The organism is Micromonospora sp. NPDC003197 (assembly GCF_053590565.1).
The window spans coordinates 56,236-105,794 of the sequence record NZ_JBSFTE010000025.1 but is presented as its reverse complement, the minus strand read 5'-3'; the positions used below and the strand labels follow the sequence as shown (position 1 = coordinate 105,794).

The 49,559-nt window shown below is 67.1% G+C and carries 45 protein-coding genes (1 of these 45 running past the window's edge); 21 read left to right on the top strand and 24 right to left on the bottom strand.

Annotated elements, in window-relative coordinates; genetic code table 11:
• Window positions 1-89 precede the first annotated feature (89 nt).
• Window positions 90-458 (bottom strand): ArsC/Spx/MgsR family protein, encoded by a 369-nt coding sequence (locus tag ACWDV4_RS24120; RefSeq protein ID WP_449982662.1) that lies wholly within the window; start codon window positions 456-458, stop codon window positions 90-92.
• A 128-nt stretch (window positions 459-586) separates the two neighbouring features.
• Between ACWDV4_RS24120 and ACWDV4_RS24115 the strand changes: the two genes are divergently transcribed.
• Together ACWDV4_RS24115 and ACWDV4_RS24110 are read left to right on the top strand one after the other, a co-directional pair.
• Complete coding sequence (locus ACWDV4_RS24115; RefSeq protein WP_449982659.1) at window positions 587-2,404, top strand: RNA ligase family protein; 1,818 nt, start codon at window positions 587-589, stop codon at window positions 2,402-2,404.
• Window positions 2,405-2,408: 4 nt separating this feature from the next.
• Window positions 2,409-5,348 carry a poly(A) polymerase gene (locus ACWDV4_RS24110; protein WP_449982656.1) on the top strand — a complete coding sequence of 980 codons (2,940 nt, stop codon included), beginning with the start codon at window positions 2,409-2,411 and terminating at the stop codon, window positions 5,346-5,348.
• A 61-nt stretch (window positions 5,349-5,409) separates the two neighbouring features.
• Here the strand turns inward: ACWDV4_RS24110 and ACWDV4_RS24105 are convergent, their stop codons facing one another.
• Complete coding sequence (locus ACWDV4_RS24105; protein WP_449982654.1) at window positions 5,410-5,685, bottom strand: hypothetical protein; 276 nt, start codon at window positions 5,683-5,685, stop codon at window positions 5,410-5,412.
• Window positions 5,686-6,067: 382 nt separating this feature from the next.
• On the opposite strand from ACWDV4_RS24105, the gene ACWDV4_RS24100 reads away from it, so the two are divergent.
• From ACWDV4_RS24100 to ACWDV4_RS24090, 3 genes are all read left to right on the top strand, one after another.
• On the top strand, window positions 6,068-6,295 hold the full coding sequence (locus ACWDV4_RS24100; protein ID WP_449982679.1) for a hypothetical protein: 228 nt from the start codon (window positions 6,068-6,070) through the stop codon (window positions 6,293-6,295).
• 159 nt (window positions 6,296-6,454) lie between these two features.
• Complete coding sequence (locus ACWDV4_RS24095) at window positions 6,455-6,937, top strand: MarR family winged helix-turn-helix transcriptional regulator (protein WP_449982651.1); 483 nt, start codon at window positions 6,455-6,457, stop codon at window positions 6,935-6,937.
• Between the two features lie 11 nt (window positions 6,938-6,948).
• Complete coding sequence (locus tag ACWDV4_RS24090; RefSeq protein ID WP_449982649.1) at window positions 6,949-7,938, top strand: pirin family protein; 990 nt, start codon at window positions 6,949-6,951, stop codon at window positions 7,936-7,938.
• 142 nt (window positions 7,939-8,080) lie between these two features.
• Here the strand turns inward: ACWDV4_RS24090 and ACWDV4_RS24085 are convergent, their stop codons facing one another.
• Both ACWDV4_RS24085 and ACWDV4_RS24080 read right to left on the bottom strand, forming a co-directional pair.
• Complete coding sequence (locus tag ACWDV4_RS24085; RefSeq protein WP_449982646.1) at window positions 8,081-8,668, bottom strand: general stress protein; 588 nt, start codon at window positions 8,666-8,668, stop codon at window positions 8,081-8,083.
• Window positions 8,669-8,843: 175 nt separating this feature from the next.
• Window positions 8,844-10,970, bottom strand: coding sequence for an ATP-binding SpoIIE family protein phosphatase (locus ACWDV4_RS24080; RefSeq protein WP_449982643.1), 2,127 nt, complete (start codon window positions 10,968-10,970; stop codon window positions 8,844-8,846).
• 189 nt (window positions 10,971-11,159) lie between these two features.
• On the opposite strand from ACWDV4_RS24080, the gene ACWDV4_RS24075 reads away from it, so the two are divergent.
• On the top strand, window positions 11,160-12,002 hold the full coding sequence (locus ACWDV4_RS24075; protein WP_449982640.1) for a membrane protein: 843 nt from the start codon (window positions 11,160-11,162) through the stop codon (window positions 12,000-12,002).
• Between the two features lie 213 nt (window positions 12,003-12,215).
• Here ACWDV4_RS24075 and ACWDV4_RS24070 read toward each other — a convergent pair whose 3' ends face one another.
• Both ACWDV4_RS24070 and ACWDV4_RS24065 read right to left on the bottom strand, forming a co-directional pair.
• Window positions 12,216-12,599: a DUF6401 family natural product biosynthesis protein gene (locus tag ACWDV4_RS24070; protein WP_449982637.1), complete on the bottom strand. Its 384-nt coding sequence runs from the start codon at window positions 12,597-12,599 to the stop codon at window positions 12,216-12,218.
• 13 nt (window positions 12,600-12,612) lie between these two features.
• Window positions 12,613-12,825: a hypothetical protein gene (locus ACWDV4_RS24065; protein ID WP_449982634.1), complete on the bottom strand. Its 213-nt coding sequence runs from the start codon at window positions 12,823-12,825 to the stop codon at window positions 12,613-12,615.
• Window positions 12,826-13,008: 183 nt separating this feature from the next.
• Between ACWDV4_RS24065 and ACWDV4_RS24060 the strand changes: the two genes are divergently transcribed.
• Window positions 13,009-14,199 carry an MFS transporter gene (locus tag ACWDV4_RS24060; protein ID WP_449982632.1) on the top strand — a complete coding sequence of 397 codons (1,191 nt, stop codon included), beginning with the start codon at window positions 13,009-13,011 and terminating at the stop codon, window positions 14,197-14,199.
• 55 nt (window positions 14,200-14,254) lie between these two features.
• On the opposite strand, the gene ACWDV4_RS24055 is transcribed toward ACWDV4_RS24060, so the two are convergent.
• The 4 genes from ACWDV4_RS24055 to ACWDV4_RS24040 form a co-directional block, all read right to left on the bottom strand.
• The gene (locus ACWDV4_RS24055; protein ID WP_449982629.1) at window positions 14,255-14,512 is read right to left on the bottom strand and encodes a hypothetical protein; all 258 of its coding nucleotides are present in this window, start codon (window positions 14,510-14,512) and stop codon (window positions 14,255-14,257) included.
• A gap of 123 nt (window positions 14,513-14,635) precedes the next feature.
• Entirely contained in the window at window positions 14,636-15,094 is a 459-nt protein-coding gene (locus ACWDV4_RS24050; protein ID WP_449982626.1) for an SRPBCC family protein, read from the bottom strand.
• Between the two features lie 79 nt (window positions 15,095-15,173).
• Window positions 15,174-15,584: a DUF2795 domain-containing protein gene (locus ACWDV4_RS24045; RefSeq protein ID WP_449982623.1), complete on the bottom strand. Its 411-nt coding sequence runs from the start codon at window positions 15,582-15,584 to the stop codon at window positions 15,174-15,176.
• 60 nt (window positions 15,585-15,644) lie between these two features.
• A complete protein-coding gene (locus tag ACWDV4_RS24040) occupies window positions 15,645-16,634 on the bottom strand; it encodes a YihY/virulence factor BrkB family protein (protein ID WP_449982620.1) in 990 nt (329 codons plus the stop codon).
• Window positions 16,635-16,791: 157 nt separating this feature from the next.
• On the opposite strand from ACWDV4_RS24040, the gene ACWDV4_RS24035 reads away from it, so the two are divergent.
• Entirely contained in the window at window positions 16,792-17,193 is a 402-nt protein-coding gene (locus ACWDV4_RS24035; RefSeq protein WP_449982676.1) for a ChaB family protein, read from the top strand.
• 37 nt (window positions 17,194-17,230) lie between these two features.
• Here the strand turns inward: ACWDV4_RS24035 and ACWDV4_RS24030 are convergent, their stop codons facing one another.
• From ACWDV4_RS24030 to ACWDV4_RS24020, 3 genes are all read right to left on the bottom strand, one after another.
• Window positions 17,231-18,670, bottom strand: coding sequence for an aldehyde dehydrogenase family protein (locus tag ACWDV4_RS24030; protein WP_449982674.1), 1,440 nt, complete (start codon window positions 18,668-18,670; stop codon window positions 17,231-17,233).
• A gap of 120 nt (window positions 18,671-18,790) precedes the next feature.
• Window positions 18,791-20,404, bottom strand: a complete 1,614-nt coding sequence (locus ACWDV4_RS24025) for a hypothetical protein (protein WP_449982617.1) — start codon at window positions 20,402-20,404, stop codon at window positions 18,791-18,793.
• 2 nt (window positions 20,405-20,406) lie between these two features.
• Entirely contained in the window at window positions 20,407-20,799 is a 393-nt protein-coding gene (locus ACWDV4_RS24020) for a hypothetical protein (RefSeq protein WP_449982615.1), read from the bottom strand.
• Window positions 20,800-21,181: 382 nt separating this feature from the next.
• Between ACWDV4_RS24020 and ACWDV4_RS24015 the strand changes: the two genes are divergently transcribed.
• Window positions 21,182-21,685, top strand: coding sequence for a hypothetical protein (locus tag ACWDV4_RS24015; RefSeq protein WP_449982612.1), 504 nt, complete (start codon window positions 21,182-21,184; stop codon window positions 21,683-21,685).
• Window positions 21,686-21,766: 81 nt separating this feature from the next.
• On the opposite strand, the gene ACWDV4_RS24010 is transcribed toward ACWDV4_RS24015, so the two are convergent.
• Genes ACWDV4_RS24010 through ACWDV4_RS24000 form a run of 3 tightly spaced genes read right to left on the bottom strand, consistent with a single transcriptional unit; the run spans window position 21,767 to window position 28,211 of the window.
• Window positions 21,767-23,275, bottom strand: a complete 1,509-nt coding sequence (locus tag ACWDV4_RS24010) for an N-6 DNA methylase (RefSeq protein WP_449982610.1) — start codon at window positions 23,273-23,275, stop codon at window positions 21,767-21,769.
• Complete coding sequence (locus ACWDV4_RS24005; protein WP_449982608.1) at window positions 23,272-24,723, bottom strand: restriction endonuclease subunit S; 1,452 nt, start codon at window positions 24,721-24,723, stop codon at window positions 23,272-23,274. The genes ACWDV4_RS24010 and ACWDV4_RS24005 overlap by 4 nt, the downstream gene beginning before the upstream one ends.
• Window positions 24,720-28,211 (bottom strand): DEAD/DEAH box helicase family protein, encoded by a 3,492-nt coding sequence (locus ACWDV4_RS24000; RefSeq protein ID WP_449982605.1) that lies wholly within the window; start codon window positions 28,209-28,211, stop codon window positions 24,720-24,722. Before ACWDV4_RS24000 ends, ACWDV4_RS24005 begins: the two co-directional genes overlap by 4 nt.
• Window positions 28,212-28,536: 325 nt before the next feature.
• On the opposite strand from ACWDV4_RS24000, the gene ACWDV4_RS23995 reads away from it, so the two are divergent.
• Both ACWDV4_RS23995 and ACWDV4_RS23990 read left to right on the top strand, forming a co-directional pair.
• Window positions 28,537-32,733, top strand: coding sequence for a hypothetical protein (locus ACWDV4_RS23995; protein WP_449982602.1), 4,197 nt, complete (start codon window positions 28,537-28,539; stop codon window positions 32,731-32,733).
• A gap of 1 nt (window position 32,734) precedes the next feature.
• A complete protein-coding gene (locus ACWDV4_RS23990) occupies window positions 32,735-33,292 on the top strand; it encodes a hypothetical protein (protein WP_449982599.1) in 558 nt (185 codons plus the stop codon).
• On the opposite strand, the gene ACWDV4_RS23985 is transcribed toward ACWDV4_RS23990, so the two are convergent.
• Together ACWDV4_RS23985 and ACWDV4_RS23980 are read right to left on the bottom strand one after the other, a co-directional pair.
• The gene (locus ACWDV4_RS23985; RefSeq protein WP_449982597.1) at window positions 33,289-33,939 is read right to left on the bottom strand and encodes a response regulator; all 651 of its coding nucleotides are present in this window, start codon (window positions 33,937-33,939) and stop codon (window positions 33,289-33,291) included. The genes ACWDV4_RS23990 and ACWDV4_RS23985 overlap by 4 nt on opposite strands.
• Window positions 33,936-35,090: a sensor histidine kinase gene (locus tag ACWDV4_RS23980; protein WP_449982594.1), complete on the bottom strand. Its 1,155-nt coding sequence runs from the start codon at window positions 35,088-35,090 to the stop codon at window positions 33,936-33,938. The genes ACWDV4_RS23985 and ACWDV4_RS23980 overlap by 4 nt, the downstream gene beginning before the upstream one ends.
• Window positions 35,091-35,221: 131 nt before the next feature.
• Here ACWDV4_RS23980 and ACWDV4_RS23975 point away from each other — a divergent pair, with 131 nt between their 5' ends.
• Both ACWDV4_RS23975 and ACWDV4_RS23970 read left to right on the top strand, forming a co-directional pair.
• Complete coding sequence (locus tag ACWDV4_RS23975; protein ID WP_449982591.1) at window positions 35,222-35,692, top strand: hypothetical protein; 471 nt, start codon at window positions 35,222-35,224, stop codon at window positions 35,690-35,692.
• 6 nt (window positions 35,693-35,698) lie between these two features.
• Window positions 35,699-36,802, top strand: coding sequence for an alpha/beta hydrolase (locus ACWDV4_RS23970; protein WP_449982589.1), 1,104 nt, complete (start codon window positions 35,699-35,701; stop codon window positions 36,800-36,802).
• On the opposite strand, the gene ACWDV4_RS23965 is transcribed toward ACWDV4_RS23970, so the two are convergent.
• Together ACWDV4_RS23965 and ACWDV4_RS23960 are read right to left on the bottom strand one after the other, a co-directional pair.
• Window positions 36,774-38,897, bottom strand: a complete 2,124-nt coding sequence (locus tag ACWDV4_RS23965) for a hypothetical protein (RefSeq protein ID WP_449982586.1) — start codon at window positions 38,895-38,897, stop codon at window positions 36,774-36,776. The genes ACWDV4_RS23970 and ACWDV4_RS23965 overlap by 29 nt on opposite strands.
• A gap of 8 nt (window positions 38,898-38,905) precedes the next feature.
• The gene (locus ACWDV4_RS23960; protein WP_449982583.1) at window positions 38,906-39,184 is read right to left on the bottom strand and encodes a hypothetical protein; all 279 of its coding nucleotides are present in this window, start codon (window positions 39,182-39,184) and stop codon (window positions 38,906-38,908) included.
• A 427-nt stretch (window positions 39,185-39,611) separates the two neighbouring features.
• Here ACWDV4_RS23960 and ACWDV4_RS23955 point away from each other — a divergent pair, with 427 nt between their 5' ends.
• Together ACWDV4_RS23955 and ACWDV4_RS23950 are read left to right on the top strand one after the other, a co-directional pair.
• Window positions 39,612-40,502: a helix-turn-helix domain-containing protein gene (locus tag ACWDV4_RS23955; protein ID WP_449982672.1), complete on the top strand. Its 891-nt coding sequence runs from the start codon at window positions 39,612-39,614 to the stop codon at window positions 40,500-40,502.
• Window positions 40,495-40,695 (top strand): DUF397 domain-containing protein, encoded by a 201-nt coding sequence (locus tag ACWDV4_RS23950; RefSeq protein ID WP_449982580.1) that lies wholly within the window; start codon window positions 40,495-40,497, stop codon window positions 40,693-40,695. Before ACWDV4_RS23955 ends, ACWDV4_RS23950 begins: the two co-directional genes overlap by 8 nt.
• Window positions 40,696-40,811: 116 nt before the next feature.
• On the opposite strand, the gene ACWDV4_RS23945 is transcribed toward ACWDV4_RS23950, so the two are convergent.
• Together ACWDV4_RS23945 and ACWDV4_RS23940 are read right to left on the bottom strand one after the other, a co-directional pair.
• On the bottom strand, window positions 40,812-42,413 hold the full coding sequence (locus ACWDV4_RS23945; RefSeq protein ID WP_449982577.1) for a caspase, EACC1-associated type: 1,602 nt from the start codon (window positions 42,411-42,413) through the stop codon (window positions 40,812-40,814).
• A 1-nt stretch (window position 42,414) separates the two neighbouring features.
• Window positions 42,415-42,780 (bottom strand): effector-associated constant component EACC1, encoded by a 366-nt coding sequence (locus ACWDV4_RS23940; RefSeq protein ID WP_449982574.1) that lies wholly within the window; start codon window positions 42,778-42,780, stop codon window positions 42,415-42,417.
• A 281-nt stretch (window positions 42,781-43,061) separates the two neighbouring features.
• On the opposite strand from ACWDV4_RS23940, the gene ACWDV4_RS23935 reads away from it, so the two are divergent.
• From ACWDV4_RS23935 to ACWDV4_RS23915, 5 genes are all read left to right on the top strand, one after another.
• The gene (locus tag ACWDV4_RS23935; protein WP_449982572.1) at window positions 43,062-43,325 is read left to right on the top strand and encodes a hypothetical protein; all 264 of its coding nucleotides are present in this window, start codon (window positions 43,062-43,064) and stop codon (window positions 43,323-43,325) included.
• Window positions 43,326-43,334: 9 nt separating this feature from the next.
• Entirely contained in the window at window positions 43,335-43,595 is a 261-nt protein-coding gene (locus ACWDV4_RS23930) for a hypothetical protein (protein ID WP_449982570.1), read from the top strand.
• Window positions 43,592-44,263 (top strand): hypothetical protein, encoded by a 672-nt coding sequence (locus ACWDV4_RS23925; RefSeq protein ID WP_449982567.1) that lies wholly within the window; start codon window positions 43,592-43,594, stop codon window positions 44,261-44,263. Before ACWDV4_RS23930 ends, ACWDV4_RS23925 begins: the two co-directional genes overlap by 4 nt.
• A gap of 13 nt (window positions 44,264-44,276) precedes the next feature.
• Complete coding sequence (locus ACWDV4_RS23920) at window positions 44,277-44,669, top strand: hypothetical protein (RefSeq protein ID WP_449982564.1); 393 nt, start codon at window positions 44,277-44,279, stop codon at window positions 44,667-44,669.
• A gap of 623 nt (window positions 44,670-45,292) precedes the next feature.
• On the top strand, window positions 45,293-46,834 hold the full coding sequence (locus tag ACWDV4_RS23915) for a DNA/RNA non-specific endonuclease (protein WP_449982561.1): 1,542 nt from the start codon (window positions 45,293-45,295) through the stop codon (window positions 46,832-46,834).
• 18 nt (window positions 46,835-46,852) lie between these two features.
• Here ACWDV4_RS23915 and ACWDV4_RS23910 read toward each other — a convergent pair whose 3' ends face one another.
• The gene (locus ACWDV4_RS23910; RefSeq protein WP_449982559.1) at window positions 46,853-48,010 is read right to left on the bottom strand and encodes a winged helix DNA-binding domain-containing protein; all 1,158 of its coding nucleotides are present in this window, start codon (window positions 48,008-48,010) and stop codon (window positions 46,853-46,855) included.
• Between the two features lie 5 nt (window positions 48,011-48,015).
• Window positions 48,016-48,990 (bottom strand): helix-turn-helix transcriptional regulator, encoded by a 975-nt coding sequence (locus ACWDV4_RS23905; protein ID WP_449982556.1) that lies wholly within the window; start codon window positions 48,988-48,990, stop codon window positions 48,016-48,018.
• Between the two features lie 146 nt (window positions 48,991-49,136).
• On the opposite strand from ACWDV4_RS23905, the gene ACWDV4_RS23900 reads away from it, so the two are divergent.
• A protein-coding gene (locus ACWDV4_RS23900; protein ID WP_449982553.1) for a VOC family protein crosses the window boundary here: on the top strand, window positions 49,137-49,559 show its 5' portion. Its footprint extends 3 nt past the window's final position; the window shows 423 of its 426 coding nt (coding positions 1-423); the start codon lies at window positions 49,137-49,139; its stop codon lies beyond the right edge, outside the window.

Below are 49,559 nucleotides of genomic sequence, written 5' to 3'. Positions count from 1 at the left end.
TCGATACGACAAGCTGGCGGTCCGCTTCCAAGCCGTCCTGACCATCACCATCATCACCGAGTGGCTCTGACCAGCTTATGAAACACGCCTTAGTCGTTGCTGCGGCGGATCGCCTCGGTCAGCGCCTCCGGGGTACGACCGACCAGCGCCGAGCCGTCGTCGAGGAGCAGGATCGGCCGCTGGATGAGTTCGGGTGCCTCGGCCATCGCCTCGATCCAGCGGTGGGCGTTCGCCTCGTCCCGAGGCCAGTCCGCCATGCCCCGGGCTGCCGCCGCCGGTTCGCCCATGCGGCAGATGTCCCACGGTTGCGCGTCGAGTCGACGCAGCACCTCGGTCAACTCCGCGGCGGTCGGCGACTGCTCCAGGTAGGCCCGCAACCGGTACGGCACCCGTGCCTCGTCCAGGGTGCTCCGCGCAGCGGCACACTTCGAACAGGACGGGTTGTTCCACAACTCCATGCCACCGATCCTGCCAGCCGACCCCGTCCGGCCCGCTGGGGGAGCGGCGAATTCGATGGACCGACGCCGCTCCCGCCTCCTACAGTTCCGCGCAGCGTTTCGTCGGTCAACGGGGGCAGGGTATGCGGGTGCACTATCCACGTACGCCGCACCTGCCCTGGTCCCCCGGGGCAGGGGCGGACGACGTACGGGCCGGAAATCTGTCCGGGCTGGTCGGCCGGGAGGTGGTGGTCACCGAGAAGCTCGACGGCGAGAACACCACCATGTACGCCGACGGGCTGCACGCCCGCTCGCTGGACTCGGCGCATCACCCGTCCCGGGCCTGGGTGAAGGCCCTGCACGGCCGGATCGCGCGGACGATCCCCGACGGCTGGCGGGTGTGCGGGGAGAACCTCTACGCCCGACACTCGATCGCCTACCACCAGCTGGAAAGCTGGTTCTACGCCTTCTCGGTCTGGACCGGTGACCACTGCCTGGACTGGGACCGGACGGTACGGTTCGCCCGCCGGCTGGGCGTACCGACCCCACCGGTGCTGTGGCGGGGCATCTTCGACGAGCGGACGTTGCGAAAACTGCGCCTGGACCGCAGCCAACAGGAGGGGTACGTCGTACGGACCGTCGACGGCTTCCACCGCGACGAATTCGCCCAGCGGGTGGCCAAATGGGTGCGACCAGGACATGTGCAGACCGACGAACACTGGATGCTCGCCCCGGTCGTCGAGAACGGCCTGGGCGCGTCCGCCGCGCTGTGGGCGGTACGCTCCGGAGCCGATCCGGACCTGTCGTCGCTGCTCGCAGCGGTGGACATCAGCACTGCGGAACTGAGCACCGTAGAACTGAGCACCGCAGACCTGAGCATCTCGGAGCTGAGCGCCTCGGGCGTACCGGAGCCGGTCGCGCCCGCGCGGGCTGAGGCGGCGATGGTCGACGTCCGTACTCGGCTCGACCTGTTGGGCCGCTGCGGCGACGCCCGGTTGGCCGGGGTGCTGGCCGCGCTGTTCCACGGGTCGCACCGATCCTGGTTGGCTCCCCGGTTGGTGGCTCCGCTCGGCATGCCGCTGGCCCGGCGGGTCGCCGACCTGGTCGGGTTGCACCCCCGGCTGCACCGTCCGTTTCCCGACGAGGCGCGTCGGGCCGGCCTGGTCCGGCTGACCGCCGCCGCCGATCTGGGGGTGCTGCACGCGGTCGCTGCCGCCAGCCTCGCCGGAGCGGACAACAGTCAAGACGCTGTCGACGCTCGGGAACAGATCGACTGGTCGATCCTGTACGCCGAGGAGGCGGGGCTGCTCAGCGAGGCGCCGTTGGCGTCCCTACGGACGGGACTGCGGGAGGCGTTGCGCGGGTGTGACGCCGATGCGGCGGACCGGTGCTGGGCCGAGGCACGGGAGGCGTACGCGCTGGGGCGGGTGACCACCGCCGATGCGGCGGTGGCGGCGAGCTGGCGGTGGCGCGATGGCGACTTCGCCCGGCTGGTCCTTATGGTGGGGCCCTCGGGCAGCGGAAAGAGCAGCCTGGCCCGGCGTCTGCCCGGTGTCGACGACGTCGTCTCCCTCGACGACCTGCGCGCCGCCCACGGTTCCCGGGCCGACCAACGGGCTAACGCGGCGATCCTGCACAACGGGCTACGTCGGCTCGACGATCTCCTGACTGATCGGCGAACCGTGGTCTGGGACGCCACCGCGTTGAACCGGCAGCAGCGTTCCCTGGTGCACACCGTGGCGCAGCGTCGCAACGCCTCCATTACGCACGCGGTGCTGTTGGTCCCCGACGACGTGCTGACCCGACGTAACGCCGAACGTGTCCACCAGGTGCCGCCGGCCGTGCTGGAGGCACAGCTGCGGCGCTTCTGCCCGCCGTATCCGGGGGAGGCGCACCGCACCTGGTACGCCGACGCGGCCGGGGCGATCCGGGACGTTGCCGGGACCCTGGCCGGCGAGGAGGACTGAGAGCATGCGGACCAGCGAGGAGATCTACCACCGGGTCCGCTGGGATCCCCGGTTCGACCCGGCCCGGTTCGTGTTGGGGATCAACGTACGCGGCGCTGCGCCCAAGCGTGTGCCGCTGCCGGCGTTCACCCCGGGCGGCGACATTCCCTGGCACCGGATCCTGTTCATCGAGGCGGATGGCGAGGTGGTCTGGGACCGGTCGGCGGGAGTGGACACCCTCGACTCGTCCCAGCTCGGCCGGGTCCATCAGCCACGCCTACTGCGCGCACCGGTCTTCACCGCCCGGCCGCCGTACGTCTGGGATCCGGTCGCGGGCTGGTGCCCGGCGCCGCCCAGCCCGACCGGACGGGTGGCATCGGCGGCCCCGACGCCGACGGCGTTGCGGGTGCTGACCTGGAACACACTGTGGGACCGCTACGACAGCGACCGCATCGACACCGTACGACGCAGGTCGCTGCTGCTGACCGCCCTGGAACGCGCCGACGCGGACCTGATCGCGTTGCAGGAAGTCGAGTCAGAGCTGCTCGCCCTGCTGGCGCGCAGCCCGTGGATCCGGTCCCGCTACACCCTGAGCGCCGACCCGGCGTCGCGCGCGATCGACGACGACGGTCTCCTGCTGCTCAGCCGACTGCCGGTACGGGAGGCGGGCCGGCTGGTTCTCGGCCCGTACAAGGCCGTCATGGCGATCACCGTGGAGTCTGCCACTGGTCCGGTCGTGGTGGCCACCACCCACCTCACCAGCGACCACACCGACGGTGGTGCGGCCCGGCGGGACATCGAACTTGCCCAGATCACCGAGGCGCTGACCACGGTGGACGGCAACGTGATCCTGATGGGCGACTTCAACGACGGTGGCAACCGTCCCGCCGAGGCGCTGGGTCTGCGGGACGCCTGGGCCGAGGCGTACGGGTCCGACGACCGCACCCCGACCTTCGACCCGCAGGCCAATCCGCTGGCGGCGGTCTCGTCACTCTCCGGCCGGTCCGGGCGACTGGATCGCGTACTGCTGCGCGGGGCGGAGCTGCGGGTCGACGGCGCAGCCGTACGGGGTGACTCACCAGCCAGCTCGGACGGCCTGTTCGTGTCCGACCACTACGGCGTGGCCGTGGACGTGGTCGTCGGCGCGGGTGACTCCGCCGATGTCCTCGACGCCCATCCGACGGCCCGGACGGCGGTGGCCTGGATTCCGCCGCAGCGACTCTGGCCGGCGATCCAGGAGATCCGCTCGGCACATGACCCGCAGCTGCACCGTTGGCCGCCGCACGTCAACGTGATGTTCGGATTCGTGCCGGAGGCCGACTTCGAGACGGCGGTGGCGCTGCTGGCCGATGCCGTGACGGAGATCGCCCCGTTCCCGGTGTTAGTGCACGGTGTACGCGCCTTTCCACACCGGGACGACGCTACGGTCTGGTTCGACCCGGCTGCGGACGGGACGACACCGTGGATCAGGCTGTGGGACACCCTGGTACGCAGGTTTCCGCGCTGTCGCGGTCGGGACGAAGGTTTCGTGCCGCATCTGAGCCTCGGCCGGTCGCGGAATCCGGACCGGCTCGCCGCCGACTGCCAGGTACGGCTTGGCGGCAGTCAGGCCCACGTCGGGGAGCTGGTCCTGCTGTCCCGGCGGGGGGCGGAACCCATGCGTCCCCGGGCGACCATCACCCTCGGTACCGGAGCGGTGCGCTGGCTCGACCAGACCGCCGACGCCTGCACCCCGATGAGTGCTGCCACCCCGATGAGTGCTGCCACCCCGATGAGTGCTGCCACCCGGATGAGTGCTGCCGCCTCGACCGATGCTGCCGTCGCGATCGGGCAGGTCGAACAGCTCGTGGGGCAACTGCGGAGCGCACTGCCGGAGGCGGTCGTCCACGTCGTCGGGTCTCAGCGGCTGGGCTGTGCGCTGGCCGGTGCGGACCTGGACCTGGTGGTGGCGCTGCCCGGCGCGGTGGACCTGGCCGAACTGGCGGTACGGGTGGCAGCGGCCGTGCCGGCGGCGACCGACGTACGACCGGTGATCGGTGCCCGCGTGCCGGGACTACGGTTCCGCGTCGACGATCTGGCCGTCGACCTGGTCGTCGTCGCTACCGCCGGGATCTCCCCGATCGAGGCGGTGTCCCGTCGTACGGAGTTGGGAGAGGCAGCGGCAATCGCTCTGAGTGCGGTCAGTGACGCGGACGTGATCCTCGCCGCGATCGACGGGAACCGGCTACGGTTTGTCCGCCTGGCCCGAGAGGTGAAAGCCTGGGCACGGGCCCGGGGACTCGACTCGGCCCCGTTCGGTGGACTGCCCGGCCTGGCCTGGACCATTTTGGCGGCACGTACGGTCTGCGACGCCGAAGCCGTCCCGGCTGACGACCTGCTCGGGCACTTCTTCGGCCAGTGGGCAGCGTGGGACTGGCGTCGTCCGATCGCGCTCCAACCCTCCTCAGGCAGCGAGTTCCCGGACGGTGAACAGGGTACGGCGGTGTGCGTCCTGACTCCCACGGCTCCGGTCCGGTCCAGTAGCGAGCAGGTCGGGGTCGCCGGACGGGAACTGTTGACGCAGGAGCTCTATCACGCCTGGGAGACTGTGCAGGGGGCGAGCGAGGACGACTTGGATCCCTGGTCTGAGCTGCTGTCGCCACCGCCGCTGCACCGGCGGCATCGGGCGTGGGCGATCGTCACCGTACGGGCCCAGCGGGGCGAGGCGTTCAGTGTGACGCTGGGCCGGGTCCGGGGCCGGCTACGGGCGCTGCTCACCGCGCTGGACCGGGCGGGGGTGCCGGACGTACACGCCTGGCCCCGGCCGTTCGCGTACGAGCCGGAGCTGGCCCGCTTCGCGATCGGGATCGGTTCGGTACCCCCGGATCCGGCCCGGCTCGCCGAGATCACTGATCCGTGGGCCGTCGGCCTCGCCGGAACCAGTGTCGAGTGGGCGGCCGGTGGCGAGGTGCCGACACTGCATTGACAGCGTCATGCGGTGGGATACGTCATGCGGTGGGATACGTCATGTGGCGGCGTTGACATCGTCATCTGGCGGGGCGCAGGGCCATCGCCACCTCGACGCCTACCGGCTGGCCGTCCTCGATCAGCCTGATCTGGCGTAGCTGGGACAGGTCCAGCTCCAGGCCCCGGTTCTCGGCCTCGACCAGCAGCGCCACGACGGCCGGGTGGGTGGCCCCGGCAACAGCTGGCACCGGGTCGTCGTGCCGCCACTCGACCACCAGTTCCGGCCCGACGGGAACCTGCCCCACCTCGGTCACCCAGCCGGGCACCGACCAACCGAGGGCCGGTGGACGGGCCACCGGCCAGCACCGCCGGTAGCGAGTCCAGGGGTCGACGACCGCTGGTTGTTCATCATGTCGAGCAGTCTGGGGTCTACCCCAAGGGCAGGGTCGAATCCGTCCCTCCAGCCGGTATTGGCAGCGGGCGGGGGCAGATGGGGCTCACCGCCTGGCTGGGGCGAATGTGTACGGGCCGCCCGGGCGGGGGGATTGTGTCCGGGCCCCCGCGAACAGGCCGGGAAAAACGCGGGTAGCGCTGGTTTCCGCCGCACCATAGCGGCAACTCACAGCGCAGGTTGCCACATCGACAGGTTGGTGCGGCCGGACCCCGGTCGCCGCCGCCGACCGAGTCGACGTCCGCGAGGGGAGTCGCCGCCGCTTGCCCTGGGTAGGGAATGAGCGGATGACAACGGCGCGGGTACGAGGTGACCTGGCGCGTCCCGGTGACGACGCGCCCCCGACATCCCGGTACGACGAATCCAGTGGCGAGGAGACCAGCATGCTCCCGGAAATGACCAACCCTCAGGCGAACCCTGCTGACAAGCCGGTGGAGAGTGAGCGGGGAGCGCTGGTCGCGGTGTTGGTCATGGTGCTGCTCGGCGTGGCCGGGATCTTCGCGGTCTCGGCCTGACCCCCGCTCCTCGTGATCTCCCCGGTCGTTGTGATCCCCCGTTGTCGGCGAGGTTAGGTCGTTAAAACCTCGAAGACCGGATGATCCGAGGTAGTAAGGGTGATCGCCGCCTCATCCGGCTATGTGTTTCGAATTTGAAAGAAGTGCTACTGTCTACGCATGACGGAAAGCCTGGACGCCAGCCGGCTGGCTTGCTGGCGTGCCTACATCGAGTCGAGTCAGCGGCTGCTCACCCGCCTGGAGGAGGACCTCCGGGCAACCAGTGAGCTGAGCTTCGCCGACTACCACGTCCTGGTCCTGCTCTCCGAAGTCCCCGGTCAGCGCCTCCGGATGGGAGAGTTGGCCAGCCGCCTGATCTTCTCGCCGAGTCGGCTGACCTACCAGATCTCCGCCATGGAGCGCCGAGGGCTGGTCGCCCGACAGTCCTGTCCCGGGGACCGCCGAGGCAGCGAGGCGGTGCTGACCGCTGCCGGTCTGCTCGCGTTACGCGAGGCCGCCCCGCACCACCTCGCGTCGGTGCGTACCCATCTTATGGACGACCTCGACGATGCGGAGGTGGCCTGCCTGACCCGGGTCTTCGACCGGCTCGGCCGGCGACTCGGTGCCCCCACCACCCCAGCTTCCGACTCTTCCCACCGCTAGGAGCAACCGCCATGCCTGCTGTCACCGTGCAAGACGTCCTGGTCCTGCCCCGGCTGCCGCAATTGGACCCGACGACCACCAACTACCGTCCTGTGACGCGGGTGAGCACCGCGCCCAGCGGCTACGAGGGCGAGGGTTTCCCGGTTCGCCGCGCCTTCGCCGGGGTGCCGATGCGGGAACTCGACCCGTTCATCCACCTCGACCAGATGGGCGAGGTCGACTATGCGCCGGGTGAGCCCAAGGGCACCGCCTGGCATCCACACCGGGGCTTCGAGACGGTCACCTACATCATCGACGGCATCTTCGACCACCAGGACTCGCATGGTGGCGGCGGCACGATCACCAACGGCGACACCCAGTGGATGACAGCCGGTAGTGGTTTGTTGCACATCGAGGCACCGCCGGAGCATCTGGTGATGAGTGGTGGACTGTTCCACGGCCTGCAACTCTGGGTCAACCTGCCCAAGGTGGCCAAGATGAGCCCGCCGCGCTATCAGGACATCCGAGGCAAGGAATCCGCCCTGCTGACCACCCCGGACGGCGGTGCCCTGATCCGGGTGATCGCCGGGGAGATCGCCGGCCACCAGGGGCCTGGCTCCACCCACACCCCGATCACGATCAGCCACGTCACCGTCCAGCCCGGTGCGGAGGTGGAGCTGCCCTGGCGTTCCGACTTCAACGCGCTGCTCTACGTACTCGGCGGGCGCGGTACGGTCGGCACCGACCGGCGGCCGGTGCGCACCGGTCAGCTCGCCGTACACGGACCGGGTGACGCCCTGCGCTTCACCGCTGACCGCCAGCAGGACAGCCGCACCCCGGAGCTGGACCTCTACATCATGGGTGGGGAGCCGATCCGGGAGCCGGTGGCCCACTACGGTCCGTTCGTGATGAACACCCGGGACGAGCTGATGAAGGCATTCGAGGACTACCAGGCCGGCCGGCTGGGCGTCGTCCCCGCCGCCCGGGTGCCACACACGGACGGTCGATCGTCACGCCCGTGAGGACGCCCGGCTGGTCGTCGCGGACGTGTCCGTTGACGATGTGCCGACATGGGCAGGCAGGTGCCCGGGCGTGATCCGCCCGGGCACCTGTTCGTTCGTGCGCGATCGCCGCTTTCGTTCCACGCATCGCAGAACTAGCGAGCTAGTGCGCGGTTGGCGCGGCCTGCCAGTTCATTCGGGTCATCAGCTGCCGGGCCTGGTCGGCGAAGTCCGTGTCGACGGTGACCGCGTACTGGCCCGCCCGAAGTGAACTGGTCGAGGAGAAGTCCCGCTGACCGCCGGTCATGGCGTGGGCGATGGCACCGAAGACCGCCCCCCACACGGCACCGATCAGCAGGGCGATGATGATGACCGCGAACCAGTTCACCGTGGCGAAGATCCCGAACAGCAGGCCGATGAACAGGCCGAACCAGGCACCGGTGGCCGCACCGGCCAAGGCCGCCTTTACGGTCGTCATCCGCCCCAGCACCGTCTCCACCAGGGTCAGGTTGGTGCCGATGATGGCGGTGCGCTCCACGGGAAACTTGTTGTCCGCCAGGAAGTCCACCGTGCGCTGGGCGGATGGGTAGTCAGGATAGGACGCCATGGTGACCGTGGGACGACCCAGGTGTAGGCCACCGTCACCACTGGGCATTGAGGGTTGACCGCCCGGTCCGGGTGGCAGGTTAGTCCCACCCGGCATGCCCGGCATACTCGGCCAGGCCGTACTCGAAGTCGAGGGTGTGGTCATTATCTGCCTCCTTCGTCAACAGCCTGGATTCCCCACCCCGGCCCCGTGGTAACCCCCGCCGCTTCGGCGCGACCCGCCCCCGCCGCCCGCCCGGCCCCGCCCGCCCGGCCCGCCCGGGTGTTAGGAAGGGCCCCTTCCTATGCAAAATGCGATAGGAAGGGGCCCTTCCTAACACCTAACGCGGGAGCAGCATTTCGAACCAGACGGTCGATCCGCGCACAGTCGGGTCCGTACCCCACGCGTCGCTGAGCTGTTCGATCAGTCCAAGTCCCCGACCCCGGCTGCTGAGTGTGTCGGTACGTGCCCGGGTCACCGTTCCCCGGGTACCGGTGTCCGCCACCGACACCAACAGCCGCTCTGGACTCAGATCGATTTCCACCCGGGCTGCCGTACCGGCATGCAGCAGGGCGTTCGTGGCCAACTCGCTCGCACACAGCACCGCCGCGCCGATTATCGGCTCGGGCACCTGCCAGGCGGTGAGCTGGGCGGTCATCCACCGCCGCACCCGGCCCGGGGCGGTCGGCTCCGCCGGTACCGCCATCGATGCCGACCGGCTGGGCGTCACCGCGTGCTCCACCGCGAGCACCGCCACGTCGTCCTCCGTCGTACCGGGCACCGCCGAGGTGGCCACCGCGCAGAGCGTACGGGGATCACCGCCGGTCGCCGCCGCGAGCGCCGTGGACAGCAGCCCCAGCCCGTCGGACAGGTCCCGGTTACGGCGTTCGACCACCCCGTCGCTGAAGAGCAGGAGGGTGTCGCCGGGAAGGAAGTCGACGGTGGTGGTGTTCCGTCGACCGTCCAGGCCCAACGGCACACCAGGCAGCACCGGGAGGTACGCGGCGGCGGGCGGTTTTCCGGGGTTGCCCCGACGCAGCAGCGGGGCGGGATGTCCGGCACTGGCCAGGGTCAGTTCGTTGGCTGCGGGGTCGATCACGCCGTACACCACGGTCACGAAGAGTTCGTCGCTGTGTGCCTCGGCACCCAGGCTGGTCACCAACCGGTCGAGCCCACAGAGGACGATCGCGGGGTCCGGCTCACCGAGGGCGAGGGCCCGCAGTGCGGCCCGTACCTGCCCCATCAGGGCGGCGGCTCGTACGTCGTGGCCGGCGACGTCGCCGAGGACCACGGCGAGCTGTCCGCCCGGCAGTGCGAACGCATCGTAGAAGTCACCGCCGGCGGCGTTGCCGTCCACGCCGGGGGCGTAGCGGGCCGCCAGCCGTAGTCGGGGCAGGTCCGGCAGGTTCTCCGGCAGCATGCTGCGCTGAAGCAGTTGCGCCGTGCCGTGCTGGGTCTCGAAGCGTCGGGCCCGCTCGGCGGCCTGTGCCACCAATTCCGCCCAGGCCGAGAGCAGTGCCCGTTCGGCCGGTAGCCACGGGGCCGGGGTCTGGTAGCCGAGGGTGAGTGCGCCGCGCAGAGACGGGGTACGCAGTGGCAGTGTGGCGAGCGCGCGTACCTTCTCGTCGTGGCGGTCGGTCGCGGTGTCCCGCAGTGGCTGCCCGTCACTGGTGAAGCTGGGTACGCCGTCGCGGGCGGTCAGGACCAGCGGGGTGGGGGAGTCGGTCGGGTACCGGCGCCACAGTGGTGGCAGGCGCTCGTCGGCCTCGTCGAGTACGTCGCCACGGACCCGGCGGACCAGTCGCCAGCCTGTGCCGTCGTCGACGCCGAAGCCGACCTGGTCGGCGTTGAGGGAGTTGGCGGCGTGCCGTAGCGCCACCCGGGCGACGTCGTCGAGGGTCACGGTGCCGGCCAACGCCGAGGTCAACTCGCTCAGGCTCTGTAGCTGCTGGGTCATCTGCGCCGTTTCGGCGGCCACGGTCAGGACGCCGATGATGCGGCCGGTGTCGTCGCGTACCGCGCAGTGTCCCCGTACGAAGGTCGCCTGATCGGCGAGACCGGTGGCACTGCGGGTGAGCGGTAGCGAAGTTTCCCGTTCCAGGAATGGTTCTCCGGTGCGGTAGACCTGCTGGATGATGTCGCCGACCGCCCGTGCTCGCCAGGTCGTGGCGAACACCTGGGTGGCCGGCTGTGCGAACGCGGCTGGATGTTGGGGGCCGAGCAGTGCGGCGCAGCAGTCGTTGTAGATCAGCGCCAGGTCGTCGCCATAGGCCAGCGCCATCGCTACTGGCGACGAGAGTACGAGGTCGACGACGGCGCGCAGGGTGGAGTCCCACAACTTCCGGGGGCCGAGGGGGGTTTCCGACCATCGATAGTCATCGTCCGATGGGGGTGGGGCGCCCGGCGAGGAGGAACTGCCGGACGGCCCGATCGGTGCTGCGGGGCCTCGCCCAACCGTGCCTGGCATGTCAGCAGCCTAACTGGCGGGATGATGCCCCATGTTGATCAATGAGTGGATTGCCCTGATCGCCCCGGTCAACGCGTCTCTGCGGATACGTGTTCGGTTCCGCTGAGACATTTCGGAGGGCGAGCCTGGTTGGTTCCCGGAGCGAGGGGTATGCGGCGTCGGCTGGTCAATGCGTCAAGGGGGACGATCATGCCCGAAACTCTCGCGGCCGGGCAGGCCGACATCGGGAGCACGTTGATGGACATGTGGCGGACGGTGCTGCTGTTCATCCCACGCGCGATTGCGTTCATCGCGATTCTGGTTGTCGGGTGGATAGTCGCGCGCTTCGTAATGAAGATTGTGGACAAAGCGCTGGAACGGGTCGGGTTCGATCGCGCCGTGCAACGCGGCGGTGTCGGGCGGGCCATGGAACGCACCCGGTACGACGCCAGTGACATCCTCGCCAAACTTGCCTACTACGCGATTCTGCTGTTCACCTTGCAGTTCGCCTTCGGCATCTGGGGTCCCAATGCGATCAGTGACCTGATCCGGGGTGTGGTGTCCTGGTTGCCCCGCGCCTTCGTCGCCATCGTGATCGTTGTCGTGGCCGCCGCTATCGCCAGCGCCGTACGTGATCTCATCACCGGCGCGTTGGGTGGACTATCCTACGGCCGACTACTGGCGAACATCGCGTCGATCTTCATTGTCGCGCTCGGTGTGATCGCCGCACTGAACCAGGTGGGCATCGCCACCACGGTCACCACACCGGTCCTCATCGCGGTGCTCGCCACGGTAGCCGGGATTCTCGTCGTCGGCGTCGGTGGTGGTCTGGTCCGGCCGATGCAGCAGCGCTGGGAAGGTTGGCTTCAGCGGGCTGCCAACGAGTCGCAGACGATCCGGGAACGCAACCAGGCGTACTCGGCCGGTCGTGGGGATGTCGAACGTCAGATGGCCGACCGGGCGACCCAGGTGATACCGCGTACCGAGGAACCGGCAGGGATGCCCGGTGGGGGCGGTGCCAGACACGACCAGCCGGGCACCGGCAATCGCTGACCAGCCGAGCCGGTAACCGCTGACCAGCCGAGCACCGGCAACCGCTGACCAGACGACGGCAGCACCGCAAGCGTTGAGCCGCGGACGGCACCACGCGGACGCCCTCGATCCAGTCCGGATCGAGGGCGTCCGCGTGTAATTCCATATCCGCGTAAATCCGCCTAGTGCCGAAATCCCGCGTCCGTGCCCGAAATCCGTGCCCGTGCCGAAATGTCAGTGGCGTCGGGCGCGTGGCGCAGTTCCAGACCGCTGGGCCAGCTCACAGACCGCCAGCAGTCGCAGCAGCATCCAGTCGGCGTCGGCCCAGTCGATCGGGTCGGCCGGCACCTGCCATTCGCTCTCAGCGGCAGCCTCCCGTACCCCCTCGGCGTAGCCGGCCAGCCGCACCGCGCCGATCGGCCGCCGGTCGCCATCGAGACTGTCCCGAATGCTGGCGGCATGCTGGTCGACGGCGGCCTGTAGGCCCGGCCACCGAGCTGCGGCGGCCAACCCGGAGGTGCCCACCGAGGCCATCAGCTCGGCGAGTGCGGCCTGGGCGGAGCTGTTGACGGTACGGGTACTGATACGGGCGGTCTTGCCGCTGAAAGGTCGGTTCATGACGGTGGCTGGGTTATTCGACGGGACGTGCGTCGGCCGGGCGGCGACGACGTGCGTCGTCGGCGATGATGACGGTCGCCACCATCAACGCCACGCAGACGCTGAAGAACCACGAGTCGTCACTGAGCAGTAGGGCGGAGAGGGGAGCCTGGAGAGCGGTCAGCAGGAAGCCGAGCCAGGCCCAGCGGCGTTGACGCGCGGAGAGGAAGCCGGAACCCTGATGCATCCCGAAAGTCTGCCTCCGGATTCGGCCGGTTGCCGTCAGCCGATCGGACGAATCTGACTGCTCTGTCCGGGTTGGTAGCGCTAAGCGGCAAGTGAGACCCCTCACGGCATTGCGCCGATGGAAGTCGCGGGTAGCACGATCAGCGTTGGCAGGGCACCGGTTGGTCCGGGAGGATCAACGATCATGCGAACCCCGCAGACTCGTGTCTCCCTGCTCATCCTGGCGTACCTGGCCTTTGTCAGCCTCGGCCTTCCAGATGGTCTGATCGGCGTTGGCTGGCCATCGATCCGGTCGGATTTCGCGGTGCCCACCGAGGCGGTCGGTCTGCTGCTCGTCGCCCTTACCGCCGGCTATCTGACCTCCAGCATCGCCGCGGGCTTCAGCATCGCCCGGCTGGGGGTGGGCTGGCTGCTGGCCGGCAGCACCGCGTTGGCCAGCCTTGCCCTGACCGGGTACGCCCTGACCCCCGGCCTGCTCGTCATGATCGGTTTCGCCGTGCTGTTGGGGCTCGGCTCCGGCGCGATCGACTCCGGGCTCAACGCGTATGCCGCCAGTGCCTTCGGACCCCGGCACATGAACTGGCTGCACGCGTTCTTCGGGCTCGGCGTCGCGCTCGGACCACTGATCATGACCTCGGCGATCAGCAGCGGTCTCGCCTGGCGTTGGGGCTACGGAGTGGTGGCCATCGCCCAGGCGGCACTGGCGTTGGCCTTCGTGTTCGCCGTACGGGCTTGGGCACCACCCAAAACGGCAACGCCCGGCGACACCAGGGTGGTTTCCGCGCCTCGGGCCCGGGACACCCTGCGGCTACCCGCGGTCTGGTTCGGGGTGCTGGCCTTCGCCGCGTACGTCTCGATCGAACTGGGGGCCGGGCTCTGGGCGTTCCTGCTGCTCACCGAGGGCCGGGGGATGGGGGCGACGGCAGCCGGGCTCTGCGTGTCGGGCTACTACGGCAGCCTCTTCCTCGGCCGGGTCATCCAGGGCCTGGTGGCCGAGCGGGTGGGAAGCGCCCGGGTGCTCTGGTGGAGCATGCTCGGGATCACGTTCGGCGCGGTACTCGTCGCGCTACCCGGACCGGGCTGGGTGGCCGTCGTCGGCCTGGCCATCGTCGGGTTCGGGGCCGCGCCGGTATTTCCGCTGCTCACCCTGACCACCGCCGAGCGGGTGGGGCCAGGCCACGCCAACCGGGCCATCGGGCTACAGATCGGTGTCGCCGGTGTCGCCGGCGCGCTCGTACCGGGCGGGATAGGAGTGTTGATCAGCCGGATCGACGTCGAGGTGCTGGGACCGGCTCTGCTGGCACTCTCGCTGCTGCTCCTGCTCGCCGTCTACGCCGCATCGAACCGGCGAGCCGGCCCTCGGCGGCAGCCGTAACCCCCGAGGCGACCGTAAACACCGGGGGTGGCCGGCCGTAGCACCCTGGTCGTCGTCAGTGCGGGCCGGTGCGGCCCGTGGTGGAAGGTCGGTACGCCCGCTGGTCGTCGGTCATCTCTCGCCCCTTGCCGGTCCGATCCGGTCGTTCGTCGGCGGCTTCCGGCCCATGACCGAATGCGGACTCCGCCCCGGCATCGTTGCCGGTGAAGTCGTCGACCTCACCGTCGGCTGCCGGGCTCGCCATCGCGCGTTCCAGTTCGCTGAGTGGGAGTCGTTCCTCGTCGCGCCACACCGCGCCATCGTTGTTGGTCATGTCCGTTGCGGTACCCGGACGGAATCTTGGCAAACAAGCCGACGGTGGCCGGTGGAGGAAGTCTCCACCGGCCACCGGTCGTGCTGTCGGATCCGGTCGTGCTGTCGGATCGTCGAACTGCCGTCAGTGATGCTGCTCGACCTTGCCGCGCCAGGCTCCGGTCTCGACGCCGCGACCCTCGATGAACTCCTTGAACCGCTTGAGGTCGGCCTTGGCTCGACGGTCCACCATGCCGAGCTTCTCGCCGGCCTTCTCTGCCATGCCGTGCGGTTCCATCTCCATCTGCACGGTGACGCGGGTGTGGTTGTCGTCGAGCCGGTGAAAGGTGACCACCCCGGCGTTGTTCGTGCCGTCGGTGGACTTCCAAGCCACCCGCTCATCAGGGATCTGCTCGGTGATCCGCGCGTCGAACTCACGCCTGACGCCAGCGATCTCCACCTTCCAGTGCGTCATGGTGTCGGAGATCTGCTGAACCTGCTCGACCCCCTCCATGAACTGGGGGAACTCCTCGAACTGGGTCCACTGGTCGTACGCGGTACGCACCGGCACCGCAACGTCCACAGATTCGGTTACCCCACTCATTGGTTCCTCCTTCGTCCGCCAGTCCGACCGGGGTGATCGGACCGGCCTCGGTTGGTTGTTACCCCCCGTGGCGGTGTCCCTACCAGCGCTGGGTCTCGTTCTCGTGGCCCAGCGCGGCCCACACCTCGGAAACCGTCTGGTACTCGACGCCTGAGGGCAGGCGGGCAAGGTCGGCGAGGAGATCCTCGGGAGCCTCGTTCTCCTGCGCGTTACGCCACAGGCTCTCCCGGTCTCCAGGCAACGCGGAGAGGCTGATGAACCGCCCCAGCCGGCTGCGCTGCTCGACCTCCAGCGGAGTCATGCCCCACGGGGCACCGCTGCGGGTCTCGGTGTTGATGACGCTGGTTGCATCCGGTTGGTCCTCGCCGGCCGGTTCGGACTGGCGCCACTCCTCGGCTCGCGAGCCGGTGGTGCCCTGCACCGTGCCGCTGACCTCCCGGCTCATCTCGTCATCGAGCCGCGGTCCGTGCTTGCTGTTACCCCGTTCCATGTCTATTGCCCTACCCTCCGGTAGTCCGGGTAAACACCTCTCCGGTCCGACCCGCCCGATTCAGGACGCGGGCGGCTCCTTCGCCTCCTTCGGCTGTAGCACCGGTTCCTCCGGGTCTTCGACACCGGCCTGAATGGCCCGTCCCCGTTGCAACTCGGCGTTGATTTCGACGCCCAACAACAGGGCACAGCAGGACAGATAGAGCCAGACCAGGAAGACGATGATGGCGGCGAGACTGCCGTAGGTCACGTCGTAGGAGGCGAAGTTCGCCACGTACAGGCCGAAGCCGTACGAGACGACTCCCCAGGAGATCAGGGCCACCAGACCGCCGATGGTGAGCCAGCGGAACCGGGGCTGCCGGACGTTGGGCGCGATCCAGAACAGCAGCGAGAGCAGCAGCATCATGATGGCTACCAGTAGCGGCCACTTGGCAATCGTCCAGGCCGTCCGGGGCGCGTCGCCGAGGGAGAGCGCATCGCCGACCGCGTCGGTGACCGGCCCGCTGACGATCAGCAGGGTGGCCACCACCGCCATCAGGATCAGGCCAACGGCGGTCATGCCGAGTTGCAGCGGGCGCAACTTGTAGAACGGACGCCCCTCCTTGATGCCGTAGATCGCGTTGGAGGCCCGGGTGAACGCCCCGACGAATCCGGAGGCGGACCAGAGGGCACCGATGAGACCGAAGCTGAGCAGCACCTTGGCGGAACTCTGCTGGGTGACCACCTCTTTGATGGCGCTGGTGAAGCCCTCACTCGCCACCACCGAACCGGCGCCGACGTCCCGGCCCAGGTCGACGATGGTGTCGATCGTCTGTTCCCCGTTGGAGACCAGACCGACCAGCGCCACGATCACGATGGCGGAGGGAAACAGCGCCAGTACGCCGTAGTAGGTGAGCGCGGCGGCCCAGTCGGCGCAGTTGTCGTCCGAGAAACTCTTGACGCTGCGCACCAGCACGCCACGCCAGGTGGACCAGCGCAACTGCCGTAACCGACGCGGAAGGTGCTGCCGCCAGGCATCACCCGCCGTGCTGGGACCCGCCTCGTGTGCCATTTCCGCTCCCCTCGCCCAGGCGGGGGTGTGACCCGCGACAACGCCGTACCCCAGGGATGAACCGGACAAACACCCTGCTAGCGGTTTGCCGGTGGCGGCTGAGGGAACGGGTCAAGACAGGACCGATGGAGTCGGCATGGAAACGGAGGAGATGAGCATGCCTGGTCGCGAGTCACTACCGAGCACCGTGCAGCGCTCCCCGAAGAAGGCCCAGGACACCTGGGTCAAGACGCACGACTCGGCCGTCGAAACCTACGGCGAGGGTGAACGGTCGCACCGGACTGCCTTCGCGTCGTTGAAGCACTCGTTCGAGAAGGTTGGCGACCATTGGGAGCCGAAGGGACGTAAGGGGCCCAGCGACGCCCAGGCGGCCGGCGGTGGTCCGGCCCGGCGTACCCCCACCGCAGGCGGGGTGGACGCCAACGCCAGCAAGGACCATCTGATGGACGTCGCCAAGAAACTGGATGTCAAGGGACGCTCCCGGATGAACAAGTCCGAGCTGGTCAGTGCGATAGAAAAGGCCAACACCAGGGCCACCGCGAAGGCGCGCGGCCGCTAGACCCATGGGGTACGCCCCAAAGCCGGTCGGGCGCTACTCACCAGCGCCCGACCGGGCCGCCCGGGGCACCGAGGTGCACCACCTTCGCGACGGTCAGTTCGTCGAGCAGCTCCGGGCCGTACCCGAAGCCCTGGCCGCTGCCTCGGCGCGGGTGCGCGGCACCACCGGGTGCCCCACCGAAGACCGCGTTGATTTTCACCGTCCCCACCGGCAACTCCCGCCAGGCCCGCTGTGCGTTGCTCATCGAGCCGGTCAGTACGGTCGCCGCCAGCCCGTATGTCGACCGGGCCGCCCGGGACAGTGCCTCGTCGAACGAGTCCACGGTCAGCACCGGGGCGACCGGGCCGAACGTCTCCTCCCGCATCACCGCCATCCCGTCGCAGCAGTCGGCGAGCACTGTGGCCGGGTAGAACGCCCCGGGCCCGTCCTGAATTGTCCCGCCGCAACGCAGCTGCGCGCCATCGGCCACCGCCGCCTGGACCTGGGCGGCCACGTGTTCCCGGTGCCGCCGGTCGACCAGCGGCCCGAGGTCGGTGGCCGGATCCCGGCCCGATCCCATCCGCATCGCCTCGGCCCGCCGCACCAGCGCGTCGAGGAACGGCTCGGCCACCGCCCGATGTACGTAGATCCGCTCGACCGAGACGCAGAGCTGGCCGGAGTTGGCGAACGCCCCCAATGCGGCCTGTTCCGCCGCCCACTCCGGGTCGACGTCGGCATCCACGATCATCGGGTCACTGCCGCCGTTCTCCAGCACCGCCTTGGCGTACGTGCCGACGCAGGCGGCGGCGATGGCCCGGCCGGTGGTGGTGGAACCGACGTGGGCCACCACGTCCACCTCCTGCGCGGCGAGTCGCGCCCCCACCTGGCCGTCCCCGGTGAGCAGGGTCAGCACGCCGGGTGGCAGGTGCTCGTCCAGTAGTCGGGCCAGCAGCCAACCGGTGGCGGGGGCGCGTTCGCTGGGCTTGTAGACGACGACGTTGCCGGTGGCCAGGGCCGCGCCGAGCAGGCCACAGGAGACCGCCACCGGATCGTTCCACGGCGTGATCACCGCCACCACACCCCGAGGCTGTACGGCTATCAGGTCGATCGCCTCCGGAGCACCGGCCAGGGCCCGGCCCCGGTGTAGTGGCCCCAACTCGGCGTACTGTCGCAGGGTCCCGACGGCGGCCTCGACGCTGGCCCGAGCTGCCCCGATCGGCCGCCCCATCTCGGCGGTCTGCACCGTGGCGAGCTGGTCGATCGCCGCCTCCACGGCGTTCGCCGCCCGATGCAGGATCGCGCCGCGCTCGGCCGCCGCCGTACCGGCCCAACTCGGGGCAACCGTACGGGCGGCCTTGACTGCTGCCGCCACGGCCGCCTCACTGGCTATCGGGACGCGGCTGACCGGGGAGTCGTCAGCGGGGTCGACCACCACGAACTGGCCCGCGTCCCCGTCGGCCCCCCACGCACCGCCGATGAGCTGTCGTACCTCGTACATGCGGCGCTGGATGCCCCGGTCTGGCCGGAACAAACACCTTTCCGCCCGGTGGGTGGGGTGCTCGCGAGGCGCGAACCGGCGGATGGTCCGGGGGCCAGGCGGCGCGAACCGGCGCGAACTTTACGCCGAGGCGGCCGCCGTGGAGGTCGCCTTCGGCAGTACGACGCTGGAGACGGCCGACTTTTTGTCGTCGCCCATGCAGCCGTTGAGGAAGTCGTCCTCCTTGACCCGTACGACCTTGCCGTCCGGGTTGTCGAAGATGAGTTCGTCGCCGTCGCGCCCGATCAGCAGCATCCACTCCTGGGAATCGCCCTCGCCGATGCGCACCGGAACGCTGTGCCCCTTGTCGACCGCGTCCACCGAATCCTTGAGGGCGGTCTTCACCGACTCACTGTCGCTGCGGTCGACCTCGCGCGCCCCGTACGACGTGCCGAGTTCGGATGAGTGCTTGTTGAGCCCGTCGGCCATGCCTTCGGGGTTCTCGGTTGCCATGTCCGCCCAGTACGGGTTGGCCTTGGCGCTGATTCCCCCGGTCGAGCCGTCGGTCGGCGTCTGCGACTGGTCTGTGGTGTTGCCGTTCTGGCTGGTGTTGTTGCCGGTGGCGCTGCCATCCTGACCGGTTTCGTTGCCGCTCTTACCGGTGTTGTTCGCGTCCGAGGGGTTGGAGCCACCAGGCTGAGAGCTTGCCGGGTCTGTGGAGCCACCGGGGGTCTGACCGGGTTGCTGAGCTTGCTGGCCCTGGTCGTTGGCGTTCTGGTTGGTGGCGTTCGGGTCGTTGGCGTTCTGGTTGTTGTTGTTCTCGTCGGTGGAGGTCGGCTTGACGACCGGAGTGATGAGGTTCGGCTGGTTGGCGAGCCACTCTGGGCTCTTGTTCTTGATCTGCTCGGCGAACTTCCCCACCGCGTCCAGGCTGTGGCCATTGGCAAACGCCTTGAGCAGGTAGGCCTGATGCTCCGGCGTGGGTGCGGCGGACAGCAGGGCGCTGAGGCGCGCATTCTCCTCGGGGGACAGGTTCTTTCGTAGATCGGCTGCCTTCTTGGCCTCCGCCTCGGTGAGAATTGTCTTGAACTTGCCGCCCTTGGTGGCGATCGCCAGCAGCACCGCGTTCGCCGCACCCATGTTTTCGAACCGTTGTGCGACGGCGCGCCGTTGCACTTCCTCAAGTTCCTTGATGAGCTTGTCGGCGGCCTTCAGGCTGCGCTGGTATACCTGCTGGTTGAGGTTGAACAGGTTGAGTGCCCGTTTCGCCAGATTTGGCAGCTCTTCCCGGTCAGTGGCTGCTGCTATCTCGTTGTATACGGCTCGGAGCCGCTCGTTACGGTCCTCATGGTCACGCCGGATATCCCTGACCGTATCGGCGTGTTCGCGCAAGGCTTTCGCGGCCATCCTCATCGCCGGTTGGGTCCGGTCCATGAGCTTGCCTGTGGCACTGACGACCTCGCGAGCTGACAACCCGGCCGAGCTCTCCCACAATTCGGGCAGCCGCTTCCGGGCGATTCGCTCAACGTTATCCACGAGATCTTCGACCTGCTTGCCAAGCCGGCCGAAGGGCTTCGCGAGATCCTCCAGTTGATTGGGGCGGCCCGGCGGGGTGACCAGCACACCTACAACGTTGTAGATGGCGGTCAGCATGGCATTCCGCCCGGTGGTCAGGTTCGGTTTGGCGGATTTCAGCTCTTCGGACTGAGCCTCAATGATCTTGATGATTTCCTTGATTTGGGCCTCGGTCGCCACGGCTACAACAACTCCTGCCCAAGAGCCCGTGTCCCCGACTGCTCGGTCTCGTCGTAGGTGTTGGCGGCTCGCTCCAGGCCGTCGTTCACCAGCGCAAGAGCTTCCATGTAGACGCCGATTTCGTCGAACCACGCATCCTGCATGCGCTGGTAGGCCTGGTTCGCCTCGCGTAGGCCCAGCGCCTGCTCTGGATCGTTGGTCTCGCCAGCCCAGGCACCGCGCGCGTCGGTGAGCTTGTTGGTGACTCCATCCGACTCCGCAATGGCCTTGCGTAGCTCCGGCAAGCTCAGCGAGATACTCTCGCCATCCTGTGGCATCGGCCGCGGTGAAACGTCCTGCTGCACGCCGGTTTCGGGATCCGGGGTGCGCGCTTGTCGCGTTTGGACTGACTCCACGCTGGCACGGTAGCGTACCTGGCCCTGCTCGGGTAGTACGACGGCTGGCGATATTTGTGCTGCGACGTTAACTGCTATTACGTAGAAGGATTCCCATCTGCCTGTGATTTGACAGATTCAGTGGGTGAATGCCTTTCTGTCTGGTTTCGCGCTGAGCCTGGCCGCGTTTCATCGTCAGGAGCCGCGAGGTTCGTGGCCATTGCGATGACAGCGGGAACTAGCCGACGGTAACGTGTTGATCGCGCGAAGTGCTCCTCGTTCGAGGGGCGGTGGTAACCCTCGTCAGCTATCTGTCGCGATGGGTCGAAGTGTGCCGTGGACCTCTCCCGAGGCCGGCCAATACGCGTCAAAGCATCTACCCGGAGCGGGATTCGGAGGTCCCATGTCGTTGATTCGTCGTATCTTCAGCCCTCGGGCTCTCGCCACGCTCGGTGCGGCAGTGCCGGCGTCGCTCGCGATCCTCGTCGACGCCAGCCCGGCGCACGCGATCAGTCATACCGAGGCCACCGCCCGGCTTCAGGCCGCAGGCATCTCATGGGCCTCCAGTGGAGGTTGTAGCGATCGGGATGTGCCCACCTGTACGTCGTTTGAGGGCATCCGGCCCGCCACGATTACTGGCATCATTACGTTCAAGCAGGTCAGCGGGTGTGCCATCACCATCACGGGCGGCACCGAAACCGGTCACGCGGGCACCGGCTACAGCCACTCGAACGGCTACAAAGTGGACGTCAGGTTGACCGCCTGCGTGCAGAACCACGTTGCCAACCACTACACCTACCTCGGCCACATCGCCGGATTCGGCCACCAGTACAAGTCCCGGGCGGGCAACCTCTACACCAGAGAGAGCACCCACTGGGACATCCTCTACTACACCTGCGGCTGCTGACTGGGTCACCATGCCCGCGACGGGTCCGGCCGAGAGCCAGGCCCGTCGCGGTACGACGAACAACTGCGCAGCCAGCGCCAGCTATGCCGACGGGGCCTCGCTCTCGGCAGACGTACGGGAGGAAAGCGCCTCGGCGATCGCGGCGAACTCGCGCAACGCGGCCTCCAGGTCTTCCACGATCTCCTGAGCGATCACCTCCGGCGGCAGCAGCGCGTCAGCGTCCTCCAGGGAGGCGTCCTTGAGCCAGGTGATGTCCAGGTTCACCTTGTCCCGGGCGATCAGCTCGTCATAGTCGAACGCCCGGAACCGCTCGGTCTCGACCCGCTCACTGCGATCCTTGCCAGGCAGATAGCAGTCGACGAAGTCCTGTAGGTGCTCGCGACGTAGCGGATTCTGCTTCAACGTGAAGTGCTGGTTGGTGCGGAAGTCGTACACCCAGAGCTTGCTGGTCCAGGGCTCCTCGCGGGCCTGCTTCCGTTCGAAGAACAGCACGTTGGCCTTGACCCCGCCGGCATAGAAGATGCCGGTGGGCAGGCGCAACATGGTGTGCAGGTCGTACTGCTTGAGCAGCCGGCGGCGAATCACCTCGCCGGCACCGCCCTCGAAGAGCACGTTGTCCGGCAGGACCACCGCCGCCCGGCCGTCGATCTCCAGCAGCGAGGCGATGTGCTGTACGAAGTTGAGCTGCTTGTTGGCGGTGGTGGCCCAGAAGTCGTCGCGTTCGATCTCCCGGTCCTCGCGGGTGGCCTTGCCGCTCTCGCTGACCATCCGGACCGACGAGCTGCGCCCAAACGGCGGGTTGGCCAGCACCAGGCTCATCCGTCGCGCCGGCTTCTTGCCCAACGCGTCCTCCACCGCGATCAGCGACTTGCCGTTGGGCAGGCCGATGCCGTGCAGCAGCATGTTCATCGCCGCCAGCCGGGCCGTACCGTCGACCAGTTCGGTGCCGGTGATCGCCCCCCGGGCCAGCCGCTGCCGCTGGTCTGGTGTGAGCGCGTCGCCGTGGTGGCGCTGGATATGGTCGTACGCGGCGAGCAGAAAACCCCCGGTGCCGCAGGCCGGGTCGGTGATCGTGTCGTCCGGCGTCGGCAGCATGCAGTCGACCATCGCCGTGGTCAACGCACGCGGGGTGAAGTATTGCCCGGCCCCCGACTTGGCGTCCTCGGCCCCCTTGGCCAGCAGTTCCTCATAGGCGTCACCCTTGACGTCGACCCCGGCCTGCGACCACTGCTCCTTGTCGATCAGGTCGACGATCAGCCGCTTCAGCTTCGCCGGGTCCTGGATCTTGTTCTGCGCCTTGCGGAAGATAGTGCCGAGGGTGTCGTCCTGCCGGGCCAACTCGGTGAGAATCCGCCGGTACTGCGCCTCCAGCGCCTCACCCTCGGCGTCCAGCAGGGTCTGCCAGCCCAACTCCTCGGGCACGATCTGCTCCGGCTTGAACGACCGGTTGGCCCGCTCATGGGCCATCTTGAGGAACAGCAGGAAGGTCAGCTGCTCGACATAGTCGATAGTGGACACCCCGTCGTCGCGGAGCACGTCGCAGTAGTTCCACAGCTTCTGCACGAGCCGTCGCGAATCCACGTTGCTCACAGCGGCAACTCTCCCTGCTGGTAGTTGTCGCCGGTCACCCTGGTCGGCGGTGCCGGCAGCTCTTTCCGGGTACGACTCGCGCGCGTGCGCTGCTTCGGGATGCTGGCCGCCCGCTCGGCCCTGATCCGCGCCAACAACTCCGACGCCGGCTCATCATTCGGATCCTGCGCCACCAACCGCCCCGCAAACGCCTCTCGCAAGACGGAATTGCGCAACTGTTCCGCAGTAGCGAGGTGGCTGGAAAGGATTCCAGCGGCTGCAATATGTGAGAGCAGTCTATCCAAGGTGGCCGTAATCTTTTTTTGTTCGGTTATCGGCGGTACGGGAAGGGGGAGTTCGCGACATGTGGACAGGGCGATGTTGAATTGGCCGGCTGTGGCTCGTGCTGTCTTTTGCAGTAGCCCCAGAATTAGTGGAGATTGTAGTGTTAACGCTAGCCAAGCGGGGGTGATACTAGGGCCTGCCCTGAATGAGACGATTGCTTGGTTTATGTTCCACTCCCCGTGGGAGTTGGGCACAACGGCAGTCTTGCCAAGGGGTGGGCCTACGATATTTGTTAGAACGTCTCCCGGTTCAACTCGGGAGCGGCGTAGTGCGCCATTATGGGTGGAGCGATCGACGAAGGTGGGGCGAATGGAGAAATCGATGGTGCCGTTGCTCGTGATGTTGTACACCTTCAGAAAAGGGATGTCACCTTTGCCTGGGTGCATTAACTGGGCGGGAGGTGTGCTGCCGCAAACAATTGAGCTGCAAACCTCCTTTGCTGTGCGCCACTTCCAACCGCTTGGAAGGGCGGGCAATGCCGAGTAGCTGAACCTTGTCTCATCTTTGCCCTCCACCTCTGACAGGCACCCGAGTGGGTCGACTGCAGTGAGAGAATGGGTCAGTGTGCCTCTAGCGGCGCTATCAATACATGACTTCCGGAGTGTCGAAGTGCGTTTTGCGCTAGTCACCACAAGGGCGACTGCGGCATCGAGGCGGGAGAGGTGGTCTTCGAGGGTGGCGACGATGCGGCGCTGCTCGGCGAGTGGGGGTAGCAGTATTGGAATCTTAACCATCGCTGCTTGCGTTAGCTTGAGTCGTGTTGTTCCGTTTGCATAGCCGCGATAGTTGAAATGGTTGAGATAGTGGTAGAGGTATTGGCGGCCGATGCTTGGTTGGGCTCGGAGCACGTGGGCGTGGTTGTTGACCCAAGCGGGTCCAGAGATGGTGTAGGCCTTGGGCTTATTGGGGTCGAAGAATTGAACTCCGTCCTCGCCCAGTAGTACGAGATCTTCGTCGAAGATGTGCGAATCGATATAGCCTACCTGTCCGGTGGCGCCATAGTAGGGCACGTGGCCCGTTCGGCTGGCCCGTTCTTTAGCACTTACCGGAACGCGCATATTGTCGAGCACATCAACGAGTTCACCCAAGGGTGCGATAACCCAGCCGGGGGGAAGATCGGTCACGCGGAAAGCTCCTGGTTCAACTCGGTGAGGAGGGGTTCGGCGCGGTTGCCGAAGGTGTGGGCGTACCCGTCGATGCCGCCGCGTTCGGTGAAGGGTGCGCCGTCCAGGTCGTCGGGGGTGATCTCGACGCTGACCGCGATCACGTCCTTGATCCTCTCCAGCCACCAGACCTGGTCGGCCGTGAACGTGGCACCCGCCTGCTCCTGTTGCAGCAGCCACCCATGGAAGCGTTCGTCGACCATACTCCTATATGGACGTAGCTCCTGATCGACGCCCAACTCGTACCGGATGAGGCTGATCAGGTCGGTGACCCCGCGACTTCCGGGCATTTCCGACGTACGACCAAGCAGGACGTACGCCTTCCAGAGCGATTCGGGTGTCCAGGCCTGCGGCGGTCGGGCGATCCGGGCGGCCAGCTCCTTGAGCTGGTCGTAGCCGATCCGGCCCTTGCCCTCATAGAAGACCTGCAACGCGGTGATCTCGTCACGGTGCTGGTCGAGATAGTCGTGCCAGCTCGTCACCGTGACCTGGGCACGCTCCTCGGGCGGTACGCCGGCAGCCGACAGCAGGGTGTCGGCGTTCACCTCGTCGTAGGTGATGTCGTGGGCGCGCCGGATTTCCAGAATGCGCTCACGCAGCTCGGGTTTCTCGGCCAGGGGCCGGAGCGCACCGGCCACCAGCTTGCGTACGGCCTCCGGCCCGGCTTCCTTCGCCGGGTTCAGCTTCTCGGGCGAGACCGCCTCGACCAGCCCGCGCACGATCTCGTTCAACGGCTGCCCGGCGACCTCGGTCAACTCGGCGCGTTCCGTGTCGGTGAGCTGCTGGTTGAGCCGGGACAACCGGGAGGCGAGCGTGGCGACCTCGTCCGGGGAGGCGGTCACCATACCGGCCTTGCGGAGCAGGTCCCGCAGGGAGATCTGCCGTTCGCTGTGTCGTTGCAGCGGGACAGCCTCGTCCAAATCCGCCTCGGTGACCCCGACCGCGTCCACGATGACGAATCGGTCCTTGACCTGCGCATCCGGGGTGACCGCCTGGAAGTCGGCGCTGTCGATGGTGCGGGCACCCCGGCCCTTCATCTGCTCGAAGTAGGTGGCGCTGCGCACCGGCCGCAGGAAGAAGACGCACTCCAGCGGCTTGACGTCGGTGCCGGTGGCGATCATGTCGACGGTGACGGCGATCCGCAGCTCCGGACTGTTGCGGAAGGCTTGCAGCAGGCTGTCCGGGTTGTCGCCGTCCCGCCGCGAGGCGTAGGTGATCTTCGCGGCGAAGTCGTTGCCGCGAGCGAACACCGATCGCGCCATCTTGACGATCTCTTCGGCGTGGTTGTCGTCGCACGCGAAGATCAGCGTTTTGGGCACCGCCGAACGGCCCGGGAAGATCTCGCTGAAGAGCCGGTCCCGGAAGGTTTCCAACACCAGCTTGAGCTGGCCCTTGGAGATCACCGATCGGCCGAGCTGGCTGCCGGCGTACGTGAAGTCGTCCTCCAGCTCCTGGTAGCGCTCGGCCCGGGTACGGCGATCGCGTCGCGGTACGACCGTGCCGGCCTCGATCGTGGCCCCGGATTCGGTGGTCTGCGTCTTGATCCGGTAGACGTCGAAGTTGACGTTCACCCCGTCGGCAATGGCCTGCTCATAGGTGTATTCCGAGACCAGGTTCTGCTGGAAGAAGCCCAGCGTCTGCTTCACCGGAGTGGCGGTGAGCCCCACCACGAACGCGTCGAAGTATTCGATCACCGCCCGCCACTTGCCGTAGATCGACCGGTGGCACTCGTCGACCACGATCAGGTCGAACGTCTCCGGCGGGATCTGCGGGTTGTAGCTGACCAGCGCCGCCTCATCCAGCTCGTAGTCGTCGTACGCCCGGTCGTCCACGTCGACATCGGGCAGCTCCTGACCGCGTAGCGCGGCATAGAGCCGCTGGATCGTGGAGATGACCACCGACGACGAGTCGAGCATGCCCGCCCCGGCCAGCCGATCCACGTTGTAGAGCTCGGTGAACTTCCGGCCGTCGTCCGGCGTCTGGTAGCCCGCGTATTCGCGGAGCGCCTGCTTACCGAGGTTGTTGCGGTCGACCAGGAACAGGATCCGGTTGGCGCGGGCGTGTTTGAGCAGCCGATAGTTGGCGGTGACGGCGGCGAAGGTCTTGCCCGCGCCGGTCGCCATCTGGATCAGCGAGCGCGGCCGGTCCTCGGCCAGCGACTTTTCCAGACCCCGGACCGCCTCGATCTGCGCCCGACGCAGGCCGGTCTCGTCGAGCTCCGGCATCTGCCGCAGTCGGGCGCGCAGCGTCGGGGCAGCTGGATCCTCGTCGGCCTCCCGCATCCACCGGGCCAGCGTCTCCGGTCGGTGGAAGGCAAAGACCTCCCGGGTACGCGGCACCGGGTCGAGTCGGTTGACGAACGCCGTCTCCACTCCCGTCGCGACGTAGCCGAAGGGCAGGGGAGCAGCCCGCCGCCAGGCCGCGAACCGTTGCTCCGCCGTCAGCCCCTTGAGGTAACGGTCGAGTTGGGCCTCGACACCGCGCGGGGCGGTGCCGGTCCGCTTCGCCTCGATGATGCCGACCAGCCGCTGGTTGATGTAGAGCAGGTAGTCGGCTCGCCCGGTCGCCAGGGTCACCTCCCGTACGGCGACGCCCGTCCCGGCGTACAGGTTGAGCTGGTTTTCGTCCTGGACCACCCAGCCGGCGGCCACCAACTGGCGGTCGATCTCCTCGCGGGTCTGCCACTCGTTGAGCGGCCCGTGCGAGGCGCGGCGGGCGCGGGCAATGAACTCCTCCCGCGATTTTGCCGAGACCTTGGCCGGCTTCTGGTTGTTCAGCTCCCGATGGGTCGCCTCCACCTCGGGTTCCAGGATGGCGACCAGCTCCGCGGTGGTGTCCCGCCGGGCGGCCGAGTCGAGTACGGCTCGTTCCGCAGCCGCGGACGCTTCGGCCTGCGCCTGGGCGAGGGATGCCTTGCCGGCCAGCAGTAGTTTGTTGTCGGCGAGCTCCTGCTTGTATTGCCGAATTTCGGCCTGGAGGGCGTCAACGATGCTTTGTGGCACCTGCTGCGCTGGCGGCGTCGGCGGCACGAAACCGATCGGTTTCTGGTCGCCGGTGAGCGCTCGATGGAACCAGACTCCCAGCTCGAAGCAGGTGCGCAACGATTCGAGCGCCGCCCGGATCTCGCCCAGATGATCGTGTACGGCCCGGTTGCCCACATCGCGTAGCCGGTTGAAGGCGGCATAGATGTTCGGGGTCAGCGTGCCGTCGGCGTAGAGGGTCTGGACGCGGTGGAAGAAGGTGTTGCCGCTCGGGTTGGCGCTCGTGCGCCGGATGAGGTCCTTGGCGAGCTCGTCACCGAATGTCCGCGTTTTGAACAGCGCCGATTGAGCATCCACATAGACCAGTAGTTCCGCGCCAGCGCCATACCAGACGAGTAACGGGTGCTGGATCAAGAAACCGAAGTTGGCGGACTGCTCCGCCAAACGTCGTACCTGCCGAGGATCCACGACTCTCCAGGGTCTGTAGCAGCCAGAAGAACGCTACAGAATATCGGAGATGAACGATCTTGCAAGTTGCCAGCGTGCGGCCGGAATCTGCCGCATTCTTCGACGTCACAAGGGATCTGGACCGCAACATTCCCTAGTAGACGGCAGTTGCCTCGACTGTCAGTTGTACGACAGCGTCCAGTCTGCCGAGCAGCTGAGTGGCCCATAGGGGCACTTCTAGGTTCACCTTCCGGTGACCTCTTTGCTCGTGGACGAGCGCACAGGGGCATCCAATACTCGGCCTACGGCGAAAGTGTCGTAACGGAGCCCATCCTGGGGGTGCGACGTGAAGGCACCGGCCGAGGACCTGGGGGCCGAACGGGAACGGCTACGCGCCGCAGGCGTATCTCCTATTGAGCAGGAAGCGGCGAGCCCGCGTACCAATGTGGATCTCGACGCGCACGCGGCCGGCGCTGCCGTGCGGGGTGCTCCGGCGCGGACGCTGAGTCCGGCTGTCGCGCAGCGGTTGCAGGCAGCGGCCGGCAACCGTGCGGTGACGGGTCTGCTCGCGCAGCGACGCGCCGGGCCGGTACGCGCGGCTCGTGCGCCGGCGAAGGGCGGCTCCGCCACAGGTACGCCCTCCGCCACAGGTACGCCGTCCGCCCAGCGTGCGTCCTCCGATGTCGGTGCTGGCGCTGACGTCTCGGCTGGTTCGGGAGCTTCCGCGTTTGCTTCCCCCGCACCCCAACCGACGATGCTTGTGCAGCGGTTGGCGGCTGGAGCGGAGGCACCGCCGGCCGAGGCTCGCGCGCCGGCGTCTGGCGATCCGAAGTTCGCGGCGTTGCAGTCGGATGTGCGGGCGAAGCAGAAGGTGATGTCGGCGCATCCGCCGGCCGCGTCGGAAGCCGGTAAGGCGCAGGGTGCGGCGAAGCCTCCGTCTGATGACAAGGAGGCCCAGGGGAAGACCGCGAACGCGGAGAAGATGAATGCCGCGAAGCCGGGTGGGTTCGACAAGGCTGCGTTCGTTACGGCGGTGAACGAGGCGATCGCCGCGCAGGCGCCGAAGAATTTGGACGAGGCGGACAAGTTCGGGGAGTCGGGGAAGGCCGACGCGGTCAAGGGCCAGGTCCAGGGCCAGGTCACCTCGGGAAAGCAGCAGTCGGCGTCCGCGATCGAATCGACAACGAAGGCGGAGCCCGACACGTCGGCGGCGAAGGAGAAGACAGTCACGCCGTTGGTGGCGGATCGGCCACCGGGTGTGCCGGGCACGCCGGATCCGTCGAAGGCGGTGCCGGACAAGGCCCCGGCTGCGGCGACGGACTTCTCCGCTGGGCCGGCGCAGGTCGATCAGCAGATGGCGGATGCGCAGGTCACCGAAGACCAGCTCGCCAAGTCGAACGAGCCGGAGTTCACCGGGGCGTTGAAGGAGAAGAAAGCCGGCGAACAGCATGCCGCCACCGCGCCCGGACAGGTGCGGGCAGCCGAGACGCAAACCCTGGCCGGGGCGAAAGCGTCGGCGGGCGCGGCGGGTGCGGCAGCGATGACTGCCCTGGCGGCCGACCGTAAGCAGGTCGGGCAGGCGGTCGGTGAGGGTAAGGAGTCTGCGAAGGGCTCGGACGAGTCGAACCGGGCGCAGGTCACCGCCGTCTTGCAGAAGGTGTTCGACGCGACGAAGAAGGACGTCGAGGGCATCCTCACCGGCCTGGACAAGAAGGTCGACGACGCCTTCAGCAAGGGTGAGAAGGCCGCGCGGGATGCGTTCACCGCTGATCACAAGCGGCGGATGGACGACTACAAGGACAAACGCTACTCGGGGCTGATCGGCAAGGGCCGGTGGATCAAGGACAAGTTCGCCGGGCTTCCCGAAGAAGCGAACCAGATCTTCGTCACCGCCCGTAAGGGTTACGTCGACCGGATGCAGCAGGTCATCTCCGGCGTGGCGGACATTATCGGCGCGGAACTGACGAGGGCGAAGCAGCGGATCGCCGCTGGCCGGGACCAGCTCCAAGCTGAGGTCAAGAAACTCCCGGCCGACCTACAGGCCATCGGTAAACAAGCCGCCGGCCAGTTCGCGGGCAAGTTCGACGAGTTGACCGAGTCGGTCGACGCCAAGGGCAAGGAACTCGTCAACACCCTGGCGACGAAGTACAACGAGGCGTTGAAATCGGTGGACGAGGAGATCGCCGCCGAGAAGGAGAAGAACAAGGGCCTGGTCGCCAAGGCCATCGACGCGGTCGGCGGCGTGATCAAAACGATCATGCAGCTCAAGGACATGCTCCTCGGCGTCCTCGCCAAGGCCGCTCAGGCCGTCATGGCGATTATCAAGGACCCCATCGGCTTCCTCGGCAACCTCGTCACGGCGGTCGGCGCAGGACTGAAGGCGTTCATCGCGAACATCGGTGAACACCTGAAGAAGGGCCTCGTTGGCTGGCTCACCGGTGCGATGGCCGGCGCTGGCCTGGAGCTGCCGGCGAAGTTCGACCTGCGCGGCATCATCCTCATGATTGCCTCGCTGTTGGGGCTGACCTGGAACGCCCTGCGTGCCCGGATCGTGCAGCGCGGCGTCCCCGAGCAGGCTATGGGCGCCGTAGAGAAGTCGGTACCGGTGGCGCAGAAACTGCAATCGCAGGGTGTCGCCGGGGTGACCGAGGAGATCAAGGAACAGGTCGGCGACCTGAAGGGCAACCTCTTCGGCAAGATCAGCGAATACCTGATCCCCACTATCCTCGTCGCCGGCATCACCTGGATCGTCAGCCTGCTCAACCCCGCATCCGCGTTCATCCGCGCCTGCAAGATGATCATCGACTTCGTCATGTTCATCGTCAACCAGGGCGCCCAGATCATCGAATTCGTCAACAGCGTCCTCGACGCGATCATCGCCATCGCGGGCGGCGGCGCAGGCGGCGTCCCCGCACTCATCGAGAAAGCCCTCGCCCGATCCGTCCCCGTCCTGATCGGCGCGCTCGCCGCCATCCTCGGCGTCGGCGGCATCGCCAACAAGGTCAAGAGCTTCTTCCAAGCCCTCGCCAAGCCGGTGAACAAGGCCGTCAACTGGATCGTTGACAAGATCGTCAACCTCGGGAAGAAACTCTGGGCCAAGCTCAAGGCGGCCGGTAGGAAGGTCAAGGACAAGTTCACCGGTAAGGACAAGGACAAAACAAAGGGCAAGGACGGTAAGAACGAGGCGGCCGCGCTCGCGGACGCGGACAAGGCACTCGCCAGGGCCGACTCCCACGAGGCAGCGGCGACCGGCGTCCGAGCCGTGGAACGCAAACATGCCGTCCCGCTTCATCTGGTCGTGGATTCCAAGACACCAGAGGGCGAGGTGGTGCACGTCCAGACGGCCCAGACGCCGCAGCACACCCTCCGCGATGAAAATCAGACGCGCGAGGAGATCAAGGCAGCGATGCGCGACAAGCACAACAACGAGCTCATCGAGCAGGTGCACCCCTACTGGTGGAACACCTACATCAGCAAGGTCCGAACAGGGCCCTTGCCAACCTCGCCACCCCTGTTCTCGTTGGCCGACCTCAAGGGCACGGACAGTGACGCACGGGCACTCACCCAGACGGACGGTTTCGTCCAGCCACTGGTCGACTACTTCAAGGGAAACCGGAAGACGGCAAATACGAGCGACTTCTACAGCCATGTGTTCGGCTCCCAGAGCCCCCAGCGGAAGGCATTCCTCCAGGCTCTCGGGTCAGCCGTTCCAGCACATCTGAAAGGGCTGGCCGCGAGCCGAGTGCCGGAGATCGCCGACGAGGCGTTCCGCACAAGCCTGGAGGAGGGCATCGCCCAACTCGGACCGGGTAGCTACAAGGTCGGCGTCTCGCCGTATGGACAGTTCGACCTGCCATCCCTGCGGCAGAAGGAACACTCGGACTACTACCCGGAGAACATCAATTTCGTCGTCGAGGGCGACACGACCACCACCACGTACACGACGCGGGCCGGCAAGAACTTCACCGTGGTAGAGAAGGGTAAGGACCGCTCGGAGTCGCTCAGTGTGACGGGCTACGACCTGAATCTGAAGCCCAGCGGCGCTCCGCGAGGCATCACGCAAAATTCACCCGGCTTCGTGGAGGGCGAAGAGTTCAACCGGGCACACGGCGTAGCCGACATGTTCGGCGGGTCCGGGTTCCGGGAAGGCCTGAACCTGGTGTCGACAAGCGACCATTACAACAAGCAGGTTCAGGGCACGGTGGAGAAGGACATCGCACTCAGGATCAAGGCGTTTGCCGTACTGCACGGCGTGGCAGAACAAGAAGTCTCCATGGATCTCACGGTCACCATCACGTTCGGCATGCTGGTCGGTGACATTCTCAAGGCCCGGGTCATGAGCCTGCCGTGGTACAAGGAGTCTGATCCGGAGGCGCAGCAGCGGTACGTGGCTCTCCTACAGACGGTCACCAATCCTCCGATCCGGAGGGCGGAGCAGACAAAGTACGAGTACGTTCTGAAAGCCGACGGCAATAGCCAGACCTACAGTCCGCCTCCGATCGGAGCCGACGAGTGGCTCTTCGTGAGAAAGAGTGAGAGCTGACGTGAACATCGACGAGGCCGTGAGCTTCTTCCAGGAATTCCTTACCGCCGTGTACGAGCAGGACGTCGCCAACCTTGCGGAGCCGGACGAGCAACTCGAGCAGCGGGTCGCGCATACGGAGAGCTTCATGCACTCCTCACCCGGCACCAGTATGACGTCCCCGTTCATGCGTCCTCGGGGTCTGTCGGCCGAGGAACTGGCCGAGATTGCGCAGAAAGCGGAGACGCCGGTACGCCGCCCGTTATACCTGGTTGCGGAGTACGACGTGCCCGGGTGGGGCACGTGCTTCGCGGCTTACCTAGGAGGAGGGGACGAACTCACCGCCCTCGGCTACTCGCGCCAGTACTGGGCAATGGAGATCGACGGAGAGCCGAAGGTCATCGCGCTTTACACGATCGACTTCTACGCCGACGGGGTGGGCTGGGAGAACACCGCGGGCGCGGTCATCGGAAACATCGGTAATCCCGTCGCAGTTCGGGCCTTCCAGGAGCCCCGCATCCCGGAGTACAGGCAGGACTACCAGCGCATCGTCGCGTCGGCCCCGCAGGATGGCGGCTAGATGAGCCCCGCTTCCTGAACCAGGAGGGCGATCTGGGTGCGGTTGGTCAGATCGAGCTTTGTCAGGATGTTCGAGACGTGAGCCTTGACCGTGGTCAGGCTCATTGCCAGCTCGGTGGCGATGTCCGCGTTGGACTGGCCCCGGGCGATGGCGATGACGACGTCGCGTTCGCGCGGGGTCAGGACGGCGAGCGTGGCGCGAGCCCGTTCGTAGCTCGCCGCACCGGAGGCCACGTGCTGCATGAGCCGGCGAGTCACAGCTGGGGACAGGAACGGCTCACCGGCTGACGCGGCCTGGACTGCCTGGGCAATCTTGTCCGGTGGGGTGTCCTTGAGTAAGAAGCCGCTGGCACCTACCCGCAGGGCCCGGATGATGTGGTCGTCGGTGTCGAACGTGGTCATCACGATGACTTCCGGCGGTCGAGGGCGGCGACGAATACGTTCGGTCGCGGCGATACCGCTCAGGCCAGGCATCCGGATGTCCATGAGTACGACGTCGGGGGCGTGCCGGTCGACCGCCGCCATTGCCTGCGTACCGTCCGCCGCCTCGCCGACGACCGCGATGCCGTTGGCACCGTCGAGCATCATCGCGAGCGCACCACGGACGAGCGGATCGTCGTCGACGATCAGAACCCGGATCGCTGTCATGCCGGCCACGGTAGCCAGGCGGAGAGTCGGAACTGCCCGGCGGCGTCGATCTCGTGCTCCAGCCCACCATCGGAGAGCACCACGCGTTCCGCCAGGCCGATCAGCCCGGTGCCCGCCCCGGGGACCGAAGGGCTGTCAGCGGCGACGGTCTGGTTGCTTACCACGATGGTCAGGCGCGAGCCGGGACCACCGGTGAGCCGGAGGTTCACCGCTTGCCCTGGGGCGTGCTTGCGGGCGTTGGTGAGCGACTCCTGCACGATGCGGTACGCGGTGCGACCGATCTGCGGCGGTGGCTCAGCTGTGGGAAGGGTGTCGTCGATCTGGACGGGTTGGCCGGCGGCACGCGCCTCCCCGATCAGCCGAGGCAGGTCGCCAAGCGACTGCATTGCCGGAAGATCGGTGTCTGCGTCGTCGGCATCGTCGCTGCGCAGGAGTGTGATCACTTCGCGGAGTTCCACAAGCGCCTGGTGCGCGCTGTCCCGTACGACGGCGGCGGCAGCGGTGAGCTGCCGCGGCGAGGCATCAGGCCGGTATTCGATCGCCCCCGCATAGGCGGCAAGCAGCGACAGCCGGTGCGCGAGCACGTCGTGCATCTCGCGGGCGATCCGCGCACGTTCGGCCTGCCGGGCCTCGGCGACCTTGCGCTGCTGGTCCTGTTCGGCCCGGTGGGCACGTTCGCGCAGCGCCACCAACAGGTTGCGCCGGGCCTGCGCCCACGTGCCCCAGCCCAGCAGTGCCGCGTACGCCGCTGTCATGAGCAGTAACCACCACCCGTAGGGCAGGCCGGACGGTGGTCGCCAGAGGCCCTGCACCGCCTGCCCCGCCGCACCGGTCGCGGCGACCAGCGCCGCCCGGGGAAAGGGCCGCACCCGCGCCGTTTGCAGCGCGGCGAAACTCGCGACCGGTGTGGCCACCGGGGACACCGCCGCAAGCAGACCGGCCACGACACCGCCCGCGATCGGCTGCCGCACGATCCACGCGGTCACCACCAGGGACAACGCGGCGGTCACCAGATCAAGCCCGACGAGCGTGGGCGACTCCGAACGGGTCGTCGTCCACACCATCAGACCCACGAGTACGCCGATCACCACCACCGATATCGCCGTCGCGGCGACCCTCGACCGAATGTTCATCCAGCTCACAGCGTTCACGGCCGGAGGCTACCGAGCTGCCGGAGGGTACGACCACCTACTAAAGGAGGTGCCGCCGGTCCCCCGGGGAGGAGGCGGCGGCGCTCGGTGGCCGATGTGGGCGCACTCGGACCACCGGCACGCTACAGCCCATGACAAAGCAAATGAGCGGGATGTTCGTACAACACCGACAGGGCTCGTTCGCCTTCGGAGCGGCAACGTTGCGGACGGGGTGGACGTGGCGGCGGGCCGAGATCGGTATCGGCGATCGGGTCTGGACCGTCGCGCCGACCGACCGTCACCGCATCGGTGTCACCGCGCATGCGGGCGACAGTCCGGCCGTACGGCTGCATCCGCAGCAATCGCATGTGCCGGGCCCCGGCGGGCCGGTCCGCTGGCACCCCGGACACCGCAGCGGCGAGCTGACCCGCGACGGCCGCCGTATCCGGTTGCGGATACCAGCCCGTCCCCGGGGGGCGATCGACGTCGACGTGGCCGGCGATTGGCCTGACCTCGACCTGGTCGTGCTCACCGCCGTCTTCGCGTTGATGTCCCGACGCCGCCACCGCACTCTGATGATCGCGGCGATCGTCGGAGCCACCGGCCATGGCCCGGTGGGGTGAACCACGATGCCCTGGGGCTACCTGATCTCCGTCATCCCGCCGGCAGTGTGCGTCCTGGCGGTGATCGCCGCGCGTCGCGCACCGCGACCGCTGGCAACCATCTTCTTCTACCTCGGGTTCATCAACGAACTCCCGATCTTTTTCACCTATTGGCTGATCGGCTCCGCCGTTCTGGCAGCCGGGCAAGGTGACCTGGACACCAGCGTTGGTTGGCTCGCGCTCGCGATCAGCCTCCTTACGCTGTTCGGGCTCGCCGTCCTTGTTGTCAGGGCGCTGGGGACCGGTCGGGTCCTTGCTCGAGCGCTGACCGAGCAGTGGGGTCCACTCCCTACCCGAGCCCGGCCCCGCGGGTCGGTGCTGCGGATGCTGCTGTGGCCGAACCTGCGCCGCCGGTTCGACGTGCGGCGGACTGCCAACATCCAGTACGGCGACGCCCACCTCCACACCCTCGACCTTTACCGCCGCCGGCACGTTGGTGCGGAAAACCAGCCGGTCTTCATCCATCTGCACGGAGGTGGGTTTGTCGGTGGCCGCAAGAACCAGGAGTCCCTGCCATTGATCTATCAGCTGGCTCGGTCCGGCTGGTGGTGCGTCAGCGCCAACTATCGGCTCAGCCCTGCCGCCAGCCGAGACGACCAGGTCGCCGACGTCAGGAAGATCATCGCCTGGGTACGTGAGCACGCACACCGGTATGGTGCCGACCCGGACACGATTGTCCTTGCCGGCGGTTCGGCCGGTGCCCATCTTGCCGCGCGCGCGATCCTTCCCCGCGCAGTTCCCAGCATCAAAGCTGTCGTCATGCTCTACGGCGGCTACCCCGATCTCGCCACGATCGACGTCTCACCCGGCACACCACCGTTCCTGATCATGCATGGCACGCATGACACCCTCATGCCGGTCGAAGTTGCTCGCCAGTTCGCCGCGCGGTTGCGTACCCGTTCGCCCAGCCCGGTCGTCTACGCCGAGCTACCCGGCGCTGGACACACCTTCGACATCTTCCACTCCCCGCGCTCCAGGGCCGTCGTCGAAGCCACCCAGGCATTCCTCGATGCAGTCGTCAGGCCAGGGGTGCCGGGCTCGCCTAGCCGGGTGCGAGACCGATCGCGGTGAGGGCGATCGGGACGGTACGGGCGCTGACCAGGTGCCGCAGGCTGTCCCGATGCTCGTGGACGTAGAGGTGGCAGCCGGCATGGTGATAGCGGATGCTCACCGGCTGCCCGGCATGGTGGTGCGCGAGCCGCCGGATCAGCGGCACCGGATTCTCGACCAACGGGGCGGGTTCCGGGGTCTGCGGGACACAGATGCCCTGCCGCAAATCACCCGGTACGGCGTCCGCCAACGCGTTCTCCAGATATTCGAGAAAGTACGCGGAGGCGGCCTCCGGGCTGGGCCGATAGGGGCACAACTCCGGGGCGATCGGCTGCCCCGGTGCCACCATCGCGATGTTCCAACTCTCGCCGTGGACCAGGCACGGGTCGTGCTCGTTGAGCCGATGGTCGGTCAGGGTGACGACGAGCGTCTGGTGCAGGCCGAGGGCGAGCCGGATCAGCTTGGTGATCCGTACGGCCGAGGGCGGCGAGATGTCGATCAGCAGTCGGGCGGCGGGATGGTGGCCGCTGGCGTCGGCGATGTACTGGACGTACGGGTCAACACCGAGATGGTCGACGGTGACCGTACCTTCGAGTAGATCCTGATCGACGCGATGGTCACCATCGAGAAAGGTGAGATCCGCCGGTCGGCTGTCCAGGACCCGCGCCCAGTGCCCAAGCTGATATTGCACCGGCAACTGCCGGACCGGCTTCCCGCCCGGCTGGGTCGCCACCTGTGGCGCGTCGTCCAGGATGGCGTCGTCGCCCTCGCCGTCCAGGTTGGCGTTGGTCGGCTGGCCCGGGGGCAGCCAGTTGAGGTGCAAACTGATGTCCGCGAGGTCGGTCAGGGTGACCACCAGTCCCCGGTAGACCCGCCCGCTGTCCCGGCAGGTGTGGCATGCCCCCTTCTCGGCAGCGACCCCGGCACCCTCACACCACAGGCAGGCCGGATCGGCCGGGCGGTTGCCGAGCGTGCAGTGGCAGGCCCGGAGCCGATGTTGCGGGTCGCAGTCCGGACACGGGTCGTAGGGGATCGGGTCGCCCTGCCAAGCTGGGGCCGGCGGCTCCCAGGTGCGCGACAGGACGACCTTCGTCTCCCGTACGACCTGGCCGGTGCTCTGCTCGGTCAGCACCTCGACCTGGTCTTCGACCTGGAGCCGGGCGTGCCACCAGCGGCCGTCCCGCCAGATCGCCTGCGCCCCGGGCGCGGCCCCGCCGATACCGTCCAGCTCGGCGTACGTCCGGCGCTCGACCTGGTCCACGTCGATGACGGGCGGTCCCGAGCGGTCCGGCCGATGCGGTCGCAGAAAATGTGGGGGAGCGGTCAACGACCGCTCGACCAGGTCGAACATCGCATCCTGCGCGGTGGTGGCCGCGACCGCCGCCGGCAGATCCTCGGCCCAACTCCGCTGCTTGGTCGGCACCCCACTGCCCGGTAGCTCGTAGCGGATGTCCCAGTTCAACCCGTGGCCGGTTAGCCGGTGGCGGACCTCCACCACCAGGTCGAGACACCACAGGTCCGCCAGGTGGCACAGCCAGCCCAACTCGACGTCCAGGTTCCGTGCCGGGGCGGGCTCGGCCCGGCCGAAGTAGAGCCGCCACGGATGCCAGCAGTGGCGAGCGATGGCCACCGCCTCCAGCTGCCACCGGTCAGCGACTGGCAGGGCCGGCTGCCAGTCGGTGGGCAGCAGGATCGCGAACGTGTCCGACCGAAATGGCGTGTAGGCGTCCCACCATTCGCCCGCCCCGACCTCGGCGGCCAGGGCGGCGACGATGGGGGAGAGGGCCAGCTCCCACCGCCCGCCGACGTTGCGTCGGGGTTCCACCCCACCGGGTACGACGTTCGCCGACCGCACCGCGCCGGTGTCCAGGTTGACCATCGACAGTACGAGTTGCGCGCGGCGCTGCCCGGTCCGGCGGCAGTGCTCGCAGTCGTGGGCCACGTAGCCGCTGCCTTTGCACAGCTCACAGTCCCGGTAGGCGCGTCCGTCCGTGCCCTGAGGGGCGTCGGCCGAGTCGATGAGGAACCTGTCTCCCCAGCGCACGCACTGGCAGAGCACCAGCGTGCGGGCTTGCCCCTCGCAGTGGTCGCACGACACGATCGGGGGCGCAAACATCTCCGCCGTCACCCGCGTAGCCCGCCTCGGGGCTGGCACGATCCCTCGTGGTCGGGTCGTCGCTCGCAGCGCCGCCCGTTCGCGACCAACTGGTCGCAGAGGATTCGATGGTGACGGTCCTGCTCGTCTTCGTGTGTGACGGTGGCTTCGCTGCCGTCCAGCTCGTCCAGAAACGCCAGCGACCGTACCAGCGTCCTGGTGAAGATCAGCGCTGAGCTCAGGTCGCGTGCCGTGAACGGCAGATGCGCCACGTACCGCGTCGACTCGACTTTTCGTATCTCACCCACCGGATCAGACCACCCTTTCCGCAGCTCACAGGGGATGGAAGGGCGGCCCGGCACCTGGCCGCAGGGGCCGGGCCGCCCCAAACGCCGCCAGCGGGGGATTCCAGGAGGACGGGATTGGCGGCGCGGAGCAATGAATTGGGGTCGGGACGGGTGGCTCGTGTTGGTCGCCCGTCCCGACCGGAGGTGAACACCCCAATCGCCATGCGAATGGTGCGACCATCAGCTTGGCTAATGGTCATCATGCGAGGCTGTTGCGGCGAATTCAAGGCATCATTACCCAGCATTTTCCCTGATGGGTTCAGGTGATCAAACAATGTGGATAAGCTGTTTCCGGGTGACGCAGTTATTTGCCTTCGGTAGAAGGTGAATGTTCATTTTGTTTGACGTGACCCATCACGAAAACTGATTGGAGGATTGGGTGTCCGAAATGGTGGGATCAGCGCTGCTGCGGCGGCACATTGGCCGGCTCTTCGCAGCGCTGCGGCAGGAGACCGGTCATACGCAGGAGTGGGCGGCCGACAAGCTGGATCGGAGCGTGATCACGATCCAGCGCATCGAGGCTGGCTCCCAGTGCGTACGGTTCCGCGACTTCGAGGTGCACGCGATGTGCGACCTCTACCAGGCCAGCCCTGAAGATCGAGAAGCCCTGCTCGGGCTGACCCGCGAGACCCACAACGGTAAGAACAAGTCCTGGTGGCTGGACTACACCGAGACCGCTCTGCCCAACTGGTTCGGCCTCTACGTCAGCCTGGAGGACAGCGCTCGGACCATCCGGCAGTACGAGCCGGAGCTGATTCCGGGTCTGCTGCAAACCCGGGCCTACGCCGAAGAAATCACCAGCGCGCCTCCCGGATTCATCGCCAGTGAGGAGGCCGAGCGGCGGGTGACTGTCCGGATGGCCCGCCAGGCATTGCTGACCAACCCCCGCCCGCCGCACCTGAGCGTGATCCTCAATGAGGCCGTGCTGTGCCGGCAGGTCGGCGGGCCCAAGGTGATGGCCGAGCAGCTCCGGCACCTCCTGGAGCTGTCCCGGTCGCTCGGCGTGGCGATCCGGGTCCTGCCCTTCGCTGCGGGCGCGCACGGCGGTATGGCCTCCGCCTTCACCATCCTCGACTTTCCGTACGCCCTGCGATCCAGCGAGCCGCTAGAGCCACCCGTGGTCTATGTGGACAGCCTCACCGGAGCCCTCTACCTCAACAAGCCGTCGGAGGTGTACGCGTACGAGCTTGCCTGGGACCATCTGGGTAACGGCGCGCTCGACGAGGACGCGTCGCGGAAGCGGATCACCGAGGCACTGGAGGGATTCGACAATGGCTGACCTGAGCAACGCCAGCTGGCGCAAGAGCACTCGTAGTGGCAACGGAGGCAACTGTGTCGAGGTGGCGGACAACCTGCCCGACGTGGTCGCCGTCCGGGACAGCAAGGACCCGTATGGTCCCGCTTTGACCTTCGCCGCCTGCACGTGGACGGCATTCGTCGCCGAGCTTCGCAGCAGCGGGACCAGCCGATAGCCTGCGCGCGCCGGGGAGCAGTCGACGGGATTCGTCGTACTGCTCCCCGGTAGTCGTTGAGCGGCTGTGCCGGGCAGCGCGGCCCGACACTGACGGCCAACCTGTGTGGGTTGGGTCTACCTGGCGTCCTTCAGGGTCTCCGTAGCGTCGTTCAAAGCCTGTCCAGGGACTTGCGCCCGACCTCTCGCGGCGTGCACCGGGGCGGTCGCTACCCCGGCAGTCTGCGGCGTACGGTCAGATGGCCGACGTTGGTCGATGATTGCGGTGGCCGGCAACAACACGTCGGCGATGGTGCCGCCCTCAGCGGCCGTGCGGAGTTCCACCTTGACCCTGTGGCGAGCCGCTAGCCGAGCCACGACCAGAAGCCCAATCATTCGATGTTCTGCTACCCGGAAGTCAGGTGGCACGGCAAGTCGATTGTTGATTTCAGCTAGCTGTGTCGGCGTTATACCGATGCCGCGATCGATGATTTCGATCGCTACTCCGCTACGAAGTCGGCGGGCGTTCACGGTAACCGGGCAGTTCGGTGGCGAAAACGCGGTCGCATTCTCGAACAGCTCAGCGATCAAGCATACGACTCCGTTGACGGCGTGCGCGGCGATCTCGATGTCAGGGTCGATCTTGTCAAGTTTGATCCGTGCGTACTGCTCGATCGCGCTCTGGGCGGCACGTAGCACGTCATGAAGGGCCGTGTGCTGGCGCGCGACGTCGGAGTCCGCGTCGGCCAGTATCAGGAGGTTGTCGTTGTTGCGGCGCATGCGGGAGGCGAGAAGGTCGAGCTCGAACAGTTCGACCAGACGGTCCGGGTCCTCCGTGTCGCGTTCCAGCCGGTCTAGTTCTCCGAGCATTCGGTGCATCAGATACTGCGATCTACGGGCCAAATTGACCAGGAGCACAGCGGGCGCAGAAGTGTTCGGTTCCGTCCCCTGTAACGGGACCTCCCTGACTTCACGTGACTGATGGACGTCGTCCATCAGGGTCCTGTGCAACGGGTTGGGCGCGAGCGCCAGACGACCGGCGGCGTCGGTGTGAAGCCGGCGTGGTTGTGGAAGGTTTCGGGCCTTCATGCGGGCACGGAGATGTGCGTATATGACGTCCAGGGTCAGGAGCGGTGGGGCATTCGGCACCCCGTGCCGCAGCATCTGGACCAGCTCGTTGGTGAATTCGGTGATCTTCGTGCCGGTAACCGCCGGCTGGTTCGCAGGGCTTGCGGTGAGGACGTAAGCCCCGGCGATGTCGAGCTGTTCCAGGAGCGCCGCGGTTTCGGCAGCCATGATGGGAGCTGCCGCGCGGCCCGAGAAGCAACAGTCGAGGATCACCACCCGGTTCTTCGCGGGACTGTCCAGTACTTCCTCGCGCAGTACGTCGTAGGCCAGCGAGTGGAAGGCGGGCCGCTCGGGATCGGTTTCCTTGAGGGCGAGAAAGAGTTGGCTGCGACGCAACCCGCCCAGCCCATGGCCGGCGTAGTAGACCAGCAGCATGTCGGTCGCCTCGGCTGCGGCTTTGCCTACAGCGCGGCCTACCGCATTGCCGTCGGTGGGATCCTGAACCACTGAACAGTGCCTGGAAGGCAACCGGCAGATTCCTTCGTCAGTCAGCACGGCGGCCATCTCGCGCAGACTTCGCCGTACCGAACGCAGGGGCGGCAGGCTGGAGTAACGGCTGGTGCCGATGAGCACCGCGCGGGAGGCATCTGGGTCGAAGAGGCGACCGGACATGTCAGTGGGTGTCGGTCCACGGCTTGACGGCTGCGGCGACCACCGCCTCCACGTCCTCGACGCCCTTGGCATCGAGGCGCAGTTTGGTGCCATCCGGAAGTTCCAATCGAAGTCCGACCTTGCCTGGTCGGCCAGGCGAGCGACGGCGCAGCCAGAGAGCCAGCCCGGTGGCGAGGATGGTCGCTACGCCACCCGGCACGAGGGCGATGGAAATCGCCTCGATGGCGGTACCCATCTCATCCGGCCCAGGTAATGCGCGTACTGGTCGTATGTGGCCCCGAAGCTCGTCGTAGTCACTGAGGAGGTCGACGAGGCTGGCGAGATCATCCTCGCTGCCGTTCTCGATGTGCAGTACCGCGAGAGGCATCGAGTGGTTCCTAACGTCGGAGAGTTGACCTGATTCGCTACCGGGACCCGACCGTCCAGTATGCACAACAGACGCGACCGGGCGAGTGTCGAGAAGAAGTACGTACTGGCGGCCAACCTGCGGGCGTGCTCGCCTGCTCCCCGCGTCAGATGCGGGGCTGCATTGGGTGACCACGCCCGATAGTGTGCGGGAGGTCACGGATACGTGATGGCCACCCCCACGTCGGGTCCGTGACGCGCCCGTCAGTGCCCGGCCATCGACAGCCGCTACAGGAGGATCACATGGCCAGCATCGAGGAAGTCAAAGCCGCGCTTGCCCAGGCCGCTGAGCAGGGCAACGTGACCGTCAACCAGATCCAGGCGGCTGCCGCCAACCTGGAGCAGATGCTCAACCGGCTGCGAGCCGTGTCGGCTGGTACGGGACACCCGAAGACCGCCGAGGCGATCGCGCGCGCCGAGCAGGCCAAGCAGCAGCTCGCCCAGGCCGCCGTCCTGATCCAGGGCAGCTCCGCCGCCGCCCGCGAATACGTCGGCCTCCTCGGCTGAGGCCAGCCGATGAGTATCGGCGAGGTCAAGGCAACGATCCGCGAAGGTACCAAGGCTGCGCAGAACGGTAAGAGAGTTTTTACGGAGGCAGTAGCCGGAGCAAACGATGCGGAGGCCCTGGCTCGCCATACACTCCATGGCACGCATCAGAAGTATGCTGAGAAAGGGCTGACTCTTCTGAAGGAGGCGGCTGACGAGGTTGACCACACTCTGAAGCGGTTCGCGGAGGCTGTAGAGCACGCAAATGCCTACCTCAAGGCGCTGGGATGACCGGCAATATCGACGAGGTCGTCGCGCAGCTCACAGCCATACGTGAACGGCTCGCGCAGGCCGCAGTTACTGCAATGCGGGCTGCGGCAGACGCAGAACATGCCTACAGCCTTTATGCTCAGGCGGCTGCCGGGGCCAGTCACTCCCGACTCGGCCTCGCTGCAGTCGAAATCCGCACCGCAGGTGAAAAATCTGCAAGGTACGCTAATCTTCTTGAGAAGTCCCGGGCGAGTATCGGACAGTATTTGAACTTTATTGCTCCTGGCTCGGTGCCCAATGATGATGTGCCTGAGAATGCCATGCCGGACGGCGAGCGGCTTGTCGCCGAGGTTGCCCTGCGAGAGTCGCGTGCGGCGAGATATCACAAAAAGGCTACCGATGCTCTCTCTAACCACGAGGGCGGGTTGAAGAAGTTTGAGCAAGCCACAACCGAAGCTGTGTCGCTGATCAAAGCTCGGGTCAAACCCGGCGATGTTCAAGCGAACGTGGGAACGCCGCGGCAGCTTCCGGTAATCCAGTCAACGCCTGTCAAGCTCAGCTCGCATCCGGTGGCGGACGTAGTTATCGGACTTGCCGGAGCGGCGCTGGCAATCAGGGGAACGATCAGTAAGATAAAGAAGTTTAGACAGAGTCGTGGAGAGAGGCAAGTCGGTGGCGATCAGGTCTGAGATGGTCGAGTACGTGCGTACCCTGGTGCGAGACGACTACGAGAGAAACGATCAGATCGAAGCGCAGTTTGGTGACGACAAGTGGGCCGAGGTTCTGGCCTCATTTATGAGCGCCGTATTTTTCTATGCAATGGATCTGCGCTTTGATGGTAAGCGTGACGACAAGGCGATCATTGCTTTCGTTGCGGAGATGCGGTCTGAAAACCCGGAATTCGAGATCGACCCGAGGATGGCGGAGATGGCGATCGCTGCCACTCTCGACGATGCAGTGGAGCTTGCCGTATCCCCAGAGGCGCTTGGTGCAATTCAGACCCTCGCTGCGTACAAAGCGTTGTCGGAAGCCAACCTCTCCGATGTTGACCTCGACGCCCTGCTTCACGGCGCCGCACGTCTGGCAGCCGGGTAGGGGTTGTTGCTCAGCGAGGTTGAGGTGACTCGCGCGAAGCCGGCGACTGGCGAGGGGCGTAGAAATAGACGACAACATGCTGTTCCTGAAAGCGATGCTCCAGCAAGAGGTTGATAACGCGCAGCCGGCCCGCCGTTCGTCCCCAATCTTCCCGACGCTTGAGGTTCAACCGCATCGCGCTACGAGACGCCCCGGTTGGTGTACTTGCAGCTTGCGAGATTGTCGCCCCAATACTCGCAGACCTGGACGTACACGCCGTATCCCTCGGCGAAGTAGTCGGTCGCCCACGAGCGGCACTGGCCCGTCATTGGAGGGGTCTCTGAACTCGAAACCGACGTTGTCGGTGGGGCCGCTGGGGTTTGCTCGCACGCCCTCGACGTACTGCGCCGGGCTCATTCTAACCGAAGATGATCGATCCGCAGGCGGCGAACAGCGTCTATGCGTCGCGAGCTGGTTTTGGCTGGCTCCCGCTCCGATGTGCACCTTCGTACAGTGCCTATGCCCTCCGGCCGTGGGATCGTGTATCTATGCACGGCTTTCGTACGCCCGCCGTTGCCACCCGTTCGCGTGCCGTAGGGAGCATCGCCCCCACGCGGTCCCACCCGCTGCTTGCGATGCAGCGGATGGTGGGAAACCGCGCGGTGACGGGCATGCTGACCTCCGGGCCGATCGTTGTCCAGCGGGCCACCCGTGACGATCTGCTGACGGCGCTGCGTGCCGCCGTGCAGGCCGGGCAGTGGCAAGAGGTGGCCACCCGGCTGAACGGCTTCAACACCGCTGACATCAAGCGGCTGGCGGCCGGCCTGTCGGTGGGGGAGGCCGCGAATACCCGTGCCGCCGTGGCCACCTATCTTGCCGGCTGGCCTCAGGAAGAGACGATCATCGCGGCGTTGGATGCCGGCCGGGCCGAGGTAGCCCGGATCGGCCGGATCTACCAGGCATACGAACACGCCGTCCGCGACGGCGACTGGCCGACGGCGGTGCGGCAGCTGCACGCCATGTCGGACGGGGACATCGCCGCGCGGCTGGGCAAGCTGCCGCCGGACTCGCTGCGGGCGCTCTGCGGGGCCGCCCCCGAGCTGAGCGAGCGGATCACCCGACTGGCGAACAGCATGGCCAGCCAGCGGGGTGTGGAGGTGCCCGATGGGCTGGGACGTCTCGTGGTCGGCGGGCGCGATCTCGGGGCCGTCCGCGAGTTCCGTACGGGCGGGGAGTCGACCGTCGAGATAACGGCACCCGCCGCGCGGGGCGAGGGGGCGTCGATTGGTGCTCGGCAGATCGCCGAGGGCCTGCTGCTGGTGAGCCAGGCGGACGTCCCGCTGACCCCGGCGTCGGAGGCGGCCATCCGGAACCTGTTGGGCACCGCCGGTTCGAGCGCCGGTGCCGGTGGGGCGGGCACGACCGCTCTCGCAGGTGCCGAAGGCAGCGCAGTCGCTACCGGCGTGGGCGGGGCGGCACCCGCGCGCATCGCTGTCAGCCTCGCCATACGCGTACCGGTCGTCGGCGTGGCGTTCATGGTCGGCCTGCTCGGTCCGGTCGCCTTGGGCTGGGCGATCGTCCACGCCGAGGTGGTCGACAAGGCGTTGAAGGAGTACGGCGGCACGTTGCCTCCGGGCGGCGGGCTGGCGCAGCCCGGGGTGGACACAATGTCGGACACCGGGCCTGCACCCGTGCCGCAGAGCCAGCATGGACATCAGGACGATGACGGCGACTGTCAGGACTGCAAGTCGGGCACCGATCCTCTCTATGGTCCTCTCGACGACCTGGGGCGGGCCACCGGCGTACGGGCGATCCTCAAAGGGCGATCCTGGAGCGGTCAGAAACCGCAGGAGTACCCGGCTGGCTTCGTCAGGGGGATATCCGGCAGCAAGGCGGGCGGCCAGCAGGCCCGCGCCCACCTGCTCGCCAAGGTGCTCGGCGGCAACGGCAGCAGGAGAAACCTGGTCCCCTTCGGACAGGTGGAGAACGTGAGAATGTACTGGCAGCTTGAGTCGCGGGTAAAGAATCACCTAGACGTCTACCCCGAGCACTGCGTCGAGTTTGTCTCCACCCCGCAGTACCCTGGCCGGATCCTCTCCGCCTCGCTGATCCATCTCTTCGCCCGCGATCTCTGCACCGGAAAGATCATCGTGAACGAGCCGGCGTACAACCGCACCCTGCACTAATCGACAGATCTCGCCGTTTCAGGGTTTCATCGCTGGCGATGTGTAGATGGTGGGGACACGGAATCCGGCGAGCCAGGCGGTCAGGCGTTGCGCTTCGGTGTCGAGCAGGCGTTGCTCGGCTGCCGTGATCGGCTCCACCAGTCGTACGGTCACCGTGCCGGTATCGTCCTGCACCCAGCAGCCGATGGCCCTGCCGTTGACCCAGGCGGTGGTGCCGGCGTTGCCCCGTCGCTCGAACAGCAGGTCGTGGTGCGGGCCGAGAAAGAAGCCCCGGTCCTTCCACCCCATGACGGTCGGATCGAGCACGGGCAGTAGTGCCGCCCACGGTCCGGGGTCCGGCACCCGGTCGAGGTCGTCGGGCAGCAGCCAGCCGATCTGACCGGAGTCCAGTGTGACCGGCACCGCCGCGAGTTCGGTGAGGGCTTTGCGGGCGATGGTCTTGGTAGCGCCGAGCCACCAGACGAGATCGTCCTCGGTGCCGGGGCCGAACGAGTACAGCCAGCGGCGCACGATCTCGGGATATCCGTCGGCGGCGGTCACCGGGTCGGGCAGGTCGCCGAGCCAGTGACGCATCAGGGTCCACCGGGGCCGCGAGGTGGACCAGCCGGCGGTGTTGGTGCCGCGCACGATGTCGGCGGTGAGGCCGAGATGGGTCAGCACCCGAGACGCCGTCCAGGGGTCGTTCGGGTTGACCGTCACCTTGACGTCGATCGTCGGTACGGCTCGACGGATCTCCTGGGCGATTCGCCCCGCTGGCTCGTCGGCGAGCAGGGCGAGCACCTCGGTACGGGCGAGGTCGAGCCAGTCGTTGCCGTCGGTGACGAGTCCGGCTGCGACGACCTCCTTGGTCATGCGGGCGCGCTCGGTGGTGGCGACCCGGAAAGCGGGGCCGGACCAGGCGGCGGCTAGTAGGTCACGGGGGAAGACGAACAGGGTACGGCGCATGGCGAGCTGTTTGACCAGGCTGCGCTCGTCGTACAGGGCTCGGTCGACATCGACCGTCGTCATCGACTCGGTTCTTGCCCGGCACGAGAGGTAGACGGTGGCGGGCTCGGTGGCGTGCAGGACGGTCATCGCCCGGGTTACCGCCTCCGGTGAGCCGACGCGGAACTGCGGGGCGAGCGCGTGCCGGGTCGCGAGCCGGGCGCGGCGTTCGACGTCGTACACGTGGCGCATCGGTGTCATGCGGCCGCGCCGGCGTATCGGCAGGCGAGCCGGGCGAAGGCGTCCTTCAGCTCCTGGGGGCGAACGACTTCGATCTCGGTGTCGAACCGACCGAGTGAGGCGGCGAGATCGATCCAGGACCAGGAACCCTGGACGAGTTTGCAGCGGTCGGGGCTGATCTCTTCGACGATCCCGTCCCGGGTGTGGGTGGCAACGACCGTAGCGGGAAGGTTGAGGACGACTTCGCCGATGCACGGCCAGGCCGAGGAGTTCTCGTTACCGCGGAACTTCGCGGCCACGAAGGTGGCCACGTCCGCAGTCGGCAGCTGCCGGGGGGTGAAGCGTGGTCCGATGGGAACGCGAGGGTTGATGCGGTCGACGCGATAGGTGCGCCAGTCGTCGCGGTCGAGGTCCCAGGCGACGAGATACCAGCGGCTGTTCCAGTTGACGAGGTGGTGCGGTTCCACCCGGCGTGGCGGCGCTTGGGCGGCCTGCTCGGTGCCGGCGGGTGCGTAGTCGAAGCGCAGCACCTCGCGGGCGTGGACAGCGGTGCCGATCGCCGTGAGCACGGTGGTGTCGGCTGGGGAGGCGGGCCGCATGCTGGGGGCTTCGACGGCAGTGACCGGCAGACGGTCGATGAGGTGACGCAGTCGGCCGGGCATGACCTGCCGGATGGTGGTCAGCGCCCGGGCTGCGGCCTCCTGGATGTCTGCGCCCGAGACGGCGGTGAGTTGCAGGGCGACGGCGATGGCGACCGCCTGGTCATCGTCGAACAGCAGCGGCGGCATCTGGGTGCCGGCACCGAGCCGGTATCCGCCGTCGGGTCCTTTGAACGTTTGGATCGGGTACCCGAGTTCGCGTAGGCGGTCGATGTCGCGTCGTACGGTGCGTGGGCTGACCTCCAGCCGCTCGGCCAGGAGGCCACCCGGCCAGTCCCGGCGGGCCTGCAACAGGGAGAGCAACGACAGCAGCCGCGCCGAAGTTCTTGGCATGAATCTGATCCTGCCGAAGGTAGTGGCCAGTTGCTGACCTCTTCACCCGCGATCGTCTTCGTGGCCGGAGAAATCGCTTCGGCACCGGGCCGGCGGGCAGCGCCGTAAACCGCCGGAACAGGACGAAACAGCAAGGGGACACCGCAATGAGCGTCAACACTGTGGCTCACATCAATCTGCGCGGCAACGCGCGGCAGGCTCTGGAGTTCTACCGGTCCGTCTTTGGTGGCAACCTGGTGGCGGTCACCTACGCCGACGCCCACAACGTGCAGAACCCCGACGAGGCCGACCAGATCATGTGGGGTCAGGTCACCTCTCCGGAGGGGTTCTCGATCATGGCGTACGACGTGCCGTCGTCGCGGCCGTGGAGCCAGGGTGATCAGCCGTTCTTCGTCTCGGTCCGGGGCGGGGACGCTGATGAGATCAGCGGCTACTGGAAGAAGCTGAGCGAAGGTTCGACCGTGGTGGTCGACCTCGGCCCGGCCGGCTGGGCACCGCTGTACGGCATGCTCACTGACCCGTTCGGCATCACCTGGGTCCTTGACGTGGCCGTCGGAACGCACGCGGCC

Bases quoted from the DNA above. Each gene is read 5' to 3' on its own strand.
- ACWDV4_RS24045 (WP_449982623.1), bottom strand. From the start codon at position 15,584: ATGGAACGGGGTAACAGCAAGCACGGACCGCGGCTCGATGACGAGATG.
- ACWDV4_RS24050 (WP_449982626.1), bottom strand. From the start codon at position 15,094: ATGAGTGGGGTAACCGAATCTGTGGACGTTGCGGTGCCGGTGCGTACC.
- ACWDV4_RS24065 (WP_449982634.1), bottom strand. From the start codon at position 12,825: ATGCATCAGGGTTCCGGCTTCCTCTCCGCGCGTCAACGCCGCTGGGCC.
- ACWDV4_RS23965 (WP_449982586.1), bottom strand. From the start codon at position 38,897: ATGTTTGCGCCCCCGATCGTGTCGTGCGACCACTGCGAGGGGCAAGCC.
- ACWDV4_RS23925 (WP_449982567.1), top strand. From the start codon at position 43,592: ATGACCGGCAATATCGACGAGGTCGTCGCGCAGCTCACAGCCATACGT.
- ACWDV4_RS24070 (WP_449982637.1), bottom strand. From the start codon at position 12,599: ATGAACCGACCTTTCAGCGGCAAGACCGCCCGTATCAGTACCCGTACC.
- ACWDV4_RS24075 (WP_449982640.1), top strand. From the start codon at position 11,160: ATGCCCGAAACTCTCGCGGCCGGGCAGGCCGACATCGGGAGCACGTTG.
- ACWDV4_RS24040 (WP_449982620.1), bottom strand. From the start codon at position 16,634: ATGGCACACGAGGCGGGTCCCAGCACGGCGGGTGATGCCTGGCGGCAG.
- ACWDV4_RS24030 (WP_449982674.1), bottom strand. From the start codon at position 18,670: ATGTACGAGGTACGACAGCTCATCGGCGGTGCGTGGGGGGCCGACGGG.
- ACWDV4_RS23945 (WP_449982577.1), bottom strand. From the start codon at position 42,413: ATGTCCGGTCGCCTCTTCGACCCAGATGCCTCCCGCGCGGTGCTCATC.
- ACWDV4_RS23970 (WP_449982589.1), top strand. From the start codon at position 35,699: ATGCCCTGGGGCTACCTGATCTCCGTCATCCCGCCGGCAGTGTGCGTC.
- ACWDV4_RS23930 (WP_449982570.1), top strand. From the start codon at position 43,335: ATGAGTATCGGCGAGGTCAAGGCAACGATCCGCGAAGGTACCAAGGCT.
- ACWDV4_RS24110 (WP_449982656.1), top strand. From the start codon at position 2,409: ATGCGGACCAGCGAGGAGATCTACCACCGGGTCCGCTGGGATCCCCGG.
- ACWDV4_RS24120 (WP_449982662.1), bottom strand. From the start codon at position 458: ATGGAGTTGTGGAACAACCCGTCCTGTTCGAAGTGTGCCGCTGCGCGG.
- ACWDV4_RS23975 (WP_449982591.1), top strand. From the start codon at position 35,222: ATGACAAAGCAAATGAGCGGGATGTTCGTACAACACCGACAGGGCTCG.
- ACWDV4_RS24060 (WP_449982632.1), top strand. From the start codon at position 13,009: ATGCGAACCCCGCAGACTCGTGTCTCCCTGCTCATCCTGGCGTACCTG.
- ACWDV4_RS24090 (WP_449982649.1), top strand. From the start codon at position 6,949: ATGCCTGCTGTCACCGTGCAAGACGTCCTGGTCCTGCCCCGGCTGCCG.
- ACWDV4_RS24085 (WP_449982646.1), bottom strand. From the start codon at position 8,668: ATGACCACACCCTCGACTTCGAGTACGGCCTGGCCGAGTATGCCGGGC.
- ACWDV4_RS24035 (WP_449982676.1), top strand. From the start codon at position 16,792: ATGCCTGGTCGCGAGTCACTACCGAGCACCGTGCAGCGCTCCCCGAAG.
- ACWDV4_RS24095 (WP_449982651.1), top strand. From the start codon at position 6,455: ATGACGGAAAGCCTGGACGCCAGCCGGCTGGCTTGCTGGCGTGCCTAC.
- ACWDV4_RS23915 (WP_449982561.1), top strand. From the start codon at position 45,293: ATGGTGGGAAACCGCGCGGTGACGGGCATGCTGACCTCCGGGCCGATC.
- ACWDV4_RS24055 (WP_449982629.1), bottom strand. From the start codon at position 14,512: ATGACCAACAACGATGGCGCGGTGTGGCGCGACGAGGAACGACTCCCA.
- ACWDV4_RS23905 (WP_449982556.1), bottom strand. From the start codon at position 48,990: ATGCCAAGAACTTCGGCGCGGCTGCTGTCGTTGCTCTCCCTGTTGCAG.
- ACWDV4_RS23940 (WP_449982574.1), bottom strand. From the start codon at position 42,780: ATGCCTCTCGCGGTACTGCACATCGAGAACGGCAGCGAGGATGATCTC.
- ACWDV4_RS23935 (WP_449982572.1), top strand. From the start codon at position 43,062: ATGGCCAGCATCGAGGAAGTCAAAGCCGCGCTTGCCCAGGCCGCTGAG.
- ACWDV4_RS24015 (WP_449982612.1), top strand. From the start codon at position 21,182: ATGTCGTTGATTCGTCGTATCTTCAGCCCTCGGGCTCTCGCCACGCTC.
- ACWDV4_RS23950 (WP_449982580.1), top strand. From the start codon at position 40,495: ATGGCTGACCTGAGCAACGCCAGCTGGCGCAAGAGCACTCGTAGTGGC.
- ACWDV4_RS23910 (WP_449982559.1), bottom strand. From the start codon at position 48,010: ATGCGCCACGTGTACGACGTCGAACGCCGCGCCCGGCTCGCGACCCGG.
- ACWDV4_RS24100 (WP_449982679.1), top strand. From the start codon at position 6,068: ATGACAACGGCGCGGGTACGAGGTGACCTGGCGCGTCCCGGTGACGAC.
- ACWDV4_RS24080 (WP_449982643.1), bottom strand. From the start codon at position 10,970: ATGCCAGGCACGGTTGGGCGAGGCCCCGCAGCACCGATCGGGCCGTCC.
- ACWDV4_RS23955 (WP_449982672.1), top strand. From the start codon at position 39,612: ATGGTGGGATCAGCGCTGCTGCGGCGGCACATTGGCCGGCTCTTCGCA.
- ACWDV4_RS23985 (WP_449982597.1), bottom strand. From the start codon at position 33,939: ATGACAGCGATCCGGGTTCTGATCGTCGACGACGATCCGCTCGTCCGT.